The sequence below is a fragment of the Patulibacter ginsengiterrae genome, assembly GCF_056269115.1.
Genome location: NZ_JBWDOG010000015.1, coordinates 57,672 through 104,358 on the forward strand (window position 1 = coordinate 57,672; position 46,687 = coordinate 104,358).

36 protein-coding genes, 1 pseudogene and 3 riboswitches (1 of these 40 running past the window's edge) are annotated in these 46,687 nt (G+C 74.6%); of the genes and pseudogenes, 18 read left to right on the plus strand and 19 right to left on the minus strand.

Features of this window, described 5'->3' with window-relative positions:
- On the minus strand, window positions 1-1,173 hold the 5' end (the start) of the coding sequence (metE, locus tag ACVUH9_RS17420; RefSeq protein ID WP_475759173.1) for a 5-methyltetrahydropteroyltriglutamate--homocysteine S-methyltransferase. Its footprint begins 1,191 nt before the window's first position; only the first 1,173 of its 2,364 coding nucleotides appear in the window; it begins with the start codon at window positions 1,171-1,173; the stop codon falls past the left edge of the window.
- Window positions 1,174-1,241: 68 nt separating this feature from the next.
- Window positions 1,242-1,444: riboswitch (cobalamin riboswitch) on the minus strand.
- 281 nt (window positions 1,445-1,725) lie between these two features.
- Between metE and ACVUH9_RS17425 the strand changes: the two genes are divergently transcribed.
- From ACVUH9_RS17425 to ACVUH9_RS17465, 9 genes are all read left to right on the plus strand, one after another.
- Window positions 1,726-2,088 carry a YciI family protein gene (locus ACVUH9_RS17425; protein WP_475759175.1) on the plus strand — a complete coding sequence of 121 codons (363 nt, stop codon included), beginning with the start codon at window positions 1,726-1,728 and terminating at the stop codon, window positions 2,086-2,088.
- Window positions 2,085-3,338 carry an RNA polymerase sigma factor gene (locus tag ACVUH9_RS17430; protein ID WP_475759177.1) on the plus strand — a complete coding sequence of 418 codons (1,254 nt, stop codon included), beginning with the start codon at window positions 2,085-2,087 and terminating at the stop codon, window positions 3,336-3,338. The genes ACVUH9_RS17425 and ACVUH9_RS17430 overlap by 4 nt, the downstream gene beginning before the upstream one ends.
- A gap of 61 nt (window positions 3,339-3,399) precedes the next feature.
- A riboswitch (cobalamin riboswitch) is annotated at window positions 3,400-3,556 on the plus strand.
- A gap of 167 nt (window positions 3,557-3,723) precedes the next feature.
- Window positions 3,724-4,764, plus strand: coding sequence for a FecCD family ABC transporter permease (locus ACVUH9_RS17435; RefSeq protein WP_475759179.1), 1,041 nt, complete (start codon window positions 3,724-3,726; stop codon window positions 4,762-4,764).
- On the plus strand, window positions 4,761-5,591 hold the full coding sequence (locus ACVUH9_RS17440) for an ABC transporter ATP-binding protein (protein WP_475759181.1): 831 nt from the start codon (window positions 4,761-4,763) through the stop codon (window positions 5,589-5,591). The genes ACVUH9_RS17435 and ACVUH9_RS17440 overlap by 4 nt, the downstream gene beginning before the upstream one ends.
- Window positions 5,588-6,679 carry an ABC transporter substrate-binding protein gene (locus ACVUH9_RS17445; RefSeq protein WP_475759183.1) on the plus strand — a complete coding sequence of 364 codons (1,092 nt, stop codon included), beginning with the start codon at window positions 5,588-5,590 and terminating at the stop codon, window positions 6,677-6,679. The genes ACVUH9_RS17440 and ACVUH9_RS17445 overlap by 4 nt, the downstream gene beginning before the upstream one ends.
- A gap of 51 nt (window positions 6,680-6,730) precedes the next feature.
- A complete protein-coding gene (locus ACVUH9_RS17450; protein WP_475759184.1) occupies window positions 6,731-7,207 on the plus strand; it encodes an SRPBCC family protein in 477 nt (158 codons plus the stop codon).
- Between the two features lie 197 nt (window positions 7,208-7,404).
- Window positions 7,405-9,561 (plus strand): methylmalonyl-CoA mutase family protein, encoded by a 2,157-nt coding sequence (locus ACVUH9_RS17455; RefSeq protein ID WP_475759186.1) that lies wholly within the window; start codon window positions 7,405-7,407, stop codon window positions 9,559-9,561.
- Window positions 9,558-11,774 (plus strand): methylmalonyl-CoA mutase, encoded by a 2,217-nt coding sequence (gene scpA, locus ACVUH9_RS17460; RefSeq protein WP_475759188.1) that lies wholly within the window; start codon window positions 9,558-9,560, stop codon window positions 11,772-11,774. The genes ACVUH9_RS17455 and scpA overlap by 4 nt, the downstream gene beginning before the upstream one ends.
- A gap of 185 nt (window positions 11,775-11,959) precedes the next feature.
- Entirely contained in the window at window positions 11,960-13,099 is a 1,140-nt protein-coding gene (locus tag ACVUH9_RS17465; protein ID WP_475759190.1) for a DUF559 domain-containing protein, read from the plus strand.
- Window positions 13,100-13,168: 69 nt separating this feature from the next.
- On the opposite strand, the gene ACVUH9_RS17470 is transcribed toward ACVUH9_RS17465, so the two are convergent.
- Together ACVUH9_RS17470 and ACVUH9_RS17475 are read right to left on the minus strand one after the other, a co-directional pair.
- Window positions 13,169-16,159 (minus strand): hypothetical protein, encoded by a 2,991-nt coding sequence (locus ACVUH9_RS17470; RefSeq protein ID WP_475759191.1) that lies wholly within the window; start codon window positions 16,157-16,159, stop codon window positions 13,169-13,171.
- Window positions 16,156-18,156, minus strand: coding sequence for a TolB family protein (locus ACVUH9_RS17475; RefSeq protein WP_475759193.1), 2,001 nt, complete (start codon window positions 18,154-18,156; stop codon window positions 16,156-16,158). The genes ACVUH9_RS17470 and ACVUH9_RS17475 overlap by 4 nt, the downstream gene beginning before the upstream one ends.
- Before the next feature lie 670 nt (window positions 18,157-18,826).
- On the opposite strand from ACVUH9_RS17475, the gene meaB reads away from it, so the two are divergent.
- Window positions 18,827-19,843: a methylmalonyl Co-A mutase-associated GTPase MeaB gene (gene meaB / locus ACVUH9_RS17480; protein ID WP_475759195.1), complete on the plus strand. Its 1,017-nt coding sequence runs from the start codon at window positions 18,827-18,829 to the stop codon at window positions 19,841-19,843.
- A gap of 78 nt (window positions 19,844-19,921) precedes the next feature.
- Here the strand turns inward: meaB and mmsB are convergent, their stop codons facing one another.
- The 4 genes from mmsB to ACVUH9_RS17500 all read right to left on the minus strand — a co-directional run bounded on the left by mmsB (window position 19,922) and on the right by ACVUH9_RS17500 (window position 24,804).
- On the minus strand, window positions 19,922-20,851 hold the full coding sequence (mmsB, locus tag ACVUH9_RS17485) for a 3-hydroxyisobutyrate dehydrogenase (protein WP_475759197.1): 930 nt from the start codon (window positions 20,849-20,851) through the stop codon (window positions 19,922-19,924).
- Window positions 20,848-21,933: an enoyl-CoA hydratase/isomerase family protein gene (locus tag ACVUH9_RS17490; RefSeq protein WP_475759199.1), complete on the minus strand. Its 1,086-nt coding sequence runs from the start codon at window positions 21,931-21,933 to the stop codon at window positions 20,848-20,850. The genes mmsB and ACVUH9_RS17490 overlap by 4 nt, the downstream gene beginning before the upstream one ends.
- A gap of 76 nt (window positions 21,934-22,009) precedes the next feature.
- Window positions 22,010-23,176 (minus strand): acyl-CoA dehydrogenase family protein, encoded by a 1,167-nt coding sequence (locus tag ACVUH9_RS17495; protein WP_475759201.1) that lies wholly within the window; start codon window positions 23,174-23,176, stop codon window positions 22,010-22,012.
- Window positions 23,177-23,280: 104 nt separating this feature from the next.
- Window positions 23,281-24,804, minus strand: coding sequence for a CoA-acylating methylmalonate-semialdehyde dehydrogenase (locus ACVUH9_RS17500; protein ID WP_475759203.1), 1,524 nt, complete (start codon window positions 24,802-24,804; stop codon window positions 23,281-23,283).
- Window positions 24,805-24,999: 195 nt separating this feature from the next.
- On the opposite strand from ACVUH9_RS17500, the gene ACVUH9_RS17505 reads away from it, so the two are divergent.
- Window positions 25,000-26,541, plus strand: a complete 1,542-nt coding sequence (locus ACVUH9_RS17505) for an MFS transporter (protein ID WP_475759205.1) — start codon at window positions 25,000-25,002, stop codon at window positions 26,539-26,541.
- Here ACVUH9_RS17505 and ACVUH9_RS17510 read toward each other — a convergent pair.
- A complete protein-coding gene (locus ACVUH9_RS17510; RefSeq protein WP_475759207.1) occupies window positions 26,538-27,578 on the minus strand; it encodes a L,D-transpeptidase in 1,041 nt (346 codons plus the stop codon). The genes ACVUH9_RS17505 and ACVUH9_RS17510 overlap by 4 nt on opposite strands.
- A 491-nt stretch (window positions 27,579-28,069) precedes the next feature.
- On the opposite strand from ACVUH9_RS17510, the gene ACVUH9_RS17515 reads away from it, so the two are divergent.
- Window positions 28,070-29,737, plus strand: coding sequence for a sigma-70 family RNA polymerase sigma factor (locus ACVUH9_RS17515; protein ID WP_475759209.1), 1,668 nt, complete (start codon window positions 28,070-28,072; stop codon window positions 29,735-29,737).
- Here ACVUH9_RS17515 and ACVUH9_RS17520 read toward each other — a convergent pair.
- The gene (locus ACVUH9_RS17520; RefSeq protein WP_475759211.1) at window positions 29,727-31,187 is read right to left on the minus strand and encodes an MFS transporter; all 1,461 of its coding nucleotides are present in this window, start codon (window positions 31,185-31,187) and stop codon (window positions 29,727-29,729) included. The two genes, ACVUH9_RS17515 and ACVUH9_RS17520, sit on opposite strands and share 11 nt — an antisense overlap.
- 82 nt (window positions 31,188-31,269) lie before the next feature.
- Between ACVUH9_RS17520 and ACVUH9_RS17525 the strand changes: the two genes are divergently transcribed.
- Both ACVUH9_RS17525 and ACVUH9_RS17530 read left to right on the plus strand, forming a co-directional pair.
- Entirely contained in the window at window positions 31,270-31,932 is a 663-nt protein-coding gene (locus ACVUH9_RS17525) for a TetR/AcrR family transcriptional regulator (protein ID WP_475759213.1), read from the plus strand.
- Between the two features lie 186 nt (window positions 31,933-32,118).
- Window positions 32,119-33,336: a sigma-70 family RNA polymerase sigma factor gene (locus ACVUH9_RS17530; protein WP_475759215.1), complete on the plus strand. Its 1,218-nt coding sequence runs from the start codon at window positions 32,119-32,121 to the stop codon at window positions 33,334-33,336.
- A 559-nt stretch (window positions 33,337-33,895) separates the two neighbouring features.
- Here the strand turns inward: ACVUH9_RS17530 and ACVUH9_RS17535 are convergent.
- The 3 genes from ACVUH9_RS17535 to ACVUH9_RS17545 form a co-directional block, all read right to left on the minus strand.
- Window positions 33,896-34,654, minus strand: coding sequence for a CbtA family protein (locus ACVUH9_RS17535; RefSeq protein WP_475759216.1), 759 nt, complete (start codon window positions 34,652-34,654; stop codon window positions 33,896-33,898).
- A gap of 21 nt (window positions 34,655-34,675) precedes the next feature.
- A complete protein-coding gene (locus ACVUH9_RS17540; RefSeq protein ID WP_475759218.1) occupies window positions 34,676-34,906 on the minus strand; it encodes a CbtB domain-containing protein in 231 nt (76 codons plus the stop codon).
- Between the two features lie 33 nt (window positions 34,907-34,939).
- Window positions 34,940-35,090: riboswitch (cobalamin riboswitch) on the minus strand.
- A gap of 129 nt (window positions 35,091-35,219) precedes the next feature.
- Window positions 35,220-36,434 (minus strand): GNAT family N-acetyltransferase, encoded by a 1,215-nt coding sequence (locus tag ACVUH9_RS17545; RefSeq protein WP_475759220.1) that lies wholly within the window; start codon window positions 36,432-36,434, stop codon window positions 35,220-35,222.
- A 164-nt stretch (window positions 36,435-36,598) separates the two neighbouring features.
- Here ACVUH9_RS17545 and ACVUH9_RS17550 point away from each other — a divergent pair, with 164 nt between their 5' ends.
- From ACVUH9_RS17550 to ACVUH9_RS17565, 4 genes are all read left to right on the plus strand, one after another.
- A complete protein-coding gene (locus tag ACVUH9_RS17550; RefSeq protein WP_475759222.1) occupies window positions 36,599-38,710 on the plus strand; it encodes an MFS transporter in 2,112 nt (703 codons plus the stop codon).
- Between the two features lie 70 nt (window positions 38,711-38,780).
- Window positions 38,781-39,587, plus strand: coding sequence for a molybdate ABC transporter substrate-binding protein (gene modA / locus ACVUH9_RS17555; protein ID WP_475759223.1), 807 nt, complete (start codon window positions 38,781-38,783; stop codon window positions 39,585-39,587).
- Complete coding sequence (locus tag ACVUH9_RS17560; protein WP_475759225.1) at window positions 39,584-40,417, plus strand: ABC transporter permease; 834 nt, start codon at window positions 39,584-39,586, stop codon at window positions 40,415-40,417. Before modA ends, ACVUH9_RS17560 begins: the two co-directional genes overlap by 4 nt.
- Window positions 40,404-41,468, plus strand: coding sequence for an ABC transporter ATP-binding protein (locus tag ACVUH9_RS17565; protein WP_475759227.1), 1,065 nt, complete (start codon window positions 40,404-40,406; stop codon window positions 41,466-41,468). Before ACVUH9_RS17560 ends, ACVUH9_RS17565 begins: the two co-directional genes overlap by 14 nt.
- A gap of 3 nt (window positions 41,469-41,471) precedes the next feature.
- On the opposite strand, the gene ACVUH9_RS17570 is transcribed toward ACVUH9_RS17565, so the two are convergent.
- The 7 genes and pseudogenes from ACVUH9_RS17570 to ACVUH9_RS17600 form a co-directional block, all read right to left on the minus strand.
- Complete coding sequence (locus tag ACVUH9_RS17570; RefSeq protein ID WP_475759229.1) at window positions 41,472-42,542, minus strand: substrate-binding domain-containing protein; 1,071 nt, start codon at window positions 42,540-42,542, stop codon at window positions 41,472-41,474.
- Complete coding sequence (locus tag ACVUH9_RS17575; RefSeq protein ID WP_475759231.1) at window positions 42,539-43,267, minus strand: ABC transporter permease; 729 nt, start codon at window positions 43,265-43,267, stop codon at window positions 42,539-42,541. Before ACVUH9_RS17575 ends, ACVUH9_RS17570 begins: the two co-directional genes overlap by 4 nt.
- 3 nt (window positions 43,268-43,270) lie before the next feature.
- Window positions 43,271-44,200, minus strand: coding sequence for an ABC transporter ATP-binding protein (locus ACVUH9_RS17580; protein ID WP_475759233.1), 930 nt, complete (start codon window positions 44,198-44,200; stop codon window positions 43,271-43,273).
- The gene (locus ACVUH9_RS17585; protein WP_475759235.1) at window positions 44,176-44,901 is read right to left on the minus strand and encodes an ABC transporter permease; all 726 of its coding nucleotides are present in this window, start codon (window positions 44,899-44,901) and stop codon (window positions 44,176-44,178) included. Before ACVUH9_RS17585 ends, ACVUH9_RS17580 begins: the two co-directional genes overlap by 25 nt.
- A 2-nt stretch (window positions 44,902-44,903) precedes the next feature.
- The gene (locus ACVUH9_RS17590) at window positions 44,904-45,242 is read right to left on the minus strand and encodes a DUF2149 domain-containing protein (RefSeq protein WP_475759237.1); all 339 of its coding nucleotides are present in this window, start codon (window positions 45,240-45,242) and stop codon (window positions 44,904-44,906) included.
- The gene (locus ACVUH9_RS17595; RefSeq protein ID WP_475759239.1) at window positions 45,239-46,003 is read right to left on the minus strand and encodes a MotA/TolQ/ExbB proton channel family protein; all 765 of its coding nucleotides are present in this window, start codon (window positions 46,001-46,003) and stop codon (window positions 45,239-45,241) included. Before ACVUH9_RS17595 ends, ACVUH9_RS17590 begins: the two co-directional genes overlap by 4 nt.
- A pseudogene (locus ACVUH9_RS17600) lies at window positions 46,000-46,687 on the minus strand (hypothetical protein); the annotation flags it as partial. The pseudogene ACVUH9_RS17600 and the gene ACVUH9_RS17595, both read right to left, overlap by 4 nt.

A 46,687-nucleotide genomic window follows, 5' to 3' on the forward strand; every position in this document is an offset into this window, starting at 1 on the left:
GTGATCGGCGTCCAGCGCCCGCCGCAGCAGCGCCAGCTCGTCGAGCTTCTCCTCCCCGAAGGCCAGCCACGAGCGCAGCTCGGGGTCGAGCTTCGTCTCCCGCGCGGCCCGGTAGGGGACGTGCAGCAGCGAGCAGGACGGAGCGATCGTCAGCCGGTCGCTGCCGATCCGGGCCACGATCCGGTCGAGCTGGTCGAGCGCGCGGTCGACGTCGGTGGCCCAGACGTTGCGGCCGTCGACGACCCCCGCCGAGAGCCGCGCCGTCGCCGGCAGCGCGGCGAGGACCGCGTCGAGCTGCTCCGGCGCGCGGACCAGGTCGACGTGCAGCTCGGCCAGCGGCAGGCCCGAGATCCGCGCCAGCGTGCGCTCGTCGAGCCGGTCGAAGTAGGTCGCGAGGGCGATCCCGGGGCGCGCGGGGGCGCGATCGCGCGACGGGAGATCCCCGGTCGCGGCGTCCCCGCCCTCGGCCGGAGCGATCCCGGTCAGGACGCGGTAGGCGGCGGCGAATGCGTCGAGCTCGGCGTCCGTTCGGTCGAGCACCAGCGCCGGCTCGTCGAGCTGGACCTCGGTGACGCCCTCCGCCGCCAGCAGCTCGAGCAGCTCGACGTAGACGGGGACCAGCCGGTCGAGCAGCGCCAGCGGGTCGGCGTCCGCCCCGTCGAGCTTGGCCAGCAACAGCAGCGAGAGCGGGCCGAGCACGACCGGGCGCAGGACCACGCGGTCGTCGTCCGGAGCCTGCGCTCGCGCTTCCCGCAGCTGCTGGAGCCACTTGGCCGGGTTCAGGCGGAACGCCTGGTCGGCCCGCAGCTCGGGGACGAGGTAGTGGTAGTTGGTGTCCAGCCACTTGGTCATCTCGAGCGGCGTCGTCCGCTCGTCGCCGCGGCAGGCGAGGAAGTGGCGGCGGAGCGCGTCGGGCTCGCCGGCGTGACGCGGCGCGACGATCCCGACCAGCTCGGCAGCGTCGAGCACGTGGTCGTAGAGGGCGTGGTCACCGACCGGCAGGACCTCGATCCCGGCCGTTCGCGCCCGGCTGAGGTGCTGCCCGCGCAGACCGGAGGCGGTCTGCTGCAGCTCCTCGGCCGTCAGCGATCCGGCCCAGTGGGCCTCCAGGGCGAACTTCAGTTCGCGGTCGGCTCCGATGCGGGGGAACCCGAGCACAGCGGTACGTGCCATTGATCCGTCTCCTTCTGCGGCGGCCTTGTCGCGAGGCCACTGTTGTCAGAAGCACCGGAACGGAAGGCCCGCCCAGTGCAGAGTCGACAGGTCTTCGGACTCGGATGCAACTCGATCGCGGCCGCCTTCCCAGGCCGACGGACAGACGGTCCGTCGCTCCCAGTGGCGTCGTGGCCACGATCCGCATCCTCACCGCTGCGCGTCAGCTCCGGATTCCCACCGGATTCCCTGACCCCACGGATTGGGGTGGATCGACTCCGCGGCGGACCATAGCGCGCGACGCCGCGAAGGTCGAACGGTTGCCGGCCGGGCGGGCGCCGTCGGGGCGCACGGCCCGCCAACCGCCGTTCGCCGGCCGGAAGACCGGCTCACCCGCGGATCGTCCCGCCACGACGGTCGATCCGAGCGGCTCAGCTCGGCCCACGAGATCCGCGCCCCTTCCGGCCCCGCATCCGAGAGTCTTCGGGTCCGGATGTCGAGACCGCGCGCCCGGTTCCGACCTCCCTGCGAACGGCACCGATCGGCGGTGCCGCGACGACCAGGAGCACGACCATGAAGTTCATCCTGCTGATCCGCAACAACAAGGCCGCGATCGAGGGCTTCTCCAGCGAGCAGCGCGACGCCTTCTTCGCCGAGGTCAACGAGGTGATGGAGGAGCTGACGGCGTCCGGCGAGCTGGTCGGCGGTCAGGCCCTGGTCGACGCCGCTCAGGCCAAGATCGTCCGCGTCCGCGACGGCGTCCCGGCGACCACCGACGGCCCCTACGCCGAGGCCAAGGAGCAGCTCGCCGGCTACCTGATCGTCGATTGCGAGAACGAGCAGCGCGCGGTCGAGATCGCCGCCCGCTGGCCCGACGCCCAGTACTGGTCGATGGAGGTGCGCGAGATCATGCACACCAGCGGCGAGGAGATGTGACCCACGACGAGCGCACCGAGGAGCTGCTGCGCCGGCTCGCGCCGCGGGTCCTCGGCACGCTCGTCCGCCGCTACGGACGCTTCGACGCCTGCGAGGACGCCGTCCAGGAGGCGCTGCTCGCGGCGGCCCTCCAGTGGCCGATCGACGGCGTCCCCGAGCATCCGCGCGGCTGGCTGATCACCGTCGCCGCGCGGCGGATGACCGACGACTGGCGGAGCGAGCAGGCGCGGCGCTCACGCGAGGACGTCGTCGCGGCCCGCGAGCCGCGCGACGCCCGCGTCGCCCCCGCCGCCGACGCCGAGCCGCCAGCGGCCGAGGACGACACGCTCGCCCTGCTCTTCCTCTGCTGCCATCCCGAGCTCTCGCCGGCCTCGCAGGTGGCGCTGACGTTGCGGGCCGTCGGCGGCCTGACGACGGCCGAGATCGCCCGCGCCTTCCTGGTGCCGGAGGCGACGATGGCCCAGCGGATCAGCCGGGCCAAGCAGCGGATCAGGGCGACCGGGACGAGCTTCGCGATGCCGCCGGAGCCCGAGCGGGGCGACCGCCTCGGGGTCGTGCTCCACGTCCTCTACCTGATCTTCAACGAGGGCTACACCGCGACCGCCGGGGCCGCGCTGCACCGCGGGGAGCTGACGGGCGAGGCGATCCGGCTGACCCGCGCCGTTCGCAGCACGCTGCCGGACGACGGCGAGGTCGCCGGGCTGCTCGCCCTGATGCTGCTGACCGACGCCCGCCGGGCCGCCCGGACCGACCCCGACGGCGGGCTGGTCCCGCTCGCCGAGCAGGACCGCACCGCCTGGAACCGGGACGAGATCGACGAAGGCGTGGCGCTGGTCACCGCGACCCTCGCCGCGGCGGCCCTCGGTCCGTACCAGCTGCAGGCGGCGATCGCCGCCGTTCACGCCGAGGCGGCCCGCGCCGAGGGCACCGACTGGGCCCAGATCGTCGCCCTCTACCGGCTGCTGGAGCGCCTCGAGCCGAACCCGATGGTGACGCTCAACCGGGCCGTCGCGGTGGCGATGGCCGACGGCCCGGCCGCCGGACTGGCGCTGCTGGAGACGCTCGACGAGCGCGCGCGGACGGCGTGCGGGCACCGCTTCGACGCGGTCCGCGGCCACCTGCTCGAGCAGGCCGGGCACGCCGACGCCGCGCGGACCCTCTACCTGCGGGCCGCCCGCCGCACCACCAGCCTGCCCGAGCAGCGCTACCTGACCGGCCGCGCCGATCGGCTGGGGCCCGACGCGGAGTAGACCGAGCGCCGACGCGCCACCGGCGGCGCCGTTCGACCGACCGTTCGCTAGGGTCCCGACCGAGCCAGTCGTACCCAGCGATGGGTCAGGGAATCCGGTGCGAATCCGGAGCTGACGCGCAGCGGTGAGGGGGACGGGTGGGGCATCGGCCACTGGATCCAGGCGATCCGGGAAGGCGCCCCGCGCGAGCGAACCCGAGTCCGAAGACCTGCTGGCTTGCGGCCCTCCGCGCGTGCTCCACGCGCGGCCGGCCGGATCGCCAACCGAGCTCCGCGCACGAGCTCCCGGATCGAAGGACCGCGTGCCCGCACGCAGCACACCCCCGGTGGACCCGATCCGCCCGCCCGAGGCACCCGTGTCCGCGGCGGCGAACGCCAACGCCGGCATGCCTGCCCTGCGCCGGGTCCGGACCCCGGTGGTCCTGCTGGTGCTGCTCGTCCTGCTCGCGATCAGCGCGGTGCTCTCGACCGGGTTCGGGGCCGAGCCGCTCGCCCCGCGGATCGTGCTCGACGTGCTCGACGCGCGGCTCTTCGGCGGCCGGACCGACCCCACCTACGACGCGATCGTCTGGGACATCCGGGTCCCCCGGACGCTCCTCGCGATCGTCGTCGGGGCCGGGCTCGCCGTCGCCGGGGCAGGGATCCAGACGCTCGTCCGCAACCCGCTCGCCGACCCGTACCTGCTCGGCGTCTCGTCCGGCGCCAGCGTCGGCGCGACCGCCGTGATCACCACCGGCCTGTTCGCCGGGGCCGGGCTCTGGGCGCTCTCGTTCGGGGCCCTGGTCGGGGCGCTCGGCGCGGCCCTGCTCGTGTTCGCGATCGCGATCGCCCAGGGCGGCCTGACCCCGCTGCGGCTGGTCCTGACCGGCACGGTCCTGTCCTCCGCGTTCTCCGCCTTCGCCAGCTTCCTCGTCTTCCGCAGCGCCGATCCCCAGGCCGCCCAGTCGGTCCTCTTCTGGCTGCTGGGGAGCCTCTCCGGCGCGGCCTGGGACCAGCTGCTGCTGCCGCTGGTGACCGTCGCCGTCGTCAGCGCGCTGCTGCTGGCCGGCAGCAGCTGGCTCGACGCGCTCGCCGCCGGCCCCGACACCGCGGCCGCGCTCGGGGTCCCGGTCCGGCTGCTGCGCAACCTGCTGTTCGTGCTGCTGGCGGTGCTGGTCGGCGTGCTCGTCGCGGTCGCCGGCGGGATCGGCTTCGTCGGCCTGGTCCTCCCCCACATCGCGCGGCTGCTGGTCGGGGCCCGCCACCGCGCGGTGCTGCCGGTCGCGGCGGTCGCGGGGGCGCTGTTCCTGGTCTGGGTCGACGTCGCCGCGCGGGTCGTGGTGCGGCCGACCGAGATCCCGCTCAGCGTCGTCACCGGTCTGATCGGCGCCCCGGTCTTCCTGCTCCTGCTCGGCCGTCGCCGCTACCGCTTCGGGGGTGCCTCGTGACCCACGGCGACCGCTTCGCGGACCGGCCCGACGACGGCCGTCCGCCGCATCTGGAGGCGATCGGCCTCGACTGCGCGATCGGCAAGCGGACGATCGTGCGCGGCGTCGACCTCCACGTCCGCCACGGCGAGATGCTCGGCGTCGTCGGCCCGAACGGCAGCGGCAAGTCGACGCTGCTGCGGGTCCTGGCCGGGGTCCGCTCACCCGCCGCGGGCGAGGTCCGGCTCGACGGCAGCCCGCTCCGCGACCGCTCCTCCCGCCAGCGTGCGCGGGAGATCGCGATGGTCGGGCAGGAGGAGGAGCTGCCCGCCGACCTCCTCGTCGGCGAGCTGGTCGCCCTCGGCCGCACGCCCCACCGCGCGCCGTGGGCCGGCGGCGACGCCGAGGAGCGCCGGGCGGTGCTGGCCGCGCTCCGGGTCGTCGACCTCGAGCACGCGGTCGACCGTTCGGTCGAGCAGCTCTCCGGCGGCGAGCGGCGGCGGGTCCTGCTCGCTCGCGGCCTCGCCCAGGAGGCGCCGCTGCTCCTGCTCGACGAGCCGACCAACCACCTCGACATCCGTCACCAGCTGGCGCTGATGCGGGTCGTCCGCGACCTCGAGGAGACGGTGATCGTGGCGATGCACGACCTGACCCTCGCCGCGACCGTCTGCGACCGGGTCGCCGTCCTCCACGAGGGCGGGATCCACGCGATCGGGCGTCCCGACGACGTCCTGACCCCGGAGACGATCCTGGCCGTCTTCGGCGTCGAGGCGGTCCGCGTCGTGCACCCCGGCACCGGCCACACCCACCTGCTGTTCACCACCCACGAGACCGAGCTCCGCCCATGACCCGCCTCCCCCGCTCCTCCTCGCCGCAGGCCCGGCGGCTGCTCGCCGTCGCCGCCGCCGGACTCGCCCTCGGCCTCAGCGCCTGCGGGGGCGACGACGCCACGAGCGACGCCACGCCCGCCGCCACGACGACCGCGAAGGCGTCGACGGTCACGCTCGAGAACTGCGGCACGCCGGTCACCTTCCCGGCCCCGGCCCAGCGGCTGTTCGTCAACGACGGCAACATGATCTCGATGGCGCTGGCGATCGGCGCGGCCGACCAGATCGCCGCCGTCAGCAGCGTCCAGCGCGACGCGCCGGTCCTGCGCAAGCACTACGGGGCCGCGGTCGACGGGCTGAACGACGTCTCCAAGACGTATCCCGCGCGCGAGACCGTCCTCGCCCAGCGGCCCGACGTGATGGTCGCCGGCTGGGGCTACGGCTGGGACCCGGCCAAGGCCCTGACCCCCGACACGCTCGCCAAGGACGGGATCGCCGCCTACACCCTGACCGAGAGCTGCAAGCGCCGCGGCAGCAAGGCCCGCGGCGTGGTCGATCCGTGGACCGCGCTGCGGACGGACCTCGGCAACCTCGGTCGGATCACCGGCCGGGAGGCCAACGCGAGCAAGGCGATCGACGCGATCGACGCCCGCCTGAAGGCCCTCCGGGCCGCGCCGAAGGCCGCGAAGCCGCCGGTGATCCTCCTCTTCGACAGCGGCACCAAGGCCGTCTACTCGAGCGGTCGGCTCGGCGCGCCGCAGGCGATCCTCGACGCGGCCGGCGGCACGAACGCGCTCGCCGACCTCCAGGACACCTGGACCGAGGTCTCGTGGGAGCGCGTGATCACGTCCAAGCCCGACGCCTTCCTGTTCGTCGACTACCCGCCGCAGACGTTCGCCGACAAGGTCGAGGTCCTGAAGTCGCGGGCCGGCGTCAAGGACCTGCCCGCCGTCCGCGAGCAGCGGTTCCTGAACCTGCCCTACGCGATGTGGACGAGCGGCCCGCTGAACGTCGACGCCGCCGAGCAGACCCGCAAGGCGCTGGAGGGCTGGGGCCTGGTCCCGCAGAGCGACGTCGCCGCGAACGAGACGAGCGACGCGGTCCGCTGAGCGGGCGTGGGCCCGGCGACGACCCGCCGGTGACGATGTACGCTGCGCTCGATGCGTGCGATCTCCGTGACCGTCAGCGCCGAGTCGCGGACCGCCCCCGAGCGCGCGTTCGACGTGATCGCGCCGATCGACCTGCCGCGGATCTTCCTCCGCTTCGGGCCGATCCCGGCGGTCGCGCAGACCCGTGACCAGACCGGCCCGTGGAGCGCGGTCGGCGCCTCGCGGATCGTCGAGCTGGCCGACGGCAGCGCGGCCCCGGAGCGGTTGACGGCCTACGAGCGGCCGGCCCACTTCGCGTACCAGGTCGGTCCGTTCGGCGGGACGCTCGGCCGACTCGTCGACTACGCCGACGGCGCCTGGTGGTTCCGCGAGACGGCGGGCGGGACCGAGATCCGCTGGACCTACCGGTTCCATCCCCGCCGCGGGATGGGCCTGCTGGTCCGGGCGATCGCCCCGTTCTGGCGGGGCTACGCCGGCCGCGCGCTGGCCCGCGGCGTGCGGATCGCCGAGGCGCCGGACCCGGCCTGACCGGCGGCCCCACCGGCACTGCCTGTTCCTGATCGCGCCATCAGTCGCCCGGGCCGCTGTCCAACCAGCCAGCATCAGCAGGCGAGAGCTATGCTCCGCGGGCTGCGGTAGGAGGTCCTCGGTCGTGCCCCAGACGGTTCTGGTGCGGGGTCGTCTCCGGCTTCCCACCTCCACGCGACCCTCGATGGAGCACCTAGATGCCTGAGCCGCTGGCCGCCGAATTCCCGTCCGTCACCCACGACGAGTGGCAGGACGCGGCCACGAAGGGCAAGGCCGGCGTCACGCCCGCCTCGACCACCGACGACGGTCTAGCGGTCGCCTGGCTGTACACGCGCGAGGATGCCCTCGCGCCCGATCCCGGTGGCGTCCCGGGCCAGGCCCCGTTCGTGCGCGGCGTCGGCTCCGGCTCCGCGGACGTCCCCTGGGAGATCCGCCAGGAGCAGGCCCAGCCCGACCGTCAGGCCGCGCGCGCCGCGATCCTGGAGGACCTCGAGGGCGGCGTGACCGCGATCGAGCTGCGGCTCGACCGGGCCGCGCGCGAGGGCCACGCCCCCGGCAGCGACGGCTTCGCCGCGACCCGCGGCCACGACGGCGTGATGATCTCGACCGTCGACGACCTCGAGCAGACGCTCGACGGCACCCACCTCGACCTCGCCCCGATCGCGCTCGAGGGCGGCGCCCAGGGCGTCGCGACCGCCGCCCTGCTGCTGGCGCTGCTGCGCCGCAAGGGGATCGACCCGGCCCAGGCCCGCGGCTCGCTGCGGATCGATCCGCTCGGCACGCTCGCCGCGACCGGCGCGCTCGGCGAGGACCCGGCCGAGGCCGTGCGACTGGCCGGCCGGATCGCCCGGGAGGTCGCCGACAGCCACCCGCAGGTGCGGGCGCTGGCCGTCGACACGCGGCCCTACGTCAACGCCGGCGCCTCCGCCGCCCGCGAGCTGGCGATCGCGATCGCGACCGGGATCGCCTACCTGCGGGCCGCCGACGACGCCGGCCTCGAGCCTGCCCGGGCCGCGAGCCAGATCGAGTTCACGCTCGCCGTCGGCCCCGACCAGTTCCAGGAGATCGCCAAGCTCCGCGCCGTCCGCCGGCTCTGGGCCCGCGTGCTGGAGCTGAGTGGCGTGCCGGAGGAGGCCCGTCGCTCGACGACGCTCGCCCGCACCAGCGACCGGATGCTGGCCGGGATCGATCCCTGGTCGAACATGCTGCGCGCGACCACCGCCGGCTTCGCGGCCGCGGTCGGCGGGGCCGAGGGCCTCGGCATCACCCCCTTCGACACGGTCGTCGTCGACGCGGTCGGCGGCGCCGGCTCGAGCGGCCTCGGCCGCCGGATCGCCCGCAACACCCAGCTGATCCTGCAGGACGAGGTCGGCGTTCGCCGGGTCGCCGATCCGGCCGGCGGCTCCTGGTACGTCGAGTCGCTGACCGACGCGCTGGCCCAGGCGGCGTGGGAGCGGATCCAGCAGACCGAGGCCAACGGCGGCCCGCTCGCCGAGCTGCAGAGCGGCCGCTGGGCGACCGAGCTCGGCGAGCAAGCCGCGGCCCGCGAGTCCGCCCTCGCCCACCGCCAGCGCGAGATGACCGGCGTCAACGTCTTCCCGCTGCTCGGCGACGACAAGGTCCACCCCGAGCGGATCGACCGCGACAAGCTCGCCGCGCACGAGGCGACCCGGCTCGCCGAGCGCCCGGCGCTGGCCGACGGCGTGCTCGCCGCTCCGCCGGCCGACGGCCCCGGCCTGCTGGCCGCCCTGATCGACGCCGCCGACGCCGGCGCCCGGGTCGACGAGCTGGTCGCGATGCGCGGCGCCGCCCCGGTCGCCGACGCCCCGGGCGGGCTCGCCGTCCACCGCGACGCCGCGCCGTTCGAGGCCCTGCGGACGGCCGCCGCCGGAGCCGGTGGCCTCGACGAGACCGCCGTCGACAGTGAGGGGCCGCGCGTCTTCCTCGCCTGCCTCGGCCCGCTGGCCGGCCACGCCGCCGCGGCGACCTGGGCCCAGAACTTCTTCGGCGTCGGCGGACTCGCAGCGATCCAGAGCGACCCGCTCGACGATCCGGCCGCTGCCGCCGCCGCGCTCGCGGCCGCCCCGACCCCGCTCGCCGCCGTCTGCTTCGGTCGCGACGAGACGGAGCAGCGCCTGGCCGCGACGGTCAGCGCGCTGCGCGGCGCGGGCGCCCAGGTCGTCTACCTGGTCCAGGCCGGCGACGAGCAGGCCAGTGCCAGCGGCGCCGACCTCGCGATCCGCGACGGGGTCGACATGATCCGGGTCCTCGGCGACGCACTCGCCGTGACCGGAGCGACCGGGACGGCGGGCTCCGCGATCCCGGCCACGGACACGACGGAGGTCTCCCGATGAGCACGAACGTCCCCGACCTCTCGACCGCGACCCTCGGCGGGGTCGTCGAGCAGCCCGCGACCCGCGAGACGATCGAGACCGCCGCCACCGAGGCCAGCGGCCGGCCGCTCGACGAGCTGCGGTTCGACGCGCCCGAGGGCATCACGCTCCAGCCCGCCTACGGCTCGGAGGACGTCGCCGACCTCGACTTCCTCGACACCAAGCCGGGCTTCGCGCCGAATCTGCGCGGGCCGTACCCGACGATGTACGTCAACCAGCCGTGGACGGTCCGCCAGTACGCGGGCTTCTCCACCGCCGAGGCGTCGAACGCGTTCTACCGCCGCAACCTGGCCGCCGGCCAGAAGGGCCTCTCGGTCGCCTTCGACCTGGCGACCCACCGCGGCTACGACTCCGACAACCCGCGGGTCGCGGGCGACGTCGGGATGGCCGGGGTCGCGATCGACTCGATCCTCGACATGCGGACCCTGTTCGACGGGATCCCGCTCGACAAGATGTCGGTCTCGATGACCATGAACGGCGCGGTCCTGCCGATCCTGGCGCTGTTCATCGTCGCGGGCGAGGAGCAGGGCGTGCCCGCCGCGAAGCTGTCCGGAACGATTCAGAACGACGTTCTGAAGGAGTTCATGGTCCGCAACACCTACATCTACCCGCCGGCGCCGTCGATGCGGATCATCTCCGACATCTTCGCCTACACGTCGCAGGAGATGCCGAAGTTCAACTCGATCTCGATCTCCGGCTACCACATGCAGGAGGCCGGGGCGAGCGCCGACCTCGAGCTGGGCTACACCCTCGCCGACGGGATCGAGTACGTCCGGGCCGGGATCGACGCCGGGATGGACGTCGACCGCTTCGCGCCGCGGCTGTCGTTCTTCTGGGCCGTCGGGATGAACTTCTTCATGGAGGTCGCCAAGCTCCGCGCCGGCCGCCTGCTGTGGGCGAACCTGATGCAGCGCGAGTTCGGCCCCGAGAACCCGAAGTCGCTCTCGCTCCGCACCCACTGCCAGACCTCCGGCTGGTCGCTGGCCGCGCAGGACGTCTACAACAACGTCCCGCGGACCTGCGTCGAGGCGATGGCCGCGACCCAGGGCCACACCCAGTCGCTGCACACCAACGCGCTCGACGAGGCGCTGGCGCTGCCGACCGACTTCTCGGCCCGGATCGCCCGCAACACCCAGCTGTTCCTCCAGCAGGAGTCGGGCACGACCGACGTCATCGACCCCTGGGGCGGCAGCTATTACATCGAGCGCCTGACCGCCGAGCTGGCCGAGCGCGCGCTCGCCCACATCGAGGAGATCGAGGAGCTCGGCGGGATGACCAAGGCGATCGACGCCGGGGTCCCGAAGCTGCGGATCGAGGAGTCGGCGGCCCGCACCCAGGCCCGGATCGACTCGGGCCAGCAGACGCTGGTCGGCGTCAACCGCTTCCAGCCGAAGGTCGACGAGCAGATCGACGTGCTCAAGGTCGACAACAAGGACGTCCGCGCCCGCCAGATCGCGAAGCTGGAGCGGCTGCGGGCGGAGCGCGACGAGGACCGCTGCCAGCGGGCCCTGACGCGCCTGACCGAGGCGGCCCGCAAGCCCAGCGGCGAGGACGCGAACCTGCTGGCCTTCGCCGTCGACGCCGCCCGCGCGCACGCGTCGGTCGGGGAGATCAGCGACGCGCTGGAGCAGGTCTTCGGTCGTCACACCGCCGAGATCCGCTCGATCGCCGGCGTCTACCGCAGCGAGGTCGGAGACATGAGCCAGTCGTTCACGGACACCAAGGCGCTGGTCGAGTCGTTCGAGCAGCAGGAGGGCCGCCGGCCCCGGATCCTGGTGGCGAAGATGGGCCAGGACGGCCACGACCGCGGCCAGAAGGTGATCGCGACCGCCTTCGCCGACCTCGGCTTCGACGTCGACATCGGGCCGCTCTTCCAGACGCCGGAGGAGGTCGCCCGTCAGGCGGTCGAGGCCGACGTCCACGTGGTCGGCGCCTCGTCGCTGGCGGCGGGCCACCTGACCCTGGTCCCCCAGCTCCGCAAGGCGCTCGACGAGCTCGGCCGCTCCGACGTCCTGGTCGTGGTCGGCGGCGTGATCCCGCCGCAGGACTTCGACGAGCTGCGCGCCGGTGGCGCCGACGCGATCTTCCCGCCCGGCACCGTGATCGGCGAGGCCGCCGGCGACCTGCTGCGGCTGATGATGGAGAAGCTCGAGCTGGAGGTCCCCGCGGGCTGAGGACGCACGGGGTTCGCGGCGGGTCGCGGTACGCGGGCGCGGCGGCGCGGGAGAGGTAGCTGCTGATGCGGATTTCGGGCCTATAAGGCACCAAATCCGCATCAGCAGGAAGTTGGCACAGGTTCGTCGTGCAATCGGCACGGCTTGACGGTCACCTGCGCGTCGAGGTGCGGCAGGATCGCCCCGTGTCCAACGAGCGGATCGCGGAGGTCGTCCTCCGGCAACACGGCGTCGTCGCCAGGCGGCAGCTGCTCGGATGCGGGCTCACCCCGGACGCGATCTCCTCGCGGATCCGCAACGGGCGTCTCGTCCTGGTGGTCCGGAGCGTCTACTCGCTCGGCCCCCACGTGAGTTCCTGGGGCCACCGGTACGCTGCCGTTCTCGCCGTCGACCCGCAGGTCGGATACGGGCCCAAGCCTCGTCGCGACGCCAGGGCCGGGAGACACGCCGAGGTCGGGACGGCCCCCAGAGCCGGGACGCGGGACATCGGCAGGGAGATCTACGCCGAGGTCGGCGCGACCCACCCGAGCCGCGACACCACGACCGGTGCCGTTCTCAGTCATTGGTCGGCCGCACAGGCCTACGGGCTGGCCCCGACGACGCGGCACCGTCAGCACGTGACGCTCACCGGAACGGGCGGCCGCACCTCCACCGCCGTGCGCACCCACCGGGCCCGGACGCTGCTGCCGGTCGAGGTCTCGATCGTCGAGGGGCTACCGGTCACGAGTCCGGCGCGGACGATCCTCGACTGCGCCACCGGAGCATCGGTCGGCCAAGTCCGGAAGCTGATTCGCGAGGCCGAGTACCAGCGGCTGCTCGGCCCGGGGGCGATCGCCGCTGCCCTGCGGCTCCGCCCCTACCACCCGGGTCGATCGGTCGCCCGGGAGGCGGACCCCCAGACGACCGAAGCGGCGCTCGGGCAGACCCCGCTGGAAGACCGCGTAGCCGTGCTCTTGGCCGGGCTGCCGCTCCCGGCCGCGGTTCCGCAGCACCCGCTCGTCGGGGCCAGCGGTCAGCGCTACCGGGCCGACTTCGCGTGGCTCGGGTTGCGCCTCATCGTCGAGGCCGACGGTCGCCCCGCCCACGACCGCAGCACCTCGTTCGACAGCGACCGTGCGCGTGACGCGGACCTCGCCGCCGCCGGCTGGATGACCCTGCGCTTCACCAGCGTGATGCTCCGCGATCCGTCCCGAGTCGCGGCGACGATCCTGGCCACCGCCAGAACGCGCGGATACGTCTCGCCCGCTGCCGCTCGGTCCGGCACGGCCGGCGGAGTAGACAGCGCCGGGGCTGCTGATGCGGGTTTCGGGCCTATACGGCGGTAAATCCGCATCAGCCCCACTCCAGCGGGGCACGCGGCGACCCATCCGCCGCCCGCCCCGCTGAGCCGCCCCCTACCGCTTCGCCTTCTTGATCGCCCGCAGGACGACGGTCTTCGTCGTCGTCTTGGCCTGCTTCGCCCCGGCGGGGGTGAACGAGGCCTTGACCGTCAGCTTCACGCTGCGACCGCGGTCGAGCTGACGGCGGGTCGCCGCGGCCAGCTTCGTCCGGACCGTCGCGACCGTCGCGTACTTGATCGAGCGGGTCGTCTTGACGATGCCCTTGCCCGAGAGCACGAGCTTGCCGGCGCTGATCCCGGTCACGGCGAGCTTGGCCGCGTCGCGGGTGCGGCCGTTGCCGACGATCCCGAGCGCGCAGGACGACGTCACCAGCAGCTCGGCCCGATGCTTGCGGCCGTTCTGCCCGGCGAACGACGCGCCGGCCCGCTGCGAGGAGCGCCGGGAGCAGTAGTCGCCGTTGGTGACCGCCAGGATCCCGTTCTTGCCACCGTTGATCGTGAGGTCGAACGAGCGCAGCGGCACGTCCGGGAGCTCGTCGAACGTGGTCGTCAGCTGGTTGTTCTCGACCGAGCTGCTGGCGGTGATCGGGATCGTGACCCCGTTGCCGTTCAGCGGCACGAACAGCTTCGGCAGCGTCTTGATGACGCGACCCGTCTTCGGATCCGTCCGCTCACCGCGCATGAAGTAGACCGGAGCGGTCAGCGGTTCGTGCAGGATCGACAGCGCCTTCGCGCTCCCGACGATCGACGACGCCGGGCAGGCGTTGGCGGCCGCAGCCGCCGGCTCGCACAGGCCCGAGGCGTTGTCGGCGTCCAGCGCCAACGACAGCGGCAGCTTCACCGCGACCTGCTTCTGGTTCGCATCACCGGCCCGCGGATCCATCCGCGCGGTCAGCGTCGGGTGCCCGTTGTCCGTGAACTCCTTCGCGGCCCCGGACAGCGAGAGGCCGAGCTTCGGCTGGAGCCCCGGCTCCGCGCAGCCGCCGACCTGGAAGCGGCTCGAGCGGTCGACCGTCGTGCCCTCGATCGAGCGCAGCCCGGCCGTGATCGCCGAGGGCGCGCAGCTGGTCGGGTTGAGCATGAAGCCCGGGCGGTCGAGGACCACGCCGATCGAGCGCATCCGCAGCGGCACGCCGCCGAGGATCGTCGGCAGCGGATCGGTCTCGACGGTCACCTGCGCGTCGGGCGCGATCCGGATCGCGGAGCGCACGACGACGGTCCCGAGGTCGTACGGTCCGGCGACCGCCGGGATCACCATCGCGAGGCCGTACGGCGCCCCGCGGTAGCCCTCGGTCAGGTACGCCTTGCCGGTCAGGCCGAGCGGACGCGGACCGGGACCGGAGAGGGTCTCGGTCCGGCCGACCTGCGAGGCCGCCGGGCAGTCGCCGGTGGCCGCCCGGGCCGCCGCGCAGAGCGGGACCGAGCCGACGTCGGCGACCAGGCCCTTGGGCATGCTGATCGTGGTGATCGCGCCGACCTCCTGGGTCCGGTCCTCACGCCCGATCTGGAGCGAGAAGGCGGTCGCGGCCCCGGCCTTGGCGTTGCTCACGCCGGCGCTGAACGTCGGCGTGAACGGCCGCGGCGCGCAGTCGTCGCTGCCCGGGAAGGCGAGCGTGCTGGCGAAGGTCTTGGCGACCGACGATGACCACGGGGTCAGCGCGACGGTGGCCTCGTCCTTGGCACAGACGGCCGGCGACGCGAGCACAGCCCGGTCCCCGGCGTCGAAGCTCAGCGCGAAGCGCGAGAACGGCTGCTCCGGCGAATCGAGGAACGAGGTCGTCAGCTGACCGGTCTTGGCGTCGGCGACGATCTCGCCCCGCAGCTTGATCCGCACGCCCTGGCCCTCGGCCACGACGTAGATCCGGTAGCGCCCGAGCGACGGCGACGGACCAACGATGATCGGCCCCTGCAGCTGCTTCTCGAGCAGCGGGGTGTCGATCGTGGCCGTCCCGACGCGCGAGGCGACGGGGCAGTCGACCGGGTCGGCGTTGCCGATCCCGATGCCGTCGTCGTCGCACGCCTCGAGCCCGGCTGCCGCCGACGGCGACATGCTCCAGCCCTTCGGCAGCGTGACGACGGCGTCGCGCAGGTCACTGCTGGTGATCTCGCCGGGCTCGCGCGTCTGCGGGAGCTTCAGCTCGACGTCGAGCCCGCTGGGCGCGTCGGCCGCGTCGGCCTTCGGGGTGATCGTGACCTCGGGCTCGAACGGCACGTCCTCGCAGCCCGTGCGCGCCGGCAACGTGACCGGGGTGTGCCGGAAGACCTCCGGGTGCTGCCAGGAGGCGACGCTGACCGTCGCGGTCAGGTCGGCGTCACAGCGGGTCGGGTTGCGCATGAACCCGCGCGGCGGCGCGGCACTCGGGCACAGGTTGCTGCTGTACAGGCAGAGGCCGCGATCGCCGTCGTGGGAGGGGTCGGCCGGCGAGCCCCACAGCGTCATGTCCTGCTTCAGCAGCCGGGCGGACTGGTTGATGTTCGCGACGTCGGTGTCGAGGCCGAAGTCGTCACCGCGCACGCTGGCGACCATCTCGACGTTCGGCGCCGAGGAGACGTTGAAGCCGAACGCCGCCGCCGTGTCGCCTTCGGGCGGCAGGTTGTAGACCGCCTGGTTCCGCACCAGGATGTTGTTGGGGTCCTGGAGGGTGTAGGTCAGCTGGACCACGCCGACCTGGGTCTCGACCGGACACGGCGCGTTGAGCGTGGTGAACAGGAACGGGTCGCACTGGGGAACGGCGCTCGGATCGCCGACGAGCCCCGGCGGCAGCGAGACCCGCACGTGCTTGACGCCCCCGTCCGGCAGCACCGGGGTGAGGGTGTTGAACGAGAACGCCGCCCGGAAGTCGGCGCGGGCGCCGGCCTGGGTCGGCGTGGCGCTGAGCTCGACGTCGTGGATGCCGAAGTCGGCCGAGGCCGCCGGGGCGGCGATGCCGGCCACCACCAGGGCGGCGGCGCAGACACGCAACGCACGACGCGCGGCACGGGCCGGACGCGGACGGGACATGGACTGGTCCTTGTTGGAGGTCGTCGGGACGGTTCGCGCGCTCATCGCGTGCCCTTCGTGCTCGCGCCGGCCTTGGCCTTCGACGCCTTCTTCGCGGCCTTCTTGGCCGGCTTCTTCGCGGTGAGGGTCACCGTCGCCTTCGACGCCTGGTCCGCGCCGCTGACCGACACGGTCACGGTCAACCTCAGGCGCCCCTTGCGCTTCAGCTCCGCCGCCGACGCCTTCGACAGCCGCAACGGCAACGTCACGCTGCCCGCGGCCTTGGTCGAGGTTCGCGCGCGGGCCGCCTGCTTGCCGCCGCTGGCCTTCGCCGTCGCGGTCACCGTGGCCGCAGCGTCGACGGTCACCTTCAGGCCGAAGCGACCGCTCCGCGCCCAGCTGCTGCGGTTCGCGGCGCTGATCGCCGTCACCTTGAAGCTGGTCCTCTTCGCGATCGGCTCGACCGGAATGCCCTCGTCGAAGACGCCGAGCGAGCCGAGGCCCACGGGCGCGAAGACCGTCGGGGCCTCGTCGGGCCGATCACAGGTGAGAACGCTGCACGGCGGCTCGGCCGCGGCCGGGAAGCCGCCGCCGATCCGCGCGTCGTAGATGTCGACGTAGCCACCGTCGGTGTCGTCGGCGGCCAGCGTCTCGTTGGTCCGGAGGAAGACGTCGCGGCCGTCGGCGCTGAGGGCGACCACACGCGCCGTCTTGCCCGCCGTTCCGTTCGAGATCAGGAAGAGCCCGTCGTCGTCGTAGCCGTAGACGTCAGGAAGGCCGTTGGTGTCCTCCGGGAGCAGATCCTGGCCGACATCGAAGACGACCAGCTTGCCGTCGTCGGTGATCCCGCGAGACATCGACATCCCGACCGACGTGAGGTACTCCCCGTCGACCAGGCTGGCGTTCTGCGTCACCGGCGAGCCGTCGGGGGGGCACGAGAGACAGCTGATCGTGTTGCCGTCGATGTCGTAGCGGTAGACGGCCTGCTTCGCGCCGTTGAGGACCGTGTTCGTCAGCTTCGCCCGGCTGGCGAAGACGAACGAGCTGCCGTCAGGCGTCAGGCCGAACGGGACGTAGCCATCGCCCCGGCTCCAGAGCGAGGCGTCGCCGTTGTGGAGCGGGCTGACGTGGTGCACGCCGTCGTCGTCGACGTAGAAGAGGTTCTGCCCGACGGGCACTCCGGGAACCAGCGCCGCGTTCGACAGGACGTAGATCCGCGAGCCGTCCGGCGACAGCTTCACGCCCGCCAGTGCGCCGCCGAACAGCAGCCGCAGCGTCCCGCTGGCGACGTCGTAGGAGTAGAACCCACCGCCGACGGGCGCGTTCGCGGTCAGCTGGCTGGTGGACGAGAAGTAGACCCGCGAGCCGTCGGCCGTCGCGGCCCAGTAGGTCGAGCCCGCCGTACCGGGGGCCCCGCCCGTGTCGGCCGAGATCAGCTTCGTGACCTGCCCGCGGCGCATGTACAGCTGCGGCGTCCCGGTCGTGGTGGTGAAGAAGGCGGTCTGTCCGTCGTCGGAGAGCGCGTTCAGGTCCCCGGCCCGGCCGTTGCCCAGCTGGGCGCCGCCGGAGGGAAGGTTCCCCGGCAGGACGCTGAGCAGCTCGACGCCGTCGGGACCGGAGCGGTACAGCTCTCCGGCACCGGGGATGCCCGGCAACATGAGCTTCGAGGTCTTGAGGATCGCGTAGCGCCCGTCGGCGCTGTTGTTGACCACCGCGGCCGCTGCCGCGGAGGTGTCCGGCAGCGTCAGCGCGGGGCTGATCCAGGTCGAGGTGCCACCGGCGACGACCTTCGAGACGTCCGCCAGGCCGTTGGCGTCGCTCGGGCCCAACGCCCCGATGCTCGAGACGAAGGCCGTACGCAGATCGTCGCTGAGCCCCTGGAGCGTGAGGCCCATGGGGAGCAGCGGATTGGGCTCGAACAGCTTCGGGACCAGCGCGTCCGACCGCCAGCCGGTCGGGCCCCGCCGGGCGGTGTAGAAGCTGTTGAAGACGGCGTTCGGCATCTCCCCGATGGCGGCGAAGGAGCCGAAGGCCAGATCGTTGCCCTCGGGCGTGGCGCGCACGCCGTTTGCGATCCGGTTCCCGCCCTTGCCTCCGGGGGTCACGCGTTCGAAGACCCGTTCCGGTCGGTCCGCGTGCGCGGCGGACGGGACGACGGCGGCGAGGGCCGACCCCGCCAGGACGGCGGCAAGGGCGGCGGTGCCGACCCGGCGGCGTGCGGATTGACGGGCACTCCCGGGACCGTCGGTGGACAGGGGTTCGGATGACGCACCGGTCGGCACCTGTGTGGCGCTCCCCGAGCGCCGTTCCCTGCTGCGTGGCAAGAGCACTTCTCCCTCGTCGATGACTACTGACGCCAGGTTGCTACCAAGCGTCGGAAGATCATAGACAGAACGTGTCACCGCTCGGGGAAAGATTTGTCTTACGATCAAGTTCGGACCGTCCAGGCCATAACTATTCTGATTTGCAGGTATTTCGTTGTGGCGCACACCGTTTCCTGATAGACATGCGCGGGCAGGGAGGCGGGCGCTGACGTGAACAGTGCCCGCGACGCATGGCCCAGGCGGGGCCCCCGAACGTGGCCCCGAGAGGCGCACGAGCCGCCCCCGGCGGCGGCGTTCGCGGTCGACTAGAGTCGTCCGGCGCGACCCCGCGGCGGCGCAGCGCGCCTGCCGTCGTCCGCGTTCGCGCCTCCGCCCCACCTGCGTCCCGACCCCGCCTGCCCGACCTTCGATGCGCCCGCGCCCCTCCGTTGATGACCTCGTCGCCGGCCTGACCGCCGGCAACCGGGCGGTCCTCGCCCGCGCGATCACGCTCGCCGAGAGCACGCTCGCCTCCGACCGGGCGCTCGCCCAGGAGGTGATGGCCCGGTTGGGGCGGGAGGGACTCGCATCAGGCGGCGCGCGCCGGATCGGCCTCACCGGGGTCCCCGGCGCGGGCAAGTCGACGACGATCGAGGCGCTCGGCGTCTGGCTGGTCGAGCGCGGCCACAAGGTCGCGGTGCTCGCCGTCGACCCCTCGAGCACCCGCCAGGGCGGCAGCATCCTCGGCGACAAGACCCGGATGCAGCGGCTGAGCGTGCTCGACGACGCCTTCATCCGGCCGTCGCCGACGTCCGGCGTGCTCGGCGGCGTCGCCCGTCGCACGCGCGAGGCGATGGTCCTCTGCGAGGCCGCCGGCTTCGACGTGATCATCGTCGAGTCGGTCGGGGTCGGCCAGTCCGAGGCCGAGCTCGCCGAGCTGGTCGACTGCGTCTGCCTGCTGCTGGTGCCCGGCGCCGGCGACGAGCTCCAGGGGATCAAGCGCGGGATCGTCGAGGTCGCCGATCTGATCGTCGTCAACAAGGCCGACGGCGACGCGCTCAGGCTCGCCAAGCGGGCAGCGGGCGACTACCGCCACGCGCTGCGGATGCTGCCCGACGCGACGCCCGGCTGGAAGACGCCGGTCCTGACCGCCAGCGCCGTCGAGGGCACCGGTCTCGCCGAGATCTGGGAGACGGTCGAGGCGCACCGCGCCCACGCCGAGCAGAGCGGCGAGCTGGAACGGCGGCGCGCGGCCCAGCAGCTCGGCTGGTTGCGGCAGCAGGTCGAGGAGGTCGTGCTCGCGGCCTTCCACCAGCGACCCGGCGTCGCCGAGGCGATGGACGCGGCCCAGCAGGCCGTCCGCGAGGCGACCGCGACCGTGCCGCAGGCGGCGGCCCGGGTGCTCGAGGCCGGCTTCGGTCCGGGCGAAGCCCCGCAGATCGCCTAGCGTCCGGCCCCGCGCCGCCCGCCGGACCGGTCGGGTCGCCGAGCGTGGAGGGGCGGGCCGGTCCGGCCCGCCCGCCGTTCAGCCGTCGATCCCCGACCGCTCGGCGATCTCGCGGTAGACGACCGAGAAGTCCTTGCCCGAGCGCTCGCCCTCGTTGAGCGACGCGTAGACCTGAGCGGCGTGGCGACCGAGCTCGGCGTGGACGCCGTTCTTCTCGACCGCGGCGATCGCCAGGCCGAGGTCCTTGTTCATCAGGCCGACCGCGAAGCCCGCCTGGTAGTCGCGGTTGGCCGGGCTCGCCGGGACCGGGCCGGGCACCGGGCAGTTGACGTTCAGGGCCCAGCAGGTGCCGGTCGCGACCGAGGCGACGTCGAAGAACGCCTGGTCGTCGACGCCGAGCTTCTCGGCCAGCGCGAACGCCTCGCCGACGCCGATCTGGTGGATCGCCAGCAGCATGTTGTTGCAGAGCTTCACCGCCTCGCCGGCGCCGGAGTCGCCGCAGCGGACGGCCTTCGCGCCGAGCACATCGAGCACCGGCGCGGCGGCGGCGAACGCGGCCTCGCTGCCGCCGACCATGAACGCGAGCGTGCCCGCCTCGGCTCCGACCACGCCGCCGGAGACCGGCGCGTCGAGCGCCAGCAGCCCGGCCGCCTCGGCCTCGGCCGCCGCGGTGCGGGCGTCGTCGACGTCGATCGTCGAGGTGTCGATCAGCAGCGCGCCGGGCTTGGCGTTCGCGAAGACACCGTCGTCGCCGCGGTAGACGCCGAGCACCAGCGCGCCGTTCGGCAGCGAGGTCAGGACGACGTCGGCCCCGTCGACGGCCGCGGCGACGCTCGCGACCGGCGTGACCCCGCCGGCCTCGGCCTTGGCCAGCAGCTCGGGCACGAGGTCGAAGCCGTGGACCGCGTAGCCGGCCTTCGCCAGATTGACGGCCATCGGGCCGCCCATGTGGCCGAGGCCGATGAAGCCGACGGTGGTCGTCGTCGGGTCGCTCAGGTCGAGGCTCATGCGCTCAGCTCCAGGTCGTTGTCGCCCAGCGGGGCGAAGTAGCGGTCGAGGTCGGCGTCGGCGACGTCCTCCAACTGCGACGGCTGCCACTGCGGGTTGCGGTCCTTGTCGATCACCTGCGCGCGGATCCCCTCGACGAAGTCGGGGGTGTCGAGGAACGCCGACGAGATCCGGAACTCCTCGACCAGCGCCGCCTCCAGGCTCGGCAGCTCGCGGGCGCTGCGGAGGCCGCGGAGCGTGACCTTGAGCGAGGTCGGCGACTTCGCTGCCAGCGCCGCCGCGGCCTTCGCCGCCTCCGGCTCGTCGCGCTCGCCGAGCCGGGCGACGATCTCCTCGACCGTGTCGGCCGCGTAGGCCTGATCGATCCAGCGACGGGCCGCGGAGAGCTTGCCGCGCGGGATCTCGACGTCGACGTCCTCGGCGTGCTCGATCGCGAGGTCGACGTTCTCCGTCTCCAGCTCGGCGAGCAGGCCCGGGATCGCGGCCGTGGCGATGATCCGGTCGGCGAGGCCGGCGGCGATCGCGTCGTGCGCGCCGAGCCGGTCGCCGGTCAGCGCGAGGTGGGTGCCGAGCTCGCCCGGGGCGTGGGCCAGCAGCCAGGTGCCGCCGACGTCGGGCGCGAAGCCGATCCCGACCTCGGGCATCGCGCTCAGCAGCCGCTCGGTCGCGAGCCGATGGCTGGCGTGGGCCGAGAGCCCGATCCCGCCGCCCATCACGACCCCGTCCATGATCGCCACGAACGGCTTCGGGAAGCTGGCGATCCGCGCGTTGAGCCGGTACTCCTCGGCCCAGAAGGTCAGCGCCGGCTGGTGCTCGCCGCTCTTGGCCGCCTCGTGCAGGACGGTGATGTCGCCGCCGGCGCAGAGCCCGCGCTCGCCGGCGCCGTCGAGCAGCACGACCCCGATCGCCGGGTCGTTCTCGAAGCGGTCGAGCGCGGCATCGAGCGCCCGCACCATCCCGAGCGTCAGCGCGTTGATCGCCTTCGGCCGGTTGAGGGTCAGGCGCCCGAGCCGGCCGGCCGTCCGGACGAGGAGCTCGTCGCTGGAGGTCTCGGTGGCGGGGCCCGCGTTCGCGTCGCTCATGCAGCTCTCCTCGCGAGGGCCTTGCGCGAGGCGGTCGCGCGCGGCAGCTCGTTGGTGACGGGTGGGGTCCCGACGATCATGCGCCGATCCGTCCCAGCACGTCCCGGGAGACGATCACGCGCATCACCTCGTTGGTCCCCTCGATGATCTGGTGCGCCCGCAGGTCGCGGACGATCTTCTCCAGACCGTACTCGCTGAGGTACCCGTAGCCGCCGTGCAGCTGGAGCGCCGTGTCGGCGACCTCGATCGCGACGTCGGTGGCGACCCGCTTGGCCATCGCGCAGAGCCGGGTCCTGTCCGGGTCGCCGGCGTCGAGCGCGGCGGCGGCGCGCCAGAGGAAGGTCCGGGCCATCTCCAACTCGGTGGCCATGTCGGCGACCGAGAACTGGATGCTCTGGAAGCGCCCGATCGGCCCGCCGAACTGCTCGCGCTCGCCGACGTAGCGGATGGTCTTCTCGAGCGCGGACTGTCCGCCGCCGATCGAGCAGGCGGCGATGTTGAGGCGCCCGCCGTCGAGGCCGGCCATCGCGATCGAGAAGCCGCTGCCCTCCTCGCCGAGCCGGTTGGCGGCCGGGATCCGGAGGTTGTCGAAGTTGACGGCGGCGGTCGGCTGCGCCCGCCAGCCCATCTTCTCCTCCTGCTTGCCGAACGAGAGCCCGGGCGTGCCGTCCTCGATCACGAAGGCGGTGATCCCCCTCGGCCCGGGCGCGCCGGTCCGCGCCATCACCACGTAGACGCCGGCCGAGCCCGCGCCGGAGATGAACTGCTTGCTGCCGTTGAGGACGTACTCGTCGCCGTCGCGCGCGGCCGTGGTCGCGAGCGCGGCGGCGTCGGAGCCGGCCCCCGCCTCGGTCAGGCAGTAGGCGCCGAGCAGCTCCATCGACGCCATCCGCGGGATCCATCTCTCGCGCTGCTCGTCGCTGCCGAAGCGGTCGACCATCCAGGTCGCCATGTTGTGGATCGAGGTGTAGGCCGCGATCGTCGGGCAACCGGTCCCGAGCGCCTCGAAGATCAGCGCCGCGTCGAGCCGGGTCAGGCCCGAGCCGCCGAACCGCTCGTCGCAGTAGATCGCGCCGAAGCCCAGCTCCGCCCCCGCCCGCAGGACGTCGACGGGCAGGGTCTTGTCGTGATCCCAGTCGACGGCGTGGGGTGCGATCCGCTCGTCGGCGAACGCGCGCGCCATCGCCTGGATCTCGCGCTGGTCGTCGTCGAGGTGGAACGGGGCGGTGGTGGTCACGGACATGGCGGCGGTCTCGTTCGGTGGTGAGGAAGGGCGGGGGCGGGAGGTGACGCGGGGTGCCGGGTCGCGCGCCGGTCGCCACCGGCGCGCGGACCCGAGCGACCGGGCTAGTGCATCTGCGGCATCACGAAGGACGCGCCGCCGGGATGGGCGGGATCGACGTCCATGCCCTGCGGCCAGCGCTGCGTGACCGTCTTCGTCTTCGTGTAGAAGCGGAACGCGTCGGGGCCGTGCTGGTTGAGATCACCGAAGCCGGACTTCTTCCAGCCACCGAACGTGTGGTAGGCGATCGGCACCGGGATCGGCACGTTGATCCCGATCATGCCGGTGTCGACCCGGCGCGCGAACTCGCGGGCGGTGTGGCCGTCGCGGGTGAAGATCGCCGCGCCGTTGCCGTAGTCGTGCTCGGACGGGAGCGCCAGCGCCTCCTCGAAGTCGTCGGCGCGGACGACCATCAGCGCCGGCCCGAAGATCTCCTCCTGGTAGATCCGGTGCTCGCGCTTGACGTGGTCGAACAGCGAGCCGCCAACGTAGAAGCCCTCGGGATCGCCGCTGATCTGCGCCTCGCGGCCGTCGACGACCAGCTCGGCGCCCTCGTCGACGCCGATCTGGATGTAGTCGAGCACCCGCTGCTTGGCCGCCGGGGTGACCAGCGGGCCGTAGTCGACGTCGGGGTCGCTCGGGGCACCGACCCGCAGCGCGCGGACCCGCTCGGCGAGCGCGGCGACGAGCTTGTCGCCGGTCTCCTTGCCGACCGGGACCGCGACCGAGATCGCCATGCAGCGCTCGCCGGCCGAGCCGTAGCCGGCCCCGATCAGGGCGTCGACGACGTCGTTCATGTCCGCGTCGGGCATCACGATCGCGTGGTTCTTGGCCCCGCCGAAGCACTGCGCGCGCTTGCCGGTCGCGGCCGCGGTCTCGTAGATGTACTGGGCGATCGGGGTCGAGCCGACGAAGCCGACGGCGCGGATGTCCTCGTCGTGGAGGATCGCGTCGACCGCGACCTTGTCGCCGTTGACGACGTTGAGGATCCCGGCGGGCAGCCCGGCCTCGAGCGCGAGCTCGGCCAGCCGCAGCGGCACCGAGGGGTCGCGCTCGGACGGCTTGAGGACGAACGCGTTGCCGGCCGCGATCGCCGGGCCGAGCTTCCAGAGCGGGATCATCGCCGGGAAGTTGAACGGGGTGATGCCGGAGACGACGCCGAGCGGCTGGCGCATCGAGTAGACGTCGATCCCGGTGCCGGCGGCGTCGGAGTACTCGCCCTTGAGCAGGTGCGGGACGCCGATCGCGAACTCGACGACCTCGAGCCCACGCTGGATGTCGCCCTTGGCGTCGGGGACGGTCTTGCCGTGCTCGCTCGAGAGCAGCTCGGCCAGCGGCTGCATGTTCTGGTTGATCAGGTCGACGAACCGCATCAGCACGCGGGCGCGCTTCTGCGGGTTGGTCGCGGCCCAGGCGGGCTGCGCGGCGGCGGCGTTCTCGACCGCGGCGCGGACCTCCTCGGTGCTCGCCAGCGCGACACGGGACTGGACCTTGCCCGTGCTCGGGTCGAAGACGTCGGCGTAGTTGCCGGACGTGCCGTCGACGCGCTTGCCGCCGATGAAGTGCGGGATGACCGGGATGGAGCTCATGTCGGTGCGTGGCCTCTGTCGTGACGGACGCCGGAACGGCGCGCTGGACGGCACCCGGCTCGACGCCAGGCGCACTTCCCAATATAGGCGGAAGTCCGACTATCTGCAAGCCGCACTTTTGCCGGGGCGGCCCGCCGGAGGGCCCGCACGACTCACGCGGCCGACCCGGAAAAGCTTTCGTCGTACAATCAAACTGTGCCGTCGCCGTCGCCCACCGAACGACCGCCCGCCCCCGGGCGGCTGTTCGTTCCCGGACTGCTCTTCATCGGCATGGTGGTCTCGGTCATCAGCAGCCTCGGGGCCCCGCTGATCCCGACGATCGCCGACGACCTCCACGTCAGCCTCGGCAGCGCCCAGTGGTCGCTGACGGCGACGATGCTGGTCGGGGCGGTCGCCTCCCCGATCGTGGGGCGGCTCGGCGACGGTCCGCGTCGGCGCCAGGTCCTGCTCGGCTGCCTCGTCGCGGTCACGATCGGCGGCGCGTTGGCGGCGGTCGCGGGATCGCTCGCCGTGCTCGTCGCGGGCCGCGCGCTCCAGGGCATGGGGTTGGCGCTGATGCCGCTGACGATGGCGACCGCCCGCGATCGGCTCCCCGCGACGCGCGCGCCCGCGGTGATCGGTGCGCTCTCGGTCACGACCGCCGTCGGCGTCGGGCTCGGCTACCCGATCACCGGTCTGATCGCCGAGTACCTCGACGTCTCCGCCGCCTTCTGGTTCGGGGCGATCACCAGCGCGCTGGCGCTGCTGGTGGCGGTCCTGATCGTCCCCGACACCCGCCATCTGCCGCGGCTGGGCCGGATCGACCTGCCCGGCGCGGGCCTGATCGCGGTCGGGCTGGTCGCGCTGCTGGTGGCGCTCGAGAAGGGGCCCGACTGGAGCTGGACCGCCGGACGCACGCTCGTGCTGCTGGCCGTCGCCGCCGTCGCGCTGGCACTCTGGGCCCGCCACGAGCTGCGGACCCCGCAGCCGCTGGTCGACCTGCGCCTGCTCCGCCACCGGGCGGTCCTGACCGCGAACGTCGCCGGACTGATGATCGGGATGGCGATGTACCTGAGCATCTCGCTGATCACCCAGGTGGTCCAGCTCGGCGGCGGGCTCCACGAGACGGTCTTCGTCGCCGGCCTGACGCTGCTGCCGCTGTCCGCGCTGAGCTTCGCGTCGAGCGCCGCGCTGCCGCGGCTCCAGCGCCGGTTCGGGACTCGCGCGACGATCCCCGTCGGGGCCGTCGCGCTCAGCATCGCCGCGCTCTTCTTCGCTCTCACCGGCGACCACCTCTGGCAGGCCTTCGTGACGATGGCGCTGGTCGGGATCGGCGTCGGCTTCACCTTCGCGGCGATGCCGGCCCTGATCGCCGGGGCCGTCCCCGCGAGCGAGACCAGCAGCGCGATGAGCTTCTACCAAGTCACCCGCTACGTCGGCTTCGCCGTCGGCAGCGGACTCGCGGTGACGCTGCTGCGGGCGTTCGGGACCGACGGCGTGCCGACCCCCGATGCCTACCGCTCGACCTTCCTCGTCGCGGTCGTGCTCGGACTGGCGGCCGCAGTCGCCGCCTGGTTCCTGCCCGGCCGCGGCGGGGCGTCCGACGACCGGTCCGGAGCGGCACCGCTCTCACCGGAGCTGGAGCGGCTGGAGGTCGAGGAGGGGATCGTGGCCGCCGCGGGCCACGAGATGCTCGACGACGAGCCGATCCTGGCCCGCCGCACCCCCGAGGACGTCCGCGGCTGGCCCGACGACTAGCGGGAGATCAGGACCGGCGTGCCGCCGCCGAGCCGGGCGCGGAGCCAGAGCAGGTCCCTGTTGTCGGCCCGCACGCAGCCGTGCGAGCGGGCGCTGCCCAGCGGATCGGCCAGCGCGGCGGGTCCGCGACCGTGGATCGCCACCACCCCGGGGCCCCCGCCGTAGTCCTCCAGCACGTCGGAGAACGCCGTCAGGTGCAGCGCGCCCGGACCGATGAAGCCGCGGGCGTCGCGCTGGTGGGTGGACTCGTAGACCGCGAACAGGCCGGTCGGGGTCGGCGTGCCCGGGGCCCCGACGACGACCCGCAGCCGCCGCACCTGCTCGCCCCGCAGGTACACGCGCACGAGCTTCCGGCTGGTGCTCACCGAGACGAACCACGGCGTCCGCTCGACGACGACCGAGGCCGCCGGGATCCACGCCCAGGTGCGGTTGGGGCGGCGCGGGACCGAGGCCCGCAGCCAGGCCCGTCCGCGATCGTCGTAGCGGGCCCGGTCGATCAGCAGCCGGGTCGGCTGCCCGGCGTAGCGAGTCCGCGTCGTCGCCCGCCAGAGCGTGCCGCCCGCGTTCGGGGCCTTCCGCGCCACCGTCGACTCCAGCAGCTTGGCCACGAACGCCCCACGGGTCCGCGACGGCGCCCGCAGCGGGATCGCCGCGCCGGGCGTGCCGTCGGCCTCGACGGCGGCGCGGAGGGCGGTCAGCTCCGCCGCCGGCGTCGCGCGCGCCACCCGGCGGCCCGTCCGCTTCCGCGTCGTGTCGGCCTTGGCCACCGTCCGGGATCGGCCGGCGCTGGTCCCGTCGGGCCGGGTCACGATCGTCGTGCCGTCGGCCTGGGTCACCGTCTCGGTCCCGTCGGGACGGGTCACCGTCGTCGTCCCGGTCGAGCTGATCACCGTGGTCGTGCCGTCGGCCGCGGTCGTGCCCTCGACCGAGATCGCGGCGGGGGCTCCCGACGCGGTGGTCACGGTGCTCGTCCCGACATCCGCCCCGGCCGCCCCGGCCACCGGACCCGCGCTCAGCGCGACGATGGCGGCGGCCACCGCCGCCGCACCTCCGGACCGCCAGCTCATCCGATCACGAGCGATTCGTCGAGGGCCAGCGCGACCAGCGCCACCCACAGCGCCGTCGCGGCCCGCGGCATCGTCTGTTCGGTCCTCACTGCTCGAAACACCAGGTCACCCTTTGCTCTCGGTCGACCGCGACGCCCGACGCGTCGAGCGGCGGGGCACGGTGGCCGCCACCGGGCCGGCACCGCAGCGTGTGCGGACCCCCGGTGGCTGGCTGATCGTCGAGGGGTCGTCCCGGCCTGCGGGATTCCCCCCCTCGACTTCCGCAACGTTGCGTGCCCCCGCTCGGACGCCTCGCGGGCGCGCTTCGCCGCGCGGGCGGAGCGCGAACAACCGACGATCCTGTTACGGAGGGCTGCTACGGTAATCGCCCCCGCCGAATCGCACCGCCGGTGCGACACCGGGGAAGCCGCCGCCCCCCCCAGCGCCCGCCGCCTCAGCGCGTTCGGTCGCTCGCGACGCCCATGCACGACGACCTCCACAACCACGCCGGCTCGGCCCTCGGCACCACGCTGCCGTCGGTCCGCAACGCCCAGGACCTCCTCCAGCGCGACTACGAGCGGCTCCGCCCAATCGTCGGGCGGATCGTCGGCAGCCGACTCCGCAACGCCGTCGGCTGGGTCGACGAAGCCGTGGTCGACGCGGCCTACAACCAGGCCTGGCACGCGGTCTACCTGAAGCTCGCCGAGGGCGAGAGCATCGACGACCTCAGCGCGCTGCTGGTCACGATCACCCACCGCCGCGCGATCGACGACCTCCGGACCCAGCACTGGGACCGCCAGGCCAACGAGACCCTCGACGACCAGCGCGCGTTCGAGCAGGACCTCGACTCCCAGCTCGACGACCAGGTCCGCCTCCAGCACGCCTTCGAGGCGATGCGCGAGAAGCTCAACCAGCGCGAGCGACACGCCGCGGTCCTCTGCTACGTCCTCGGCCACAGCCGCCCGGAGGCCGCCGTCCAGCTCGGCGTCAGCCGCAAGCGGATGGAGAAGATCATGGACGGCGTGTCGGGGAAGCTGGCGCAGCTGACGCCCGGCCTCGGCAGCCAGCAGTGGTGCCGCGAGCGCGCCGGCCTGATCCGCTCCTACGCGCTCGGGCTGCTCGATCCGGAGAGCGAGCGCTACGCCCAGGCCAGCCAGCACCTCGAGGGGTGCGCGGCCTGTCGGCGCCAGGTGCTCGTCGTCCGCGGGCTCGGCGCTGTCGTGCCCCCGTGGCCGCTGCTGGTCCTGCTCAAGTCGTCGGCGGTCGCCGGGACCACCGCCAGCGCCGGAGCCGGAGCGTCGGCCGGCGCCCCCGCGGCCACGACCCCGGCGACGAGCTCGCCGTCCGGCCCCTGGTCGACGGTGCGCGGCAACGTCCGCCCGGCGACCGTCGCCGGGGTCGCAGTCGCCGCCGCCGTCGTCGCGGCGGTCGCGGCAGCCGCGATCACGCAGCCCGGCTTCCTCGGCGGGAACGAGGCGAAGAACGAGGGCGCGGCGACCGCCCAGTCGAACGCCGCCCCGGCCGCACCCGGAAGCGGCGCTGCAGCGGGTTCCGGTTCCGGCGGCGGCGGAGGCGGCAGCTCGTCGTCGTCCGCGTCGAGCACGGCGAAGAAGCAGGCGAAGGCCCAGGCCAAGCCGAGCAAGCCGTCGCGGTCGTCCGGCTCCGCCGCGACCACCGACGCCGCCACCACCGGCAACGCTCCGTCGACCCTCGCGCTCGCGACGGCCGCACCGGTCGCACCCGCGTCGATCGAGCCGACGGAGCCCGATGCCCCGGTCACCTCCGGCCCCGCCAGCTCGGGCGGCTCGTCGGGCGGCTCCTCCGAGTCCGGCTCCTCCGGCTCCTCCAACGGCTCGTCCGGCTCGCCCGGCTCGTCGAAGCCGAACCGACCCAGCAAGCCCAGCCGTCCGCAGGCCAGCAAGCCGCCGCAGCCCGACCGGCTGCCGGTCACGAAGCCGCCGGTCGCCACCCCGCCCGTCGTGACCCCGCCGGTCACCGTCGTGCCGCCGATCACCACGCCCGTGCCGCCGACGACGGTCCCCGTCCCGCCCGACGTCGACCCGCCGGTGGTGGACCCGCCGCTGGACCCGCCGGTCGACCCGCCCGACGACTGCACGCTGCTCGTCAACGGGGTCTGCGTCATCCCCTGAGCGGGTCCCGCGCCGCCGGCAGGAACCCGCTCAGCAGCGCCGCCGAGGCGATCGCCCCGGCGGCGACCGTCAGGCCCAGCTGCTGCCCGTCGCTGAGGGCCGCGACCGGCCCGGCCCCGGCGGTCAGCCGCGAGGCTTCGTGCGAGGCCGCGATCGTCACCAGCGCAGCCAACCCGATCGCCCCGCCGACCTGCCGCGCGCTGTTGTGGATCCCCGAGGCCATGCCGGCCTCCTCCGGGGCGACGCCGGAGGTCGCCGCCGCGGTCGCGGGCACGAAGCAGAGCCCGAGCCCGAAGCTCGTGACCAGCATCGGCCCGAGCAGCGCCCCGAGGAAGCGCGAGTCGACTCCGGCCTGCGCGAACCAGAGCATCCCCGCGGCGGCCAGCAGCGCCCCGGCGATCAGCAGCGGGCGCGGTCCGCGGCGGACGACCAGGCGCATCGCCGCGACCGAGCCGGCGATCAAGCCGACGCAGAAGGGCAGGAACAGCAGGCCGGTCGTCGCCGGGGCGTAGCCCAGCACCTGCTGGACCTGGAGCGAGACGAAGTAGAAGGCGGCGAACTGCCCGGAGCAGACGAGCATCACGACGAGGTTCGCGATCCCCGGCCCGCGGCGCACCAGCAGCCCGATCCGGATCAGCGGCTCCGCCGCGACGCGGGCCTCGACGATCACGAAGGCGACGAGCAGGCCGACGGCGACCGCGAGCGTCGCGACGGTCGTGAGCGAGCCCCAGCCGTGCTGGCCGGTCCGGACCACGCCGAGGACCAGGGTCGTCATCCCGGCGGTCGCCAGCAGCGCGCCGGCGACGTCCGGCCGGTGGCGCGCGGCGGCCGCACTCCCGTGGGCGCCGACCGGACGGGTGCGGGCTCGCCCGCGCGGCAGGACCCGCCAGCCGAGCCCGAGCGCGGCGAGCGCGATCGGCACGTTGATCAGCAGCACCCACCGCCACGAGGCGTAGTCGGAGAGGACGCCGCCGAGCAGCACCCCCAGTGCCCCGCCCGTCGCAGCCAGGATCGTCCAGACCGTCAAGGCCCGCGTCCGCGCCGGCCCCTCGGCGAAGGTCGTCATCAGGATCGAGAGCGCCGCCGGGGCCATCCCCGCTGCCGCCACGCCCTGCACGGCGCGCGCGGCGATCAGCGTCCCGGAGCTGCTCGCGAGGCCGCCGACGACGCTCGCGACCGCGAACAGCGCCGCCGCGCCGAGGAAGACCGGCCGCCGCCCGAGCAGGTCGCCGAGCCGTCCGCCGAGCAGCAGCAGGCCGCCGAAGGCGAGCGTGTAGGCGTTGACGACCCACGCCAGATCGGCCGCGGAGAAGCCCAGCGCCGAACGGATCTCGGGCAGGGCGATGTTCACCACCGACATGTCGAGGGCGACCATCAACTGCGCGATCGAGACCGCCACCAGGATCGCTCCGGGCCGGACGATCCCCGCTGGGAGTTGCTTTTCGTACATGTACGAAAAATAGCAGCAGAGTTCGGGTCACCAAACTCCAGGCCCGCGCCACACCCATCCGCCGAGCTGAGACGATGTCGTCGTGGCCCCCTCCGTCAGCGACGCGCCCCGCGGGGGCCGGCCGCCCCGCATCGACCGCGACGCGATCGTCGCCCGAGCGCGGGGGATCCTCGAGGCCGACGGGCTCGCGGCCCTGACCATGCGGCGACTCGCCCGCGAGCTCGACGTCAGCCCGATGAGCCTCTACCACCACGTCGCGGACAAGGACGAGCTGCTCGTGCTCGTGCTCGACGCCCAGGTCGCCGACGTCGCGTTCCCGGCCCCGCTGCCCGACCCGCGGGCCCGGATCGTCGCCCACGCCGCGTTCATCCGCGGGATCCTCGACGCCCACCCGTGGGTGCTGGAGGCGATCACGTCGGGCGACCGCTTCGCCCCCCGCGTCCTGCCACTCGTCGAGTCGATGATCGCGGCCTTCCACGAGTGCGGATTGGCCCCCGAGCCGGCCTATCTCGCGTATCGGGCCGTCTGGTTCCAGCTGCTCGGCGAGCTGACCTACCGGCACGCGGCGGGCCACAGCGCCGCCGAGACCGGCCGCCCGACCGCGGCCGCCCGCGCGATGGCCGGCCTCGATCCGGCCACGACCCCGCTGCTGGTCGCCGCAACGCAGGACTGGCCCGCGGTCGCCGAGCGCTACGATCCCGATCTGGCGATCGCCGCACTCGTCGACGGCCTGATCCGCAGCTGAGGGCCCCTGGTCCGCCATTCGTCGACTGGGCCGTACGGGCGGCCAGAATGGGCCCTGCCGCCACCAAACGGCTGGTACGGTCCGACAGCCCGTGTTCATCTGCCCACCACGCGTGCGGTGAGAACCGCCGTCCCGACGCGCGACGCGGCTGACGAACGCCCGATCGCAGCGTCCCGGTAGCGGCCGATGCACGAGCGTCTCCACTACCACGCCGCAGTCGCGGCCCACGAGCGAGCACCACGGACGCTGCGCAACGTGCACGACCTGCTCGAACGCGACTACGAGCGACTACGCCCGGTGGTGGGACGAGTCGTCGGGAGCAGGCTCCAGACCGCCCTCGGCTGGGTCGACGCCGGGATCGTCGACTCCGCCTACAACCAGGCCTGGCATGCGGTCTACATGAAGCTGACCGGCGGCGAGGAGGTCGAGGACCTCGCCGCGCTGCTGGTGATGATCACCCACCGGCGGGCGATCGACGACCTCCGGACCCAGCACTGGGACCGGCGGGCGTCCGACGCGAGCGACGGCAACGAGTGGATCGACCCCGATCTGTCCGCCGGGATCGACGACCGCATCCGCCTCCAGCACGCCTTCGAGGCGATGCGCGAGAAGCTCGATCACCGCGAGCGGCACGCCGCGGTCCTCTGCTACCTGCTCGGCCACAGCCGCCCCGAGGCCGCCGCCCGGATCGGCGTCAGCCGCAAGCGGATGGAGAAGATCATGGACGGGGTCTCGCGCAAGCTGGCCCTGATCGCGCCCGGCCTCGACGGCCAGCAGTGGTGCCGTGAGCGCGCCGGCCTGATCCGCTCCTACGCGCTCGGGCTGCTGACCCCCGAGAGCGAGCGCTACGCCCATGCCTCCCAGCACCTCGCGAGCTGCTCCGGCTGCCGCCGTCAGGTGCTCGTGATCCGGGGCCTCGGCGCGATCGTCCCCCCGGGGCCGCTGCTGGAGGTCTTCGCCCGCTTCCCCAACACCGCCGCACCCGCAGCGGCCGTGCCCGAGGCCACCGTCACGGCGACGCCGGGGCGGTGGGAGTGGGCCCGCCCGCGCGGGCGCGGGAGCGACGTGTGGTCGGCCTCCGCCGGGTCCGCCAAGCTCGCGACGCTCGCCGCGGTCTCGGTCGTCGCCGTCAGCGTGACCGGTCTGCTCGTCAATGACCTGCCGACCCCCAACCTCCCCGCGCACGTCGACTCCCCGCGCTCGGCCCGGGTGGTCAGCGAGCGCCGCGTGATCCGGTGGGCGGCCGCCGCGGCCCCGCGCAGCACCTGGACCTCACACCGGAGCGGCATCCGCGTCCCGCCGACGCCCGCGGGCCTCCCCCGTTCCAGCCGGGCGCTCGCGTGCATGGTGATGGCCGGGACCGTCGTCGGCGGCGGCACGCACTGCACCCTGTCTCGCCGGTGAGGCTGCCCTGAGGCCCTGAGGCCCTGAGGCCCTGAGGCCCTGAGGCCCTGAGGCCGCCTACCGGATCCGCCCGGCGGTCGGCCGCGCAGACCGGGGATCGGGTCGCGGCCGGCCCGATCCGTCCGGCCGCGACGCCATGCTCCGGGGGGCGATCGTCGAACGTCTCCGTGGAGGGTGGCGTTCCGTCGTACGAGCCCGCCGTGCCCGCCCCGGCCCGACGGTCGCTCGTCCGAGCGCCGCCGCCTCGGCGCGACCCGGCCGGATCCCGCAGCGATCCCGGTCGGCGGTCGCGACCGGACAGGCTCACGCTCGACCGGAGGCTTTCCGCGCCAGCGCCCTCGTCCACGCGCGATCCGCACCGCGGACCGTACGGCTGACGAGCCCACCGAGGCTGACGCTCCGGTTCGGTCTGGTCGAGCCCGACGTCGAGCGTTCGCGCGCCCCGGACGGCACCGCTCGGGGCGGACGTTCGACCGCGCGCGACGAATCGCGACAGCGTGGAGCCCCGCGGACTGCGGGCGACGCCCCGAAGGGCGCCGCCCGCACCGCGAGGGTTGGGTCAGGCCGCCGAGGACCCGGAGCGGACGGCACCGCGCCGCGGCAGCAGCGGCTCACCGGCGATCGCCCGCTCGGCCGCCAGGCCGAAGCCGAAGGCCAGCAGCGACCAGAGGATCACCTGCGTGCCGAGGTTGGCCAGCCGGAAGTCCCACAGGATCTGGGGCGGGAACGGCGGCTTGACCTCGTTCTGGTTCGGCAGCGCCAGATGGGCGACGCCGATCAGGACGACGAACAGCAGGATCGCGGCGGCGATCGCGTTGCCGGCGCCCCACCGCTCGCGCAGCTGGCGGCCGAGGCGGACCGCGGCGACCGCCGCGACCAGCGCGATGATGATCAGCACGAAGAACCACCCGGTCCGCTCGCCGATCGTCTCGCCGCTGCCGACCGCCGGCGGGTTCGCCGGGTACTTGGTCAGCGGCACGAGCACGGTCGCGACGAAGCCGATCGCGGCGATCACCAGCACCGTCGCCCGCGCCTGGAGCGCGCCGACCCGGCCGTAGACCATCGCGAACACGAGCGACAGGAACCCGCCGATCGCGACCGAGAAGATCAGGATCCCGGTCAGCAGGCCCCAGGTGCTCTGGGTCTCGCGGGAGACTTCCGGCGGCCCCTCGTCGACCGCGCCAGCGGCCGCGGCGACGGCGTCCTCGACCGCGATGGCGGCCCGCACGGGCGGCTCACCGACGAAATGGGCCCAGGCGAAGGCAAACAGGCCGGCCACCAGGCCGACCAGCATCCCCCGCACCAACAGGGTGCGCATCATATGAATCGAGCCCGCTGCCTAGTGGCAGGGGAAGCCGAGGAGATGGCGCGCGTCGTGCACGTACTCGTGCACGCCCATCCCGGAGAAGACCGACGTCGCGCCTTCCTCGGCGCCGACGAAGTAGATCGCGAACATCAGCACGACGCCCGCGAAGATCCAGTAGGGCAGGAGGCCGCGAAGCGAGACGACCGGAACGGGGATCTCGATCCCCGTCGGTGACTGGTTGGCGTTGGCTACCGCTTGGCTCATGCTGGTGTCCTTTCCGGGATCTCGCGTCCCGTGGTTCGAGGCAGCAGGACGGCGGAGTCTCTGACTTCCCGTCCGGCAGATCGCCGAGGTCGGGTCACAGTGGCGCGACCGCGCCGGACTTGCACCGGCTTCCTCGCTTCCGTCCTGCCTGTGCGGGGAGCATACCGGCGTCCCGGCGTCCCGCAACGTCAAGTCCCGGCCGCCGATCGGCGCGGCCCGCGATACGTGGCGCGTCGCCGCTCGCCCTGTCGTGGAGCGCGCGGGACAGTGTCCACCGCCGCCCGCCGCCCCGCAAACGCCCGGGCCGCCTGGCTCAGAAGCCGTCGACCACCCACGGCGCCCGCTCGACCCGCAGCGCGGCGTCGAGCGACGCGACCGCCCCCGGCATCAGCTCCTCGACCAGCCCGGCGTCCCGCAGCGTCGCCAGCGTCACCCCGCCGAGGTAGACGGAGCCGAGCTCGCGGGCGTGCAGACGAACATCGACCGCGCGGTCGGTCCGCTCGCAGACCCCGCCGTTCGGCCCGACCCGCAGCGCCCAGCGGCCGGCGACCAGCTCGTCTCCGGGGTGCTCGACGTCGAGCACCAGGTCGGCATCGGCCGCCCAGCTGCGGCCCGCGACCGCGGCGGGCAGATCGAGCAGCCGCAGCCAGAGCGCGTCGCCGACGGCGCCGGCCTCGATCGCCCGGACGTCGACCGGGGCCAGCACCAGCGGATCGTCGACCGGTCGCCCGTCGAGCCGCAGCTCGCCGACCAGGTCGAGCCGCAGCAGGTAGTCCAGCAGCGTCCGCTCCGCCTCGGGCGTGGCCGCGACCAGCTCCTCGACCGCGACCTTCGCGTTGGCCTCGGCCGTGGAGGCGAGCGCACGGTAGATCGCGTAGCCCTGGTCCCCGGCCACGATCACGCGCTTGGCCCCGTACGCGCACCGCTCGCGCTCCTCGTCGAACAGGACCCGAGCCCACCACGACGGCGTTCGCGACATCGTCCCCGCCCGCCGCGTCCGGGCGCGCTCGAAGATCGGCCGCAGCAGCGGCTCGGCCCCGTCGAGCGAGCGCAGCAGCCGCAGCGGGCCGACCGCGGCCGGCGACCGCAGCGGGACCTCGCGCCGGACGTCGATCCGCAGCGACCGCTCCCAGACGGCCGGACCGAAGCCGAAGCGGCCGTAGATCGTCGCCTCCGACGCCCAGAGCGCCGCCAGCGGCTCGCCGCGCTCGCGCGCGAGGGCGATCTGCGCCTCCATCATCGCCCGCAGGATCCCGCGGCGGCGGTGGGTCGGGAGCACGGTCACGATCGTGATCGCCGTGCAGGCCAGCTCGCCGCCGGGCACCGTCAGGCGCCAGCCCCACGAGCCGGAGGTCCCGACCAGCTCGCCGGCCGCGAAGGCCATCCGCGACCGCTCGAGGTCGAGCCGGGCCGCCGAGCGCTCGCGGGCGCCGGCGTCGCTGGTGTCGTGGAAGGCGATGTCGAGGAGGTCGCAGACGGCCTCGAGCTCGGTCGCCTCGGCGGCACGGACAGTCGGCTGATCGGCCATCGCCCGACCTTATCGACGCCCCTCGTCGGCCCCGTCGTCGGCGGGACGCGCCCCGATCCGGCCCGGTCGCGCGGATCCGGGGGCGTCCCCCACCGCCGAAAGGCGACCGGATCATCGTCGAAAGTCCCTGGCGCGATCGCGCGCAGACGTCAGACTGCGAGTCGATGACGCCCGTGCGCACCCCGACCACGACGCTCGCGCGGATCCTGATCGCCGTCGGCGCCGCGCTGGCGCTCGCCGACGCGTCGGTGGTGACGCTCGCGCTACCGGAGATCCTGACCCGACTGGACACCACGATCGAGGGCGTCGCGGCCGTGATCGGCATCTACACGGTGGTGCTCGCTGCGGCGGTGCTGGTCGCGGTCCCCGTCCGACGACGGATCGGCAGCGCGGCACTCGGCGCCGGCGGGATGGGCCTGTTCGCCCTCGCCAGCGTCGCCTGCGGCCTCTCCGACACGCTGCCGCTGCTGCTGGCCGCCCGCGCCGTCCAGGCGATCGGCGCCGCCGGGGGACTGGTCGCCGCCTACGCGCTGCTGCACCGGGCCGGCCGCGGGAACGGCGGCCGCTCGGCCCCGCTGTGGGTCGCCGCCGCCGTCTTCGGGACCGCGATCGGCCCCGCGCTGGGCGGGGCCCTGACCGAGCTCTTCGACTGGCGGGCGATCTTCCTCGCCCAGGCCCCGTTCGGGGTCCTCGCCGCGATCGCCTGCCTGCTGCCGCACGGCGATCCCGCGCTCGACGAGAGCGTCGACGCGCTGCTCGGGCACGGACACGAGCACCAGCCCGGGGCCGCGCCCGACGGCCCCGCGGCGACCCCGACGGCGCCGGCGGGAGCGACGACCGGCCGCGCGACCGGCTGGCGACCGGCGCGACCGACGCCGCCCGCGGCCCCGCCGCGGCCCGCCCCCGCCGACGCCCCGACCGAGGTCACCGCCGGCGACGCGCTCTGGGCCGACGAGCCGGACACCGCCGTCGCTCCGGGCACGCCGGGCGTCGACGCGCCGACCGCGGTCGGGCCGGCGGCCCCGGCCGGACCCGGCGCGAGCCCCCGGCGGCGCCCGCTCGCCGGCGTCCCCGTAGTCCCCGCGGCAGCCGCAGCCGGCCCGGCCGCGGCGCCCGCCGTTCGCCGCCGCCCGAGCGGTGACCAGGTCCGGGCCGGGATCGCGCTCGCGCTGGTCTCCGCCGCGCTGACCGCGGTCGTCTTCCTGCTGGTCCTGCTGCTCGTCTCCGGCTGGTCGGTGACCCCGCTGAAGGCCGCGATCGCCGTCACGCTGCTGCCGCTCGCCGCGCTCGCCGGCTCGCGGCTCCCCGGCGATCCGTGGGTCCGGGCCTCGGCCGGCTCGGCGCTGGTCGGCGCCGGGATCCTGGCGCTCGCGAGCCTGCCGACGGTCGGGGTGGTCTGGATCGTGCTCCCGCAGCTGCTGGCCGGGATCGGGATGGGGATGGCGCTTCCGGCGCTGGCCGGCGAGCTGCTGCCCGAGCGGACCCCGCGCGACGCGGCCCGGCTGCTGGCCCTGCGCCACGTCGGGATCACCGTCGCGCTGCTCGTGCTCGCTCCCGTGACCGCGGCCCAACTCGACGACACGATCACCAGCACCCGTGAGCAGGTGACCGCACTCGTGCTCGACGCCCGGCTCCCGCCGCAGGACAAGCTCCAGGTGATCGGGCCGGCGCTCGGGGACCTGGCCCCGGAGGACGCCCGCGGCGCGCTCGAGCAGGCGCTCGCCGAGCAGGCCCCGCGGTTCGCGGACGACCCCGCCGAGGCGACGGTCTACCGGCGGCTCAGCGCCCGCGCCGACGAGACGCTCGTCTCCGCCGTCAACCGGGCCTTCCGTCCCGCCTTCCTGATCACCGGGCTGCTGGCGCTGCTCGCCGCGCTCGCCGTCCTCCCACGGCCCGGCCGGCAACCCGCGCTGGCGCTCGCCGTCGCCGCGGTCGGGCTGCTGTTCGCCGGCGCCCAGACCCTGGCCGCGCGCGGGGCCGAGCCGGAGCCGGTGACGATCGCCGACCCCTGCCAGAAGCGCGACCTGCCGACCACCGGCGGCCTCGACGGGGTCATCCAGGACGCGGTCCTGGTCGGGCTCGACCGCGCGGCCTGCCGCTTCGGCTCCTCCCGCGAGGAGCTGGCGCTGGCGATCGACGACGAGCAGCTCGCCGAGCAGTACGAGCGGGACCACGGGACCAACCCGCGCTCGATCAGCGGCCTGCTCGGCGGCGCGCTGAGCGGCGGAGGCGGGGGCGGCGTCGGCGACGTGCTGCAGAACCTGCTCGGGGACTAGCGCGGCAGAGATCGCGGTCGAGGGGGCTAGGATCGGCGGCCGACTCCGGCACCCGACGGAACGAGGATCGATGAACGCACGACGTCTCCCGACCACCCTCACGGCCCTGCTGGCCGGCACCGCGCTCGCGGTCGCCGCCAGCGGCTGCGGCTCCGACAGCGACGCCCAGGACGACGGCAGCACCGGGGCCGGTGACGCGCCGACGTTGGTCGTCTCCGCCGCCACCTCGCTGAAGCGGGCGTTCACCGCCTACGCCGAGCAGTTCGGGAAGGCGGACGTGAAGCTCTCGTTCGCCGGCTCCGACCAGCTCGCCGCCCAGATCCGCCAGGGGGTCGCGCCCGACGTCTTCGCCGCCGCCAACACCGCCCTGCCCGACCAGCTCTACACCGACGGGCTGGTCGAGCGACCGATCGTCTTCGCCGCCAACCGGCTGGTGATCGCCGTTCCCGCCAGCGGCTCGAAGATCCGCACGATCGACGACCTCGCCAAGCCGGGCGTCACGATCGCCGCCGGCTCGGCGACCGTGCCCGTCGGCAGCTACACCCGCAAGGTCCTCGCCCGGGTCCCCGCCGCGACCCGCGACCGGATCCTGGCCAACATCCGCTCGAACGAGCCCGACGTCGGCGGCGTCACCGGCAAGGTCGTCCAAGGTGCGGTCGACGCCGGCTTCGTCTACGTCACCGACATCGAGGCGACCGGCGGCAAGCTGCGGGCGATCGACCTCTCGAGCACGCTCAAGCCGCGCGGGGCCTACGCGATCGCGATCGTCAAGGGCAGCAAGCGGCGCCCGCAGGCGCGGGCGTTCATCAAGGGCCTGCTCTCCGGCCCCGGCCAGCAGACGTTGCGATCCGCCGGGTTCGAACCGCCGGTGCCGTGAGCCGAGCGGGCTCCGCAGCGTCGGCGGGTCTGCGGCGTCCGTCCTGGTTCACGCTGGTGGCGGGACTCGCGCTCGCCGTCGTCGTGCTGTTCCTCGTCCTGCCGGTGGTGGCGATCTTCGCCAGCGTCGCGCCGGGCGAGCTGCTGCGGAGCCTCGACGACCCTTCCTCGACCGACGCGCTCTGGCTGAGCCTGCGGACGACCACGATCGCGGTCGCGATCATCGTCGTCGTCGGGACCCCCGCCGCCTACCTGCTGGCGACGCGGCGGTTCCGCGGCCGCGCGCTGCTGGTGACCCTGATCGAGCTGCCGCTGGTGCTGCCGCCCGCCGTCGCCGGGATCGGGCTGCTCGCCGCGCTCGGGCCGCACGGGATCCTCGGCGGGCTGGTCGAGGACGCCGGGATCCAGCTCGTGCTCCAGACCGCCGGGGTGGTGGTGGCGCTGGTCTTCGTCGCCGCGCCGTTCTACCTCCGTCAGGCCCAGTCGGCGTTCGAGGCGCTCGACGAGGACTGGCTGCACGCCTCGCGCACGCTCGGGGCCGGTCCCGGACGGACCTTCCTGCGGGTGGCGATCCCGGCGGCCCGTCCCGGGCTGGCCTCGGGTCTGGCGCTGGCGTGGGGCCGGGCGCTCGGCGAGTTCGGGGCGACGCTGATGTTCGCCGGCTCGTTCCAGGGGATCACGCAGACCGTGCCACTGGCGATCTACGACCGCTTCGCGACCGACTTCACCGGGGCGCTGGCGCTCTCGGCCGTGCTCGTCGCCGTCTCCGCCGCGCTGCTGCTGACCGTCAAGCTCGTCTCCCGATCGGCGGCGCTCGATGCTCCGCGTTGACCTCCGGGCCCGCCGCGGCCCGCTCGACCTCGACGTCGCCTTCGAGGTCGCCGCCGGTAGCTGCCTGGCGCTCGCCGGGCCGTCGGGCGCGGGCAAGAGCAGCGTCCTGCGGATCGTCGCCGGGATCGGCGGAGCGACCGGCGGCACGGTCGCCTGCGGGGACGACGTCTGGTTCGACGCCGCCCGCGGGATCGACCGCCCGCCGGAGCAGCGCCGCTGCGGCTATGTGTTCCAGGACTACGCGCTGTTCCCGCACCTGCGGGCGTGGCAGAACGTCGCCTACCCGCTGCGGGGCCGCTCGCGGAGGCAGCGCCGGCAGCGAGCGACCGACCTGCTCGAGCGGTTCGGGATCGCGGACCGCGCCGATGCCTTCCCGCGGACGCTGTCGGGGGGCGAGCGGCAGCGGGTCGCCGTCGCCCGCGCGCTCGCCCGCGACCCCCGGGTGCTGCTGCTCGACGAGCCGCTCGCGGCGCTCGACGCGCGGACCCGCGCCCGCGCCTCGCGCGAGCTGGCGGAGACCCTCGCCACGCTCGACCTGCCGACGATCCTCGTGACCCACGACTTCACCGAGGCCGCCGCGCTCGGGGACCGGATCTGCGTGCTCGACGCCGGCCGGATCGTCCAGCGGGGCACCGCCGACGAGCTGGCCGCGCGGCCGGCGAGCGCGTTCGTCGCCGACTTCAGTGGCGCCGTCGTCCTGACCGGACAGGCCGGTCCGGGCCCCCACGGCCTGACCGAGGTCGCGCTCGACGGCGGCGGGCGGCTGACGAGCACCGACGACGCCCGCGGCCGGGTCGCCGCCTCGGTCTACCCGTGGGAGATCACGATCGAGCCGGGCGCGACGGTCGCGGAGGGTTCGGCCCGCAACCACCTGGCCGCCCGTGTCGTGTCGCTGACGACGGTCGGCAACCGCGTCCGGCTCGGCCTGACCGCCGGTCAGCCGCTGACGGCCGAGCTGACCGCCGCGGCCGTCGCCGAGCTGGGGCTCGAGGTCGGCAGCGAGGTGACCGCCAGCTTCAAGGCCGCCGCCACCCGGCTCGTCGACGGCTGACGGTCAGGTCCGCTCCGCGAGATCCGCGCGCGCCGCCCGCAACGCCGCCGAGCCCGCCGTCAGCGTGCGGACCGGGACGACGGTCCGCGCCGGGCCGTTGCCGCGCAGGCGGGCGAGCGGCAGGTCGATCGCCGCGGCGGCCAGCTCGCGCAGCGCCGGGGCCGCCACGCACCGCAGCGGCCCGTCGCCGGCCAGGCCGGTCAGCGTCTCGCGCCCGGTCGGCCCGGCGATCGCGATCGCCCCCGCGTACAGCCGGGCGCGGTCGACGGACGCGGCGTGGGCGCGCAGCGCGGTCGCCGCCCCGACCGCGGTCGTGTCGTTCCAGCTCAGCACCGTCCGCACGTTCGGATGGCGCTGGAGCGCTGCGGCGACCGCCGCCGCGGCGTCGTCACGGGCGAGCGCCTCGACCGCCGCGACCACCCGCAGGCCCGGGGCGGCGGACCGCAGCCGGGCCAGCAGCGCCTGCTCGGCCGGGGCCGCCAGCGGCCGCAGCGGGTCAGGGACCGTCGCCCCCGACGCGGGCCGGACGAGCAGCAGCTCACCGCGACCGTCGGCGTGGCGGGCCGTCCAGGCGGCGACGTGGCGGGCCAGCCGCGCGGCCGCCTCCGCCGGGTCGACCACGATCGCCGCCGACGCCCCCGGCAGCGGCGCGACGTAGCTGATGACCTGGACCCCGTCGGCGGTCGCGTCGGCCACCTGCTCGCGCAGCGCCGCCGCGTCGAACGCGGCGACGACGACCGCGCCGAAGCCGGTCCGCGGGTCGAGCCAGCGCCGCAACGTGGCCTGTTGGGCGGCGTTCCCCGCGGCGTCGTCGCTGAAGGTCGGCAGCGCCCCGCGGGCCTCGGCGTGGGCCTCGATCAGCCGCCGCAGCGCCGCGACCGGTGCGTAGTAGGAGGCGTAGTCGATGCCGATGCTGCGGGCGGTCACGGCCCGCTCCTGGGGACCGGGCCCCGGCGTGCTGCCGCAGGCGGCGAGCACCGCCGGAGCGGTCCACGCGGCGGCGGCCAGCGCGGCCCGGCGGAGGACCAGCCGCCGGGTCAGGCCGGAGGGATCGGCGGAGTGGGCGGGGGTCATCGGGAGGGCTCCGGTCGGACGATCGGGGAACGGGCGCGGTCACCGCGCTGGACGACGGTCAGGGCGACGGCCAGCACGGCGACCACCGCCAGCAGGACGAGCACGTGGGCGACGGCCCGGGCGGGATCGCCGGCGGAGATGTCGATCAGGACGGCCGAGGCCAGGGTGTCGGTCCGCCCGCGGGCGTTGCCGCCGACGATCACGACCGCGCCGACCTCCGCGACCGCCGAGCCGAGCGCCGTGATCACCATCGCCAGCACCGCCACGCGCGCCTCGCGGACGGCGAGCACGGTCAGCTGCACGCGCGAGGCCCCGAACGCCCGCGCCTGCAGCAGCAGCCCGGACGGGACCCGGTGCAGCGCGGCCGCGGTCAGGGCGACGACGATCGGCAGCGCCAGCAGGGTCTGGGCGAGGACGACCGCCGCCAGCGTGTTCGACCAGTGCCAGGCGCCGAGCAGCGAGCCGGGCAGCAGCAGCAACGCCAGCCAGACCCCGAGCACGACCGGCGGGATCCCGAGCCCGGCGTTGGCCAGCGCCAGCCCGACCCGGCGCCCCCGCGAGCGCTGATCGGCCAGCAGCGCGCCGAGCGGGACGCCGAGCGCCAGCGCGATCGTGGTCGAGACCCCCGCCAGCAGCAGCGTCCGGCCGAGCGCGCCGAAGACCTGGGCGTCGCCGCTGGCGATCCGGTCGACCGCCTGCCCGAGCATCTCCAGCAGGAACCGCACCGCTCAGGCCCCCGGCGCGAACAGCGCGCCCCCGTCGACCGCGACCGTCACCCGCTCGCCGAGCGCCGGCCCCGGGTACGCGGCGCGGACGCCGACCCGGCCCCCGTCGACGGCGACCTCGCAGAGCACCCCGTCCTCCTCCGGCACCCGGCCGGTGACCGTCCCGCTCCGCTCGCCGGCCGGGTCCAGCCGGACATGGCGGGGCCGCAGGCAGCGGATCCGGCCGTCGCCCTCGACGATCTGGCCGGAGAAGCCGAGGAAGCGGGCGACCTCCGGCGACGGCGGCGCCTCGAGCAACCGGCCGGGCGGGCCATCGGCGGCGATCCGTCCGTCGAGCAGGATCAGCAGCCGGTCGGCGAGCGCCCACGCCTCGGCGCGGTCGTGGACGACCAGCAGGACCGCGCGGTCGGGCCGCCGGAGGACCGCCGCCGCGTCGTCGAGCAGCCCGGCGCGGGCGCGAGCGTCGAGGCCGGCGAACGGCTCGTCGAGCAGCAGCAGCTCGGCGGGGACGGCGATCGCCCGGGCGAGGTGGACCCGGCGGGCCTCGCCGCCGGACAGCTCGGTCGCGCGCCGGTCGGCCAGGTGGCCCGCGTCGAGCCGCTCCAGCGCCGCGCTCACCCGGGCCGCCCGCTCGCCGCGCGGGACGCCCCACCAGCGCAGCGCCAGCTCGAGGTTCGCGCGGACCGTCCGCCGGGCCATCGCCGCGGTCTGGAGCGCCGCCGCGACCCGGCCGCTGCTCGTGACCGTCCCGGCGACCGGCGGCAGCAGCCCGGCGAGCGTCGCCACCAGCGAGGACTTGCCGACGCCGTTGGGGCCGAGCACGGCGGTCACCTCGCCGCGCCGCAGCGTCAGGTCGATCCCGCGCAGGAGGGTCGTCCCGTCGCGGCCGACGGCGAGCCCGGCCGCGGTCAGGAGCGGGCGGTCGGCGTCCACGAGCGGCGGTGCTGGAGGCTGGTCAGGGCGGCGGCGACGATCAGGAAGAGGCCGAGCAGGACGGTCCCGGAGGCGACCGCCTCGGCGTCCGAGCCGCCGCGGTTCCACTGGGCGAGCGCGGCGGTCGCGAGGGTCTGGTCGCCGAGCGACGGGCCGACGAGGACGATCGCGCCGACCGCGCCGAAGGCGACCCCGAGCGCGGACAGGATCCCCGCGACGACCCCGACCCGCGCCTCCCGCAAGGCGAGCAACGCCCGCTGAGGGCCGGACGCCCCGCAGGCCCGGGCCTGGTCGAGCAGCGGCCCGGGCACCCCGGCGAGCGCCGCGCTGGTCATCCCGACGACGATCGGCAGCACGAGCAGGGTCTGGGCGAGCAGGACCGCCTCGACGGTGTAGATCCAGCCGAGCCCGGCCAGCGGCCCGCCGCCCCAGCGCGAGTCCGGCCACAGCAGCAGCCAGACGAGCAGGCCGAGCGCGACCGGCGGCGTCCGCAGCCCCGCGTTGGCGCAGGCGGCCAGGACCCGCCGGCCACGGAACCGCCCGAGCGCGAGCAGGCAGCCGAGCGGGACCCCGATCGCCGTGGCGATCGCCGTCGAGACGAACCCGGCCCGCAACGTCCGGGCGGCGGTCGCGTACAGCTCGGGGTCGCCGTGGACGACGAGCCGGAAGGCCTCGCCGACGCCCTCTCCCAGGGTCGACACGGCTACGGCTTCTGCTTCTTCGCCACGTAGACCAGTCGCCCGTCGCCGAGCCGGTAGACCGAGCCGACCTCCGCCCCGCGGCCGGCGACCCGGGCGTCGGACGGCTGGAGCGTCTTCAGCTCCTGGTCGGGCGCGACGAGCACGGCGTCCTTCGGGACCTGGTTGCGGCTCGCCGCGAGCCCGCCGTCGGTCAGGATCGAGGTCAGCCCGGCGGACTTGAGCGCGGCGAGCAGGAACGCGACCGCGAGCACGATCCCGAGGTCGAACATGTTGACCAGCCCGTCGAGCGGATCGCCGGCGCGGTCGGCGTGGCGGCGCGCGTGCGGGGTGACGCGGGTCATCGCGGCTGCTCCGGGCCGGCGGCGGGAGCCGGGACCACGCCACGGCCGGCGATCGAGGCGGGGGGCGCGCCGCCTCCCCCGTGCGGCCCGGCCGCGGGGATCGCGACTCCGTCGGCGACGAGCGGGCGCTCCGACGCCTGGGTCAGCCCGGCCGCCACGTACTCGAGGTCCGAGAGGTCCTGGGCGTAGAGCCGGTCGCGGACGAGCGAGATCCCGAACGCGACCGCCCCGATGAAGAGGCCGAGGACCGTGACCCCGAAGGCCACCCGCAGGTTCTCGGTCAGCTCGACGACGTTGCCGCTGGCCAGCCCCTCGAGCGCCGGGGCGAGTGGGATCAGGGTCCCCATCAGACCGAGCGCCGGGCCCGCGCGGACGAGCATGCGGGTCCGCTCCAGCCGCCGCAGCGAGCCGAGGTCGAAGTCGGCCAGCGCCTTGGCGACCCCGTTCTCGCCGGTCGACGACGGGGCGAAGCGGACGATCCGCAGCAGCGTCGCCGCCATCGCGGTGCCGCTGACCACCGGCCGCAGGGCCGTGATCGCCGCGCCGGGGTCGCCGCGCCGCAGCGCCCCGTCGGCCCCGTCGATCGCCTGCTCCAGGGCCAGCGGGCCGGGACGGCGACGACGACGCAGCAGCTCGCCGACCAGCGCCCCCAATTCGACGATCACCAGCGCGAGCGCGAGCAGCGCCAGCACCAGCACGGGCACGCGGAGGGCGTCGGTGACGGTGAAGATCAGGTCTTCGGCGGAGGCGAGCGGCATCATCGGGCGGGGGCGTCGAGGGTCGGAAGGCGAAGGACGGACGGCCGCAGCTCGCGGGCGGCGCCGAGGCCGAGCAGCGCGACGACGGCCAGCACCCCGAGCAGCCAGAACGGGCGGGACGGGGGTTGGCGGGGCTCGCCACCACGGCGGGCGGCCGGGGCACGGTCGGCGGCGGGGTCGATCGGCGTGACCGCCGCGGCGGTCCGGGCGCCGACCAGCACGCCGACGACCGGCTCGCCCGCACCGTCCGCGGAGCGGGTGGCCGGCGGCGTGCGCCGGCCGCCCCCGGCGGGGGACGGGACGTCCGGGGCGGTGGTCCCCCCGGACGCGGTGCGTCCGGCGGCACCCGCCGCCTCGCCGCCGCCGCCTCCGGAGCCGCTGCCGGCCGCGGGGGCGGGATCAGGCGGCGCCGCGGTCGACCGCGACGGCGTGGTCGGCGAGCCTCGCCGCGGGCGCGGCGACGTGCCCGGCCGGCGGTCGCTGGCGCGCTTCCCGGAGCCGCTGGTCGCGCCCCCGGTCTTCCGCGGCTTGCGGGCCGACGGGCCCGCCGCGCCGCCGACCGCGGACCCGCGGCCGGCGTCCGGCCCGGTCGCCGGAGCGCCCGCGCCGCCGGTGTCGAAGAGGTCGCCGCCGCTCGCCGCGCTCCCGCGGAAGACGTTCGACTCCCCCAGGAACTCGGCGATGAAG

Coding starts and splice junctions, on each gene's coding strand:
- ACVUH9_RS17515 (WP_475759209.1), top strand. CDS start 28,070: ATGCACGACGACCTCCACAACCACGCCGGCTCGGCCCTCGGCACCACG.
- ACVUH9_RS17545 (WP_475759220.1), bottom strand. CDS start 36,434: ATGGCCGATCAGCCGACTGTCCGTGCCGCCGAGGCGACCGAGCTCGAG.
- ACVUH9_RS17530 (WP_475759215.1), top strand. CDS start 32,119: ATGCACGAGCGTCTCCACTACCACGCCGCAGTCGCGGCCCACGAGCGA.
- ACVUH9_RS17490 (WP_475759199.1), bottom strand. CDS start 21,933: ATGAGCGACGCGAACGCGGGCCCCGCCACCGAGACCTCCAGCGACGAG.
- ACVUH9_RS17590 (WP_475759237.1), bottom strand. CDS start 45,242: ATGACCCGCGTCACCCCGCACGCGCGCCGCCACGCCGACCGCGCCGGC.
- ACVUH9_RS17565 (WP_475759227.1), top strand. CDS start 40,404: ATGCTCCGCGTTGACCTCCGGGCCCGCCGCGGCCCGCTCGACCTCGAC.
- ACVUH9_RS17500 (WP_475759203.1), bottom strand. CDS start 24,804: ATGAGCTCCATCCCGGTCATCCCGCACTTCATCGGCGGCAAGCGCGTC.
- mmsB (WP_475759197.1), bottom strand. CDS start 20,851: ATGAGCCTCGACCTGAGCGACCCGACGACGACCACCGTCGGCTTCATC.
- ACVUH9_RS17520 (WP_475759211.1), bottom strand. CDS start 31,187: ATGTACGAAAAGCAACTCCCAGCGGGGATCGTCCGGCCCGGAGCGATC.
- ACVUH9_RS17470 (WP_475759191.1), bottom strand. CDS start 16,159: ATGAGCGCGCGAACCGTCCCGACGACCTCCAACAAGGACCAGTCCATG.
- ACVUH9_RS17550 (WP_475759222.1), top strand. CDS start 36,599: ATGACGCCCGTGCGCACCCCGACCACGACGCTCGCGCGGATCCTGATC.
- ACVUH9_RS17445 (WP_475759183.1), top strand. CDS start 5,588: ATGACCCGCCTCCCCCGCTCCTCCTCGCCGCAGGCCCGGCGGCTGCTC.
- ACVUH9_RS17540 (WP_475759218.1), bottom strand. CDS start 34,906: ATGAGCCAAGCGGTAGCCAACGCCAACCAGTCACCGACGGGGATCGAG.
- ACVUH9_RS17425 (WP_475759175.1), top strand. CDS start 1,726: ATGAAGTTCATCCTGCTGATCCGCAACAACAAGGCCGCGATCGAGGGC.
- ACVUH9_RS17450 (WP_475759184.1), top strand. CDS start 6,731: ATGCGTGCGATCTCCGTGACCGTCAGCGCCGAGTCGCGGACCGCCCCC.
- ACVUH9_RS17435 (WP_475759179.1), top strand. CDS start 3,724: ATGCCTGCCCTGCGCCGGGTCCGGACCCCGGTGGTCCTGCTGGTGCTG.
- ACVUH9_RS17495 (WP_475759201.1), bottom strand. CDS start 23,176: ATGTCCGTGACCACCACCGCCCCGTTCCACCTCGACGACGACCAGCGC.
- modA (WP_475759223.1), top strand. CDS start 38,781: ATGAACGCACGACGTCTCCCGACCACCCTCACGGCCCTGCTGGCCGGC.
- meaB (WP_475759195.1), top strand. CDS start 18,827: ATGCGCCCGCGCCCCTCCGTTGATGACCTCGTCGCCGGCCTGACCGCC.
- ACVUH9_RS17595 (WP_475759239.1), bottom strand. CDS start 46,003: ATGATGCCGCTCGCCTCCGCCGAAGACCTGATCTTCACCGTCACCGAC.
- ACVUH9_RS17455 (WP_475759186.1), top strand. CDS start 7,405: ATGCCTGAGCCGCTGGCCGCCGAATTCCCGTCCGTCACCCACGACGAG.
- ACVUH9_RS17535 (WP_475759216.1), bottom strand. CDS start 34,654: ATGCGCACCCTGTTGGTGCGGGGGATGCTGGTCGGCCTGGTGGCCGGC.
- scpA (WP_475759188.1), top strand. CDS start 9,558: ATGAGCACGAACGTCCCCGACCTCTCGACCGCGACCCTCGGCGGGGTC.
- ACVUH9_RS17570 (WP_475759229.1), bottom strand. CDS start 42,542: ATGACCCCCGCCCACTCCGCCGATCCCTCCGGCCTGACCCGGCGGCTG.